Below are 57396 nucleotides of genomic sequence, written 5' to 3'. Positions count from 1 at the left end.
ACGGCCACGCCGCACCTGCGGTGAACGATGCAAGCATCGACATCGGTCCGCTCGAGCAGAAGCACCTGCAATACGCCAACTACCGCGCGGTCGCGGACACAACCGAGATCACGAAAACGCATTGGCACATCGCCACCGCCAACGCGCTCGGCTGGGGCTTTGACGGCATGGACGGCGTGATCTTCGCGCTGATCTCGCCGATGGTGATCAAGGAATTTTCGCTGAGCCTGCCGGAATACCGCTCCGGCATGCAGATCGCGCTGTTCGTCGGCATCGCGGGGCTTTACTTCTGGCCATGGCTCGCCGACCGCTACGGTCGCCGCACGCTGCTCGCCGTCAATATCGCGCTGTTCTCGCTCCTGATGCCGGTCGCGGCGATGTCGCCGACCTTCGCGGTGTTCGTGATCGCGCGCTCGCTGTTGTTCTTCGCGCTGAACGGCGAATGGTCGCTCGGCTCGATGCTGGTGGCGGAGACCTGGCCGGCCCGGCTGCGCGGCCGCGTCATCAGCATCACCCGCTCGGCCTGGTGCCTCGGCGCCACGCTTGCCGGTGCGATCACCGGGCTCGTGGCCGCCAATTTCGGCTGGCGCATCGCGGTCATGGTGCCCGGCGTGATCGCGCTGCTCGCGATCTATATCCGCTCCACCTGCCCGGAATCGCCCTATTGGGTGCGCGCGCAGGACCGGAAGCGACGCATCTCGGAGACGCTGGCGCGCGGCGGCACGGTCAGCGCCGAGGACAGCGCCTGGTTCGGCAAGGCCAAGTCGGTCGGCATCCGCCAGGTGTTCATGCCCGACGTGCTGCCCGCCACGCTTGTTGCGCTGTTCGTCGCCTGCGCCTCGACCTGCATCTACGGCACGGTCGGCGCCTGGATGCCGCTGTATCTGTCGACCGAGAAGCACTGGTCGACCGCCGAGTACAGCCTGTTCTACGTGTTCTACGGGCTCTGCGGCTTCCTTGGACTGTGCGTGGTGGGCTGGCTGATCGACAAGATCGGCCGCCGCCGCACCTTCATCATCACCCTGATCGAGGGTGCGATCTTCATGACGCTCTGGGTCTATTCCGAGGACCGCGTGCTGCTATGGGCATTCGGGCTCGCCTGGTGTCTCGGCTTCCTCGGCTTCTGGGGACCGAGCACGACGCTGACCGCGGAGATCTTCCCGACCCGCATCCGCGGCGCCGCCAACGGCGTGGTCTGGGCGATCGCCTATTTCGTCGGCTTCGTGCTGTTTCCCTTCGTCTCGATCGCGCTTCAGCAGCACACCGGCTCGTTCGCGCTGTCGTTCCTCTGCATCCCGGTGCTGATGATCGCGATGGCGATCGGCGTGTTCCTGTTCGTGCCGGAGCATACCGGGAAAGAGCTGAACGAGATCATCGAGTGAGTCGCGCGGGACTCCGTCGTTTGTAGCCCGGATCAAGCGCAGCGAGATCCGGAACCAGCCTCTCCGCGGGCAGACCGTCGGATTACGCTTCGCTCCATCCGGGCTTCTGTAACGGGCCTTGGTTAGTCAATCCCTTTTTGCGTGATCCAGTCGCCGGGCACTTGCTTCTGTACGGGATCGGCGCGGTGGCCGTCGCCTGATGGGGTGCATTTGAGGAGCCGGCCGGCCAATCTACGGAAGCGTGGTTGTGAGCCACTTCCCGGATGGCGGCCTGACCGGATCCATCGTCCCGGCTAGGGACCTCGCTCGGGGAGAGCCTGGTGTCGTGGCCCGCCCAGAACCGATCGATACTCCTTGCTTAGCTTGCCATGGCGTTGACCGTCGGATTGAACGGTCGAGCGTCGGCGAGCATGCGATGCAGGATCACGGCGAGTTTGCGCGCGAGCGCTACCTTGGCCTTGCGCATGCCTGCGCGCCTGGCGATCCGCATCGCCCAGCTCTTCAATGCCGAGCAATTCTTGACCGGCTTGGTCAGCATGACGTGAGCCGCCTGGTAGAGCGCCTCGCGCACGGACGCATCCCCGATCTTGCTGATGCGGCCGGTGTAATCGGTCTCGCCGGATTGGTACTTCTTCGGGGTGAGCCCAAAGTGGGCTCCCGTGGCCTTCGAGGAGCGAAAGCGCTGCGGGTCGTCGACCGCCGAAGCATAGGTGAGCGCCACGATCGGGCCCACCGACGGCGTCGTCATCAGGAGCCTCGCTTGCGGATGCGTCCTGGCGAGCTTCTGGGTGTGCTTGTCCAGGCTGTTGAACTCGCGCAGCAGCACGGCATGGGCCTGGAGCAGCGCCGCCGCGACCAACTCCAGTCCGGGATGGCCGGTCACGAGCTCGCGGATGCGTCCGGCGAACGTGCGCTCGGTTGTCGCACCGACCTTCAGGCCAAAACCGCGGAGCACGCCGCGCAGGCTGTTCTCGACATCGCGAAGCTTGGATTGCAGCAGCTTGCGCGCCGTCAGGATGGCGCGGGTCTCCTGCGCCGCGACCGACTTGCAGTGCACCGGTCGGAACCAGCCGAGCCGCATCAACTGCGCGATCCGGCGGGCATCGTTGCGATCCGTCTTCACTGGCATCGACTTGAAGGCTTCGCGAACGTGCCGCGTTTCCAGCAGCTCGACCGCAAACCCTGCGTCCCGGATCGCTGCGTAAAGCCATTGTGACAGCGGGCCTGCCTCCAGCCCGATCCGTTCCAGTACCAGACCCAGCGACCGGAACCAGGCGATCAGCGCCTCCGGCTCGCTCGCAACCTTCGTCTCGCGCAAAATCTTGCCTGTCCCATCGACAAGGCAAACGCTCGAGCATTCCAAAGACACATCAATTCCTGCATAGTGGTACATGGTCGTCCCTCGATGATGCTTGGAGCGGGCTTGCCCGACTCCGTTTCGACACCATCAGTTTGAGGGACGACCGCCTTCCAACCAACAGGCCGCTCGCGAGCGCGCTTCCAAATTGCGCCGTAGCGAGCGGGCGGCCGGCCCGTTACCCCATCTACGGGCTAACCCACGTTATGGTCACGCCGCCTTCGGATCGTCAACGAGATGTCGCGCGAGGGCCACCGCGAGCGGACAGATCGCGAGCGCCGTGAACGCGGTCGCAGCGGTGGCGAGCGACGGGCCGAGCGCGTCGCCAAGCAGGCCGTAGATAACAGGCGCGACGGCGCCCGATCCGATGGTGCCCGTGTAGAACAGCGCGAAGGCGCGCTCGGTCTGGTGTGCCGGCGTGAGCTCGGGCACTGTGCCGTAGAGCACCGAGGAGGTGCCGTTGAGCATCACGCCGAGCAGCGGCAGCAGCACGATGGCCGGCGCCAGCGGCAACACCAGCACGGCCACGATCAGCGCCGCCGTACCACCTTCGGTGATCAGCACCGTGCGCAGCGTCCCGACCCGCGCGCCGAGCCATCCGCAGGTGAATTTTCCCGCCGCGCCGCCGATGAAGACCAGCGCCAGCGCAAGGCCGTTGGTCGGCAGCGAGGCGCCCTTGTCGCGCAACAGGAACGGCAGGAAGGTGAGAAAGCCCATCCTGACCGCGGTGTCGAGAATTCCGATCGCGAGCAGCCAGTGAAAGCCGCGGCCTGTGCTGGCGCCGCGCGATGCTGATGCCGCCTTGTGCTCGGCGCCCTTGCCGACGGCCGGCATCCAGAGCGCAATGCAGACCGCGACGAGCAAGCCTGCGAGAGCGAGCACGAGCAGCGCGTGCCGCCACGACATGATCACCAGCAGGATCGAGGTCAGGGCCGGGATCGCCGCCTTGCCGAGATCGCCCGAGAAATTGTAGATGCCGAGCGGCCCGCGCGCCGCCGCGCCATAGGCACGCGACACCGCGGCGGATGCGATCGGATGCTGCGTGCTCGAGCCCGCGCCGGAGAGCGCGAGCGCCAGGCCGAGGCCAATGACACCGCCGGAGAATCCAGCAAACGCGTAGCCGAGCGCCGACAGCGCCGTGCCCGCGATCAGGATGATCTTGCCGTCGATCCGCTCCGCGATGCGCCCGACCGGAATCTGCAGCCCGGCCATGGCGCCGGCATAGAGCCCGCGCAGCAGCGCCAGCAGCCCGTAGCTCAGCGCAAATTCGGCCTGCCAGATCGGCAGCAGCACGTAGATGACGTCGGTGTAGCCGTCGTGGAGGGCATGGTTGAGCCCGGTCACGGTCAGGGTGCGGGTTGACCGGGCACGGTCGGGCCGCGTCGCACCGGTTTCAGCCGACACGCTCATTGCCGCCCTCCAGTGCAAGAAAATCTAAAGCTTGGACTGGCGAGCATCAGGAGGGGACCTCAGAAAAGAAAGCTATGCAAGTAGCTTGCATGGCAGTATGCGCCGCCAAAGCGCTTGTCACAAATCAGTAATAATCGGATCATGCGTTAGAAAATCTTGTATCGAGGGATCATGTTCGTCCCACGCCGCAGCCTGCCGCCGCTCAATGCGGTGCGTGCCTTCGAGGCCGCCGCACGGCTCGGCAGCTTCAAGGAAGCCGCCGCCGAGCTCAGCGTGACCCATGGCGCGGTCAGTCAGCAGATCCGACTGCTCGAGGAATGGCTGGGCGCGCCGTCGCTGTTTCGGCGATCAGTGCGGCGCGTGGTGCTGACGCCGGCAGGCGCGGCATTGCTGGCGGAGTTCGCGCCCGCGCTCGACCGGATTTCCGCCGCCGTGCAGCAGCATCGCGAGCGGCGCGGCGATCTGGCGGTCGCGGTGTTGCGCGTCAATGCGCTCGCGACCTTCAGCCTGCGCTGGCTGCTGCCGCGGATGAGCCGGTTTCGCGCCGAGCATCCCGATATCGAGGTGCGCCTGAGCACGTCGAACGATCCGGTGGATGCGCTGCCTGAATCATTCGACGTCGTGATCCGCGGTGGCCCCGACACCTTTCACGGCTTCTCGTCGCGCTTCCTGGTGTCGGAGCGGAGATTGCCGGTGTGCAGTCCGTCGCTATTGGCGCAGCTGCGGCTCAATGAGATCGCGGACCTCTCCAGGCACACGCTGCTGCATGTCACGTCGATGCCGCGGCTGTGGCGCGACTGGCTCACCGAGGCCGGGCAATCCACGCTGGAGCCGGCGGCCGCGCTGACCTTCGATCACTTCTATCTGACGATCCAGGCCGCGCTCGATGGTCTCGGCGTCGCGATGGGACCGACCGCGCTGATCGCGGACGATCTCGCGGCCGGGCGCCTGGTGGCGCCGTTTCCGGATGTCAGCCTGCCGGCGCGGAGCTACTTCGCTTACTTCCCGGCGGGGCGCAGCAACGATCCGCACAGCGCGGTGTTCTGCGACTGGCTCGAGCAGCAGGGCCGGATGACGGGCTGAAAATTATTCTTGATCAGGCGGCCGACGGATCGTCGCCGTCGATTTCCTTGGGCAGGTCGATCACCACGCGGCCGCCATCGAGATCGACAGTCGGCACCACGGCATTGGTGAACGGCAGCAGCATCGTCGCGCCCTGCGGCGGGGCGATCTCGATGATGTCGCCGGCGCCGAAATTATGGATCGCGATCACCTTGCCGAGCGGCTGCTCCGTCGTCGTCACCGCGGCGAGCCCGATCAAATCGGTGTGGTAGTATTCGCCGTCGTCGGTGTCCGGCAGCCGGTTGCGCGGAACGTAGAGCTCGAGACCGTTGAGCCGTTCGGCATCATCGCGGCTGGCGACGCCCTTCAGCGTCACCACCAGATGGTCCTTGGCCTCACGCACATGCGTGACCTCGAACTGGCGCGTGCCGTCCCTGGTCATCAGCGGACCGTAGTCCTTCACGGCCAGCGGATCTTCGGTGAAGGTCCAAAGCCTGACGGCGCCGCGCACGCCATGCGCAGCGCCGATACGGGCGACACAGACCGGTGCAGCCACCGTGGTCGCCGTTCAGCTTAAGCCTTGGCGGCGGCTTCGGCCTGCGCCTTGCGCTCCTTGCGCGGCACGGCCTTTTCCGGGTTGTTGCGCGGCGCGCGCTTCTTGACGCCGGCGGCGTCGAGGAAGCGGGTCACGCGATCCGACGGCTGCGCGCCCTTGGCGAGCCAGGCCTTCACCTTGTCCATGTCGAGCTTCAGGCGCGACTCGTTGTCCTTCGGCAGCAGCGGGTTGAAGTGGCCGAGACGCTCGATGAAGCGGCCATCGCGCGGGAAGCGCGAGTCGGCGACGACGACGTGATAGACCGGACGCTTCTTGGTGCCTGCGCGAGCGAGGCGGATAACAACGGACATTCAGTTCTCCTTCAAAGGTCGATGTGTTCGATTGATTGGCATTCCGCGTCGCGCCGGCCGTATGCGAGCCGTCGCGACGAATTCCTCATTTCTTCTTGCCCGGGAAACCGCCGAGGCCCGGCAGCATCGGCTTGCCGGAAAGGCCGGTCAGGCCCGGCACGTTCGGCAGGCCGCCGCGCAGCCCGGCCGGCAAATCCTTCGGCAGATTGGGCAGGCCGCCGCCGGCGCCGCCCTGCATCTTCTCGGCGAGCGCCTTCATCTCCTCGGCCGAGGGCGGCTTCATGCCACCGCCAAATCCCATCGCCTGCGCGATGCCGGCGAGCGGGCCGCGCTTGCCGCTGCCCATGGCCTTCATCATGTCGGCCATGTTCCGGTGCATCTTCAAGAGCTTGTTGACGTGCTCCACGCTCTGGCCGGCGCCCGCCGCGATGCGCTTCTTGCGGCTCGCCTTCAAGATGTCCGGGTTCTTGCGTTCCTGCCGCGTCATCGAATCGATGATCGCGACCTGGCGCTTCAGGATCTTGTCGTCGATGCCGGCCGCCGCGATCTGGTTCTTCATCTTGGAGATGCCGGGCATCATGCCCATCAGGCCGCCGATGCCGCCCATATTGGCCATCTGCTGCAGCTGCTCGCGCATGTCGTTGAGATCGAACTGACCCTTGCGCATGCGTTCGGCGGTGCGCGCGGCTTTCTCGGCGTCGATGTTGGCGGCGGCCTTCTCGACCAGCGAGACCACGTCGCCCATGCCGAGGATGCGGCCGGCGATGCGGTTCGGATGGAAGTCTTCCAGCGCGTCGGTCTTTTCGCCGGTGCCGATCAGCTTGATCGGCTTGCCGGTGACGGCGCGCATCGACAGCGCCGCGCCGCCGCGGCCGTCGCCGTCGACGCGCGTCAGCACGATGCCGGTGAGGCCGACGCGCTCGTCGAACGAGCGCGCGAGGTTGACCGCGTCCTGGCCGGTGAGGCTATCCGCGACCAGCAGCACTTCGTGCGGGTTGGCGGCGGCTTTGATCTCGGCCGCCTCCTTCATCATGTCTTCGTCGAGCGTGGTGCGGCCGGCGGTGTCGAGCAGCACGACGTCGTAGCCGCCGAGCTTGCCGGCCTCCAACGCGCGCCTTGCGATCTGCGGCGGCATCTGGCCGGCGACGATCGGCAGCGTCGGAATGTCGAGGTCGCGGCCGAGCACCGCGAGCTGTTCCATCGCCGCCGGGCGGTAGACGTCGAGCGAGGCCATCAGCACCTTGCGCTTGTCGCGCTGGACCATGCGGCGCGCGAGCTTTGCGGTGGTGGTGGTCTTACCGGAGCCTTGCAGACCGACCATCATGATCGGCACCGGCGGCACGGAGTTGATATCGATGGTCTGGCCGTCGGAGCCGAGCGTGGCGACGAGCTCGTCATGGACGATCTTCACCACCATCTGGCCCGGCGTCACCGACTTGACGACGGTGGCGCCGATCGCCTGCTCGCGGACCCGGTCGATGAAGCTACGGACCACCTCGAGCGCGACGTCGGCCTCGAGCAGCGCGCGGCGCACCTCGCGCATTGCGGCATCGACGTCCTTTTCGGTCAGCGCACCGCGCCCCGTCAGACGATCGAGAATGCCACCAAGCCGTTCCGACAGATTGTCGAACAATGCCGTTGTCCTCTTTACCTCTCCCCGTCTGCGGGGAGAGGTCGCCACGCACTTGCGCGGCGGGTGAGGGGGTACAGGGCTATCCACACGCACAGTGCGCGGAGAGAGCCCCTCACCCCGACCCTCTCCCCGCAAGAGCGGGGCGAGGGAGAAGGAAATCCAAACACTTTCGCGCCCGAGGGCGCATCGCGCTGTCGGGCGTTGGCCTCTGGCCTCCAGGACCAGTCGGCGGGTCGAAAAGACGGAGCTTTCCGAGAAAGTGGCCGCGTTAAACGCCGCCGGGGCGGCAAAGTCAAGGAAAGTTTCGCTGAAATCCGCTCAGCTTGGACAGTAAGGTACTGAAATCACGTCGATTTGCCCTATTGGTTCCGAATTTGCCGCTGCCACCCATATAACCGGAGCCTGCCTCCTATTCCGGAACCCGCGTGCTGATCACCCGCCGCCGCCTTCTTGCAACCTTGACCGGAGCCGCCGCCGCAATCGGCGTGCCCTCGATCTGGATGACTACCATGAAAACCTACGACGGCCCCGTCTCCGATCATTTCGACGGCCTGCACTTCTTCGATCGGGACGGCTCGCCGCCGAAATCGCTTGGTGAGGTGCTGCGCTGGCAGTTCGGGGGCGGCCGGAAGCGCGCGGTCTGGCCGGAATGGGCGCCGAGCCCCCATGCCGATACGCCGCCGCCCCGCGTCGAGGGCGACAAGGTGCGGCTCTGCTTTGTCGGCCATGCCAGCTGGCTGATCCAGACCGCGGGCCTCAACATCCTGTTCGATCCGGTGTGGTCCATGCGTGCCTCGCCGTTCGGCTTCGCCGGGCCGAAGCGGCACAACGATCCCGGCATCGCATTCGATAAACTGCCCAGGATTGATGTCGTGCTGGTGTCGCACGGCCACTACGACCATCTCGACGTCGCGACGCTGTCGAAACTTGCGGGGGCATTTGGTCCTCGCGTGATCACACCGCTCGGCAACGACGTCACGATGCGCGCATCCGATGCCGCGATCAAAGCCGAGGCCTTCGACTGGCATCAGCGCGTCGAGCTCGGCAATGGCCTTGCCGCGACACTGGTGCCGACGCGGCACTGGTCCGCGCGCGGCCTGTTCGATCGCAACAAGGCGCTGTGGGCGAGTTTTGTTTTGGAGACGCCGGCCGGCAAGCTCTACATCGTCGGCGATTCCGGCTACGGCGACGGGGGACATTTCCGCCGGGTGGCCGAGGCGCATGGACCGTTGCGGCTCGCGATCCTGCCGATCGGCGCCTATGAGCCGCGCTGGTTCATGCGCGACCAGCACATGAACCCGGAGGATGCGGTGAAGGCGCTGGCCGATTGTGGCGCCACCCAGGCGCTGGCGCATCACCACGGCACATTCCAGTTGACCGACGAGGCGATCGACGCGCCCGCGATCGCGCTTGGCGAAGCGCTCGACGCAGCGAGCGTGCCGCCCGAGAAGTTTCTGACGCTGAAGCCCGGGCAGGTGTTCGAGATTTAGAGCGATAAGTAGCCCGGATGAAGCGCAGCGTAATTCGGGAAAGTCCATCCGCGGAGAAGTCGGCCCCGGATTGCGCTGCGCTTCATCCGGGCTACGATTTCACCTCCCCTTGAAAGGGGCAGGTCGCTTTGCTCGTCAGAGCAAAGCGGGTGGGGATCTGCTCCCTCCACTTGCAGCGGAGCCTGCGGCTGACCCCCATCCCGACCTTCCCCCTTTCAGGGGGAAGGAGACGAGAGATCTGTAGCCTCTTACTTCTCCTTGATCGCCCAGGAGACGCTGACATTGACCGTCAGCGTTTCCTCGCCTTGCGCCACCGGCGTCGGCGCGGCGAAGCCTGCCGTCGCCATCTTGGGACGGAACACCGGGACCGGCGCCGAGCCGACCTCCGCAATATTCCACGGGTGCGCCGAGCGTGACGCCGGCGGCCTTGGCGTAGATCTCGGCCTTGCGGCGGGCGTCGGCGATCGCCTTTTCGCGCGCGTCGTCGAGCAGCTTCGAGGCCTGCGACACCGAGAAATTGAGCCCGCCGATATCATTGGCGCCGGCGCCGACCAGCACGTCGATGACGCTGGCGACCTTGCTCACATCGTGCAGCCTGATCGTGACGCGATTGCTCGCGTGGTAGCCGACGATGCTGGGCGGGGCGTTCGGCGACGACGGCCCACGATCGGCGAATTGCGGCTGCAGCGACAGCCGCGAGGTCTGAAGTCCTTCTCCGCGATCCCGGCGCCCTTCAGCGCGGCCAGCACCTTGCCCATCGTCACATTGTTGGCTTCGGCGGCTTCGCGTGCGGTCTTGGCGTCGGTGGTGACGCCGGCGTCGAGCTGCGCCTGGTCGGGCGGCGCCGACACGGTCGCCTCGCCGGTGACCGAAATCGCCGGCGGAAAGTCGTCATTCGCCAGTGCGGGCGCAGCCAGCAGCGTGGTCGCGATCAGGGTGGCGGCGAAGGAGAGGCCAACGGGGAGGCCAAGCGGTAGGCGATGGGTCATCTGGCTCACTTCAGGGGTACGTAGACGTTGATCACAAGCTTGTCCTCCGCGGTCTTCAGCGGATCGGTGATGTATTCCTCGATAAAGGTGTCCTTGGCTTCGAGCTTCTTGTCGTCGAGGTGGTTGGTGATCGCCTCATAGGTGTTGTCCATGTTGTCGTAGGAACCGCGATGGACGAACTTCAGCGCCTTGCCGTCGGGCGAATTGCCCATGCTCATGTTTTTGCCGAGGTTCTTGACGTCCTGATCGACCGGGATCTCGGCGATGAAGGTGAAGCCGGTGTCGTCGGTCGAGGTGTAGACGATCATCGGATTGCCCGATGCCTTGACGCCGTCCTTGTCGAGCAGCGCGGTGAGCTGCTTGAACGCCTCGATCAGGGCGTCGAAGGCGGAATCCCAATTGGCCGTGCCCTTCAGCATCACGACCTTTTTCGGCTCCAGCGTGAACGGCTCGCCGAAGGGATCGGCGGTCTGCACCGGGGCTGCCGGCGCCGGCGCCGGGGTCTGCGCTGCGGCCGGGCTGTCGGCCGGCGACTTGGTCTCGGCCGGCGGGGGCACCGGTGTCGCCGACGGTGCAGGGGCAGGGGTCGGGCTCGCTGCGGGAGCGGGCGAGGCTGACGGCGACTGGGCAGGGGCCGGGCTTGCCAGTGCGATCGCGGCCAAGGGCAGCAGCGCGACCAGGGCCGCGCGGAGCGTGTTGATACGGTTCATTGGTTTTTCTCCATCCCCTGCCTCGAACGGCCGCTCGATCTGTCCCGGCGCGCGGTCCGCGAGGTGCGATATTCCTAACACGCAAGTTCTGCATTCGTCCCATGACAGATGTGTCATGGGGCCATTCAGGCTGGCTAACTGGCCACCACTCGCCATATAACCGGGCAGAATTTGGGAAAATCGATGAGCGCGCTCGCCAATCACGCATTCGCCAAGATGAACGGCATCGGCAACGAGATCGTCGTCGTCGACCTGCGCGATTCAGCGGTACAAGGTCGGGCACAGGTGTCGGCAGCGGAGGCGCGCGCCGTGGCTTCGCCGGCGGGCGGCGTGCCCTATGACCAGCTGATGGTGCTGCAGCCGCCGCGGCTCGACGGCACCGAAGCGTTCATCTCGATCTACAACAATGACGGCTCGGAGGCCGGGGCCTGCGGCAACGGCATGCGCTGCGTGGTGCGGCGGATCTTCGAGAAGACCGGCCAGACATCAGCGACGTTCCAGACCCGCGCCGGCCTGCTCAATTGCTGGCAGGGGCCGGCGCCCGATCTCTACACCGTCGACATGGGCGCGCCGAAGTTCGGCTGGCAGGACATTCCGCTGGCTGAGGAATTTCGCGACACCCGCTACATCGAGCTGCAGGTCGGGCCGATCGACAATCCGGTGTTGCATTCGCCCTCGGTGGTCTCGATGGGCAATCCGCATGCGATCTTCTGGGTCGATGACGTCAATGCCTACGATCTCGAACGTTTCGGCCCGCTTTTGGAAAACCACCCGATCTTTCCGGAACGCGCCAACATCACGCTCGCCCATATCGTCGATCGCGACCACATCACGATCCGCACCTGGGAACGCGGCGCCGGCCTCACCAGAGCGTGCGGCTCGGCGGCCTGCGCGACGGCGGTCGCGGCGGCGCGGCTCAAGCGTGCCAATCGCAGCGTCGAGATCACACTGCCCGGCGGCAAGCTCGGCATCGAATGGCGCGAGCGCGACGATCACGTGCTGATGACCGGCACCGCCGATTTCGAATATGAGGGCCGCTTCGATCCGGCGCTGTTCGCCAGCGTTGCTTGATCGGGCGTGAGATCGGTTATGGGCGTCGATGTCGTCACCTTTGGCTGCCGCCTCAACGCATTTGAGTCCGAGGTGATTCGCCGCGAGGCGGAGCAGGCGGGCCTTACCGACACCATCGTCATCAACAGTTGCGCCGTCACCAACGAGGCGGTGGCGCAGGCGCGGCAGTCGATCCGCAAGCTGAAACGCGAACGCCCGCATGCGCGCATCGTCGTCACCGGCTGTGCGGCGCAGACGCAAAGCCGGATGTTCGCCGAGATGGCCGAGGTCGACCGCGTCGTCGGCAATGACGAGAAGATGCGTGGCGACGCCTGGCGGGCCACGCGCGCTGCGTTCGAGGCGCCGTTCGGCATCGATGCGAGCGAGAAGGTCGCGGTCGCCGACATCATGGCGGTGACCGAGATGGCGCCGCATCTGCTCGACGGCTTCGAGCGCGGCCTGCCGCGCGTATTCGTTCAGGTGCAGAATGGCTGCGATCATCGCTGCACCTTCTGCATCATCCCCTACGGCCGCGGCAATTCGCGCTCGGTGCCGATGGGCGCGGTGGTCGATCAGGTCCGTGCGCTGGTCGAGCGCGGCCATGCCGAGATCGTGCTGACCGGCGTCGATCTCACGAGCTATGGCGCCGACCTGCCGGGCGCGCCGAAACTCGGCCAGTTGACCCGGCAGATCCTGCGCCACGTGCCCGAGCTGAAGCGGCTGCGCATCTCGTCGATCGATTCGATCGAAGCGGATCGCGACCTGCTCGATGTCATCGCCGACGATGCGCGACTGATGCCGCATCTGCATCTGTCGTTGCAGTCCGGCGACGACATGATCCTGAAGCGGATGAAGCGCCGGCATTCGCGGAAGGACGCGATCGATTTTTGCGCGCAGGTCCGCCGGCTGCGGCCGGACATCGCTCTCGGCGCCGACATCATCGCGGGCTTCCCGACCGAATCCGAAGAGATGTTTGCGCGCTCGCTCGATCTGGTCGCGGAATGCGATCTCACCTTCCTGCACGTGTTTCCCTATTCGCAGCGCCCGGGAACGCCCGCCGCGCGAATGCCGCAAGTTGCCGGCGGGGCTATCAAGGAGCGCGCCAGGCGGCTGCGCGCGGCCGGCGAAGCCGCGCTGCTGCGCCGGCTTGATGCGGAAGTCGGCGCGACACGCGAGGTGCTGATCGAGAGCGAGCGGCAAGGCCGCACCGAGCATTTCCTGCCGGTCGCGATCGAGAGAGATGCGCCGGGCATGGTGCGCGCGATGACTATCCGCGGCCATGACGGTGCGCGGCTCATTGCATCGGGCCGCTGAGAAAGTTCGCTCCCATTGTTCCCGGCGCAGGCCGGGGCCCCTTACCGCAGATCTCAATTGCTGCGCGACGCTGGGGCCGCGATCTCGCACGGTCACCGAATGCGGTGGTTGATGGGTCCAGGCTTTCGCCAGGACGACGAATGTGGGGAGCCGCGCATGGCGCCTCCGGAGCAGCGGATCACCTGCATTTCGCATGTGATGATACTGAACGAGCTATTTGACAGGTTGAATCTCTACATGCGCATCGTGCATGACGCACTCAGTGCGTGCGCCCGCCCAGCCTTGCCGGCTGCGACGCGCGAACCTGCCAGAACCGCAGCAGGCGATCGGCGTTTTCGCGGGTCAATTTCGTGAACTGGCTCTTCGCATGAGCGAGTTCGACCGGTCCCATGGAGCCGGTGGTATAGCGACATTCCATCACCGCGGCGGCGGTATCCCAACTCAGGCCTGCCGCCCGGCACGGCACCAGCAGGCCTTCACTGCGCAGGCTTTGCATCAGGGAGCGGATCACCTCGATGTTCGACTGCGCAAGATACGCCAGCGCAACGATGGTCTCTTCATATTTTCGCTGCCTGGCGAAACCGAGCAGTGAGGCTTCGTTGAGCTCGCCGTCGTCCTTCAGCTTCGCGACGTGGTGCTTGGCCGCGGTGAAGTCGCGGACTTGCGACATGTCGCGCTCGACGCCGGCGGCGACCGCTGCGATCGCATGCCGGATCTCTTCGAACAGATAGGGCGGGGCGCGTTCCAGCAGACGGCCGCGAACCTCTTCCGTCGCGCGGCGCAGGAGTTGAAGGCGGAGCTCCGACGGCAGGTCCGCGCGAATGCCGGTCTCGACCGCAAGCACCGGATCGTGCTCGGCCTGCGCGAGGATGACGGCAAATCCGCCCGGCGATACTTTGGCGCCGGGATTGGTGACCAGGCGGTGGCTCACGCTCGCAAAGCGACGCGCCAGAAGCGCGTCAGTGACGACCTCCTTCAGCCACCAGCGGCCGGCGACGGCGAGCAGATGCTGCTCGCTCTTGGTCCGTGCGATCTCGACCAAATCGTCCGCGCTGAGCCGCGACGATTCCTGCAGGATCGGCCGCGCGATCCTGATCTCGTCATTGCTGGCGAGACGGCGAATGATCGCGGGCGGTGCCTGGGCGACCGGTGCGAGCTGCTCGCTGATGTCGGTGAGCGCCATCCGGGCGCTGATGTCGGCGAGCGCGCGCAACTCGATGGTCTTCACCAGACGCTCGAGCACGTTGTCGAACAGCTCGATCTGTTCGCTGTTGAACTTGCCGGCGGATGCGAGGAAAAGGCCGGTGACGCGCCTTGCCGTGGCCAGGCATTTATCGGCGGAGCCGGCGCGTATCGCAGCCTCGACCTCGTCGACAATTGCTTGTCCATCATTCAGCATTGCTCGTCCTGAGCCGTCGCGGCGCGCTTTTCTAAGCCGCCTTCAGGACTAGCGGATGGGCCTGAATGTTCCGTAAAGGATAATTCTCCGTAAAATCACGGAGGCTACTGCCCGTTCCAGCCGCAGGCCTTGAGCCGCTCCCGCATGTGTTCGGGTACCGGCGCGACCACATGCACCGGGTCCTTGTTCCTGGAGATCGGGATGCCGATCTCGCGGGAATGCAGATGCAGGATCGGCTCACCGAAGCGCGGACCGTTGCCATAGATATTGTCGCCGACGATCGGCCAGCCCATCGCCGCCGAATGCACCCGCAACTGATGGGTGCGGCCGGTGACCGGCTCCATCGCGAGCCAGGTGAGGCCGTCGCCACGCCCCAGCACCTTCCAGTTGGTGATCGCCTTCTGGCCATTCGGGTCCGGCTTCTGCCACCAGCCGCGCTCGGCGTTGAGCCGGCCGAGCGGCATGTCGATGGTGCCTTCATCCTCGGCAGGGCCGCCCTCGACCACGGTCCAATAGGTCTTCGAGATCTTGCTGTGCTTGAACAACAGCCCGAGCGAGGCGGTTGCCTTGCGGTGACGTCCCAGGACGAGGCAGCCCGAGGTGTCCTTGTCCAGCCGATGCGCCAGCACCGGCGGCCGCGGCAGGCCGAACCGCAGCGCGTTCGAACGAGGCCTCCAGATTGGGGCCGCCCTTGGGACCGCGATGCACCGGCAGGCCGGCCGGCTTGTCGATCACCAGCATCAGCCCGTCGCGGTGGAGCACCCGGCCCAGGATCTCTTCCGCGGTCAATTGGGGAACATCGATCAATTCGTCGAGACTTTCGTTTATGGGCCGAAACGGCTAACACGTCCGCGCCATGAACGATACCACTGCGGGAACTCCAAAACAGAGCTGGTGGCAGCGGCTGAAGGGCGGCCTGAAGCGGACCTCGAGTTCGATCGGGACCGCGGTCGCCGACCTCGTCACCAAGCGCAAACTCGATGCGGCCATGCTCGATGACATCGAGGATGTGCTGCTGCGCGCCGATCTCGGTACCGATGTCGCGGTCCGCATTGCGGAGGCTGTCGGCAAGGGGCGCTACGACAAGGCGATCTCGGCCGACGAGGTCAAGGACGTCGTTGCGACCGAGGTCGAGAAGGTGCTGGCGCCGGTGGCGAAGCCGCTCGAGATCGATGCCGGCAAGCAGCCGTTCGTCATCCTGGTGGTCGGCGTCAACGGCTCCGGCAAGACCACGACGATCGGCAAGCTGGCGGCGAAATTCTCCGCCGAGGGCCGCAAGGTCATGCTGGCCGCCGGCGACACTTTCCGCGCCGCGGCGATCGAGCAGCTCAAGGTCTGGGGCGAGCGCACCAAGTCGCCGGTCATCGCCGGTGCCCAGGGCTCGGATTCGGCGAGCCTTGCCTTCAGCGCGCTGACCGCGGCCAAGGAGCAGCAGCGCGACGTGCTGCTGATCGACACCGCCGGACGCCTGCAGAACAAGTCCGAGCTGATGAACGAATTGGAAAAGGTCGTGCGCGTCATCAGGAAGGTCGATGCGTCAGCGCCGCACGCGGTGCTGCTCGTGCTCGACGCCACGGTGGGACAAAATGCGTTGTCGCAAGTCGAGGCGTTTCATCGTACGGCAGGCGTCACGGGGCTCGTGATGACCAAGCTTGACGGCACGGCGCGCGGCGGCATCCTTGTCGCGCTGTCGGAGAAGCACAAGCTGCCGGTGCATTTCATCGGCGTCGGCGAAGGCGTCGAGGACCTCGCGCCCTTCGCGGCGAAGGATTTTGCCAAGGCAATTGCCGGAATCGAGGCATGACCCCGACCCGAAGGGCCGCGTTAGCGCAAAGTGGACACCGGTTTTCGGATCGGGTCATGCCTCAAATCAAAGTAGAGAGTTGATGGACAAGACCCAGCCGCATCCGCTGTTCAAGCTGGCGACCGAACTCGGGCCGCTGCTCGTGTTCTTTATCGCCAACGCCAAGTACCATCTGTTCGTCGCGACCGGCGCGTTCATGGTGGCGATCGTGGCCGCGATGATCGCATCCTATGTGGTGACCAGGCACGTGCCGATCATGGCGCTGGTGACCGGCGCGATCGTCTTGGTGTTCGGCACGCTGACGCTGGTGCTGCACGACGAGACCTTCATCAAGGTCAAGCCGACCATCATTTACGGGCTGTTCGCGGCCGTGCTCGGCGGCGGGCTCCTGTTCGGCCGGTCCTTCATCGCCATCATGTTCGATCAGGTGTTCAACCTGACGCCGCAGGGCTGGCGCATCCTCACCATGCGCTGGGCGCTGTTCTTCGCCGGCATGGCGGTGCTCAACGAGCTCGTCTGGCGCACGCAGACCACGGATTTCTGGGTGAACTTCAAGGTGTTCGGCGTGACGCCGCTGACCATGATCTTCGCCATAGCCCAGATGCCGCTGACCAAGCGCTATCACCTCGAGCCGGTTTCGCTGGAGGCGAGCGAGGCCGACGCGGGCGACGTGCGGAAGGGGTGATCAGCACTCTGCTCCCTCGCCCCGCTCTCTTGTCCGCCGAAGCCCGCCTTCGGGCGAAGGCGGATGCGGGGAGAGGGTTGGGGTGAGGGGTCTCTCCACGGATAGGCTCGGAGTTTGTTACAAACACCGTCCAAAGTCCCTCACCCGAAATTCCTGCTTCGCGCGAATTTCGACCTCTCCCCGTAAAGGACGGGGAGAGGGAGGGCCAATACGCCGCTGTCGCTAGCTGCCCGCCGCGAGCGCCTTCTCAATCTCGGCCTTGAGCACGCGGTTGACGTTGTCCGGAGTCACCGGGCCGACCAGCTTGTAGACGATGGTGCCCTCGCGCCCGACCAGGAAGGTCTCGGGCACGCCATAGACGCCCCATTCGATCGAGGCGCGGCCGTTGCCGTCGACGCCGACGATGCCGAACGGATTGCCGTAGCGGCCGAGGAAGCGCCGGGCATTCTCGGGCGAGTCCTTGTAGTTGATGCCGATGATCTGGAAGCGCTTGTCCTTGCCGAGCTCGGTCAGCAGCGGCGCCTCGTCGTGACAAGGCACGCACCACGACGCCCAGACGTTGACGACCGAGACCTTGCCCTTGAAGGCGGCGGGATCGAGACCGGGGACCGGCGCACCGTCCCGCACCAGGCCGTCGAGCGCGGGCAGGGCGGTCTGCGGCGCCGGCCGGCCGATCAGCGCCGACGGGATTTTCGAGGGATCGCCGCCATAGAGCCGCAGCAGGAACAGCCCGGCGAGGCCGAGGAAGATCAGCAGCGGCAGCACCACCAGCAGGCGGCGTGCTTGCGGCGGGCTGTTGGTCGCCTGATCGCTCATCCTATATCCGCCGCACTGCGGCCGGAGCGGCGCGTCACGCCGCTGGCCTCGATCTCCCTGAGACGCGCCTGTTGCCGGCGATAGTCGGCGATGATCCAGATGATCAACAGCAGTACGACCGCCGCGACCAGCGCGTAGGACGTCACGATGAAGGAGGCGTAGGGACCAAGCGCCATCGTATCACGCCGCTCCAATTTCGTTTGACGCGGTTGCTTGCGAACCGCCGCCCACCTCGCTCGTGAACGAGACGCGGCTCGCCTGCATCATCTGCAGGCTGCGCACGCGCCGGCGCAGGATCTCGTTGCGCATCGCCGCCAGGTGCAAGGTGATGAACAGCAGCGAGAACGCGATCGCCATCACCAGCAGCGGCCACAGGAACGCCTTGTCGAGCGTCGGCCCGCCGGCGCGAAACACCGAGGCCGGCTGATGCAGCGTGTTCCACCAGTCGACCGAGAACTTGATGATCGGGATGTTGATCGCGCCCACCAGCGTGAGCACCGCCGCCGCCCGCGCCGCACGCGACGGGTCCTCTACCGCGCGCCACAGCGCCATCAGGCCGAGATACATCAGGAACAGGATCAAGACCGAGGTCAGGCGCGCATCCCACTCCCAATAGGTGCCCCACATCGGCCGGCCCCACAGCGAGCCGGTGACGAGCGCAAGGAAGGTGAAGGCGGCGCCGATCGGCGCGGCGGCTTTCGCGGCGACGTCGGCGAGCGGATGCCGCCAAACGAGGGTGCCGAGCGCGGCCACGCTCATGACGCCCCAGACGAACATCGACAGCCACGCATTCGGCACGTGGATGAACATGATCTTCACCGTGGCGCCCTGCTGGTAGTCGTCGGGCGCCGTCGCCGACTGGTAGAGCCCGATCGCGAGCAGGATCGCGGTCACGCCCGCGAGCCACGGCAGGATGCGTGCGGTCAGCGCCAGAAACTTGGTCGGATTGGCGAGGTCGGTCAGCGTCATGGCACCCTGATAATCGTCCGATGTGTCGCAGGCAATCGGCCGATCTCCTCCCGGCGAGATTTGATCGGGCTCATTTCAGTCCAGCCCGTGCCGCAGGCTCGCGGCGGCGGCAAAGGGGCCGATCACGAGGCTGGCAAGTGACAGCGCGCAGAGGATCGAGAACGGTGTTCCAAACGGCAAAGGCCCCGATATCGCCGCCTGCGAGGCCGCAACCCCGAAGATCAGCACCGGGATCGACAGCGGCAGCACCAGCACCGCCAGCAATAGCCCGCCGCGATGCAGCGTCACCGCCAGGGCCGCGCCGATCATGCCGGTGAAGGTCAGCGCCGGTGTTCCCGCCAGCAGCGTCGCCGCGACCGCGAGCGTCGCGGTGCCGTCGAGATTGAGCAGCAGGCCGAGCACCGGGGTTGCGATGATCAGCGGCAGGCCGGCGGCGATCCAGTGCGCCAGTGCCTTGGCGGCGCAGGCGAGTTCCAGCGGCGTCCGGCTCATCACGATGAGGTCGAGCGAGCCGTCCTCGTGGTCGGCCGTGAACAGGCGGTCGAGCGTGAGCAGGCTCGCCAGCAACGCGCCGAGCCAGAGGATGGCGGGCCCGAGCCGCGACAGCAGCGCGAGATCCGGTCCGACCGCGAACGGCATCAGCACCGTGACGGTGAGGAAGAACAGCACGCCGATCAGCGCACCGCCGCCGACGCGCAGCGCGATGCGGATGTCGCGGCGGATCAAGGCGCCAAGCGCGCTCATGCCGCGCCTCCCATCCGCAGATCGCGCGCATCGATGCCGAGCGGCAGATGCGTCGCCGCGACGATCAGGCCGCCCCGTGCGAGATGGTCGCGCATCAGGTCGATGAACAGCGCCTGTCCGGCCGCGTCGAGCGCCGATGTCGGCTCGTCCAGCAGCCACACCGGTCGCCGCACCGAGAGCAGGCGCGCGATCGACAGGCGGCGGCGCTGCCCGGCGGAGAGGTAGGCCGCCGGCAGATGCGCGGCGTGGTCGAGCGCCACGGCGGCAAGGCAGCGGCCGGCGTCCTCGGTCTCGCCGCCGAGGAATTCCCGCCAGAAGGACAGATTTTCCGCAACGCTCAGCGCCGGCTTCAGGGCGTCGCGGTGGCCGAGATAGTGGGCCTGCTCGGACAGGCTGAGCTCGGCGTCGCCGCCTTCGAGCGCGACCACACCCTCGGCGGGAACCAATAGCCCGGCGAGGACGCGCAGCAGCGAGGTCTTGCCGGCACCGTTGGGGCCGGTGATGGCGAGCGCCTGGCCTGACGTGGCCGACAGATCGAGGCCGGAAAACACCTCGCGCCCGCCGCGCACGCATTTCAGATTTCGTCCCGAGAGCCGCATGGTTCGTCTTGTCACAGCCCTCTGAAATCTTTCGCTACCGCGTGAGAATTTTTGGGTCGCGCAACGCTGTCGCACGCTTGTCGGTGTGGCGGTGCTTCTAGAAAGGTTCTATAAGCCCGGAACTTGATGCAGCACACACAATCGGCGGCCGCAACCCACCCCAGGCCATCCCTTGGCCAGTGCCGATCGCCGGTGTTTAGTTACCCTTGCCGGGTATAACTGAGAATTGGGATTCCTCGCATGACCTCGCTCGACAGCTTCAAATGCCGCAAGACCCTGAAGGTCGGCGGCAAGTCCTACGTCTATTACAGCCTGCCCCAGGCAGAGAAGAACGGACTGAAGGGGATTTCGAAGCTGCCGTATTCGATGAAGGTTCTGCTGGAGAACCTGCTGCGCAACGAGGACGGCCGCACCGTCAAGAAGGAAGACATCGTTGCGGTGTCGAAGTGGCTGAAGAAGCGCCAGCTCGAGCACGAAATCGCGTTCCGCCCGGCGCGCGTCCTGATGCAGGATTTCACCGGCGTCCCGGCCGTGGTCGACCTCGCGGCGATGCGCAACGCGATGCAGAACCTCGGCGGCGATGCCGAGAAGATCAACCCGCTGGTGCCGGTCGATCTCGTCATCGACCACTCGGTGATCGTCAACTTCTTCGGTGACAACAAGGCGTTCGCGAAGAACGTCACCGAGGAATACAAGCAGAACCAGGAGCGCTACGAGTTCCTGAAGTGGGGCCAGAAGGCGTTCTCGAACTTCTCGGTGGTGCCGCCCGGCACCGGCATCTGCCATCAGGTCAATCTCGAATATCTCGCGCAGACGGTGTGGACCAAGAAGGAGAAGATGACGGTCGGCCGGAAGACCGGCACCTTCGAGGTCGCCTATCCCGACTCGCTGGTCGGCACCGACTCGCACACCACGATGGTCAACGGCCTCGCCGTGCTCGGCTGGGGCGTCGGCGGCATCGAGGCGGAGGCCTGCATGCTCGGCCAGCCGCTGTCGATGCTGCTGCCAGAAGTGGTCGGCTTCAAGCTCAAGGGCCAGCTCAAGGAAGGCGTGACCGCCACCGACCTCGTGCTGACCGTCACCCAGATGCTGCGCAAGCTCGGCGTGGTCGGCAAGTTCGTCGAGTTCTTCGGCCCGGGCCTCGACTATCTCTCGGTCGCGGACAAGGCGACCATCGGCAACATGGCGCCCGAATATGGCGCGACCTGCGGCTTCTTCCCGGTCGACGCCGCGACCATCGATTACCTGAAGACCTCGGGCCGCAAGGCCGATCGCGTCAAGCTGGTGCAGTCCTACGCCAAGGCGCAGGGCCTGTTCCGTACCGCCAAGTCGACTGACCCGGTGTTCACCACCACGCTGACGCTCGACCTCGGCGACGTCGTACCGTCGATGGCCGGACCGAAGCGGCCCGAAGGCCGCATCGCGCTGCCGGCGGTGTCGACCGGTTTCGCGACCGCGCTGGTCGGCGAATACAAGAAGCCCGAGGGCGAGCAGAAGCGTTATGCGGTCGAGGGCCGTGACTTCGATCTCGGCCATGGCGACGTCGTGATCGCGGCGATCACCTCCTGCACCAACACCTCGAATCCGAGCGTGCTGATCGGTGCCGGCCTGCTGGCGCGCAAGGCGGCCGCCAAGGGCCTCAAGGCCAAGCCGTGGGTGAAGACCTCGCTCGCGCCGGGCAGCCAGGTGGTGGCGGAGTATCTCGCCAATTCTGGCCTGCAGGCCGATCTCGACAAGGTCGGCTTCAACCTCGTCGGCTTCGGCTGCACGACCTGCATCGGCAATTCCGGCCCGCTGCCGGAAGACATCTCGAAGTCAATCAACGAAAACGGCATCGTCGCCGCCGCCGTGCTGTCGGGTAACCGCAACTTCGAAGGCCGCGTCTCGCCCGACGTGCAGGCGAACTACCTCGCCTCGCCGCCGCTCGTCGTCGCGCATGCGCTCGCCGGCACCGTGACCAAGGATCTCGCGGTTGAGCCGCTCGGCATCGGCAAGGACGGCAAGCCGGTGTTCCTCAAGGACATCTGGCCGACCGCCAAGGAGATCAACGCCTTCATGAAGAAGTACGTCACCGCGACGATCTTCAAGAAGAAGTACGCCGACGTGTTCAAGGGCGATACCAACTGGCGCAAGATCAAGACCACGGAAAGCGAGACCTATCGCTGGAACATGAGCTCGACCTATGTGCAGAACCCGCCCTATTTCGAAGGCATGAAGAAGCAGCCCGATCCGGTCACGGACGTAGTCGACGCGCGGATCCTCGCGATGTTCGGCGACAAGATCACCACCGACCACATCTCGCCGGCCGGTTCGATCAAGCTGACCTCGCCCGCCGGCAAGTTCCTCAGCGAGCACCAGGTGCGCCCCGCCGACTTCAACCAGTACGGCACGCGGCGCGGCAACCATGAAGTGATGATGCGCGGCACCTTCGCTAACATCCGCATCAAGAACTTCATGCTGAAGGGCGCGGACGGCAATATTCCGGAAGGCGGTTTGACCAGGCACTGGCCCGACGGCGAGCAGATGTCGATCTACGACGCCGCGATGAAGTACCAGCAGGAGAGCGTGCCGCTGGTGGTGTTCGCCGGCGCCGAATACGGCAACGGCTCGTCGCGCGACTGGGCCGCGAAGGGCACGCGCCTGCTCGGCGTGCGCGCGGTGATCTGCCAGAGCTTCGAGCGCATCCATCGCTCCAACCTGGTCGGCATGGGCGTGCTTCCGCTCACCTTCCAGGACGGCACCTCGTGGTCCTCGCTCGGCCTCAAGGGCGACGAGAAGGTCACGATCCGCGGGCTGCAGGGCGATCTGAAGCCGCGCCAGACGCTGACGGCCGAGATCGTCTCCGCTGACGGCGGCAAAAAGGATGTCCCGCTGCTCTGCCGCATCGATACGCTGGACGAGCTCGACTACTATCGCAACGGCGGCATCCTGCATTATGTGCTGCGCAAACTCGCGGCCTAAGGCCCCTTTGTTTGAGCATGGTCTGTCCGGAAAACCGCTTCACACTTTTCCGGACCATGCTCCAACGCGGATTTGTGATCGGTGCCTCACTGCTTAGTGAGTAGCGGCTAAAAAGAAGGCGGCCTATGAAAAGGCCGCTTTCTCGCGTTTTGGGGCACGCAAGTTCAGGGACAGACTTCATGCTCCGTACAATTACGGATGGAAATCATCACGACTGGTTCGCAGTATGACAGCGATGATGGCCTATAACTGTATCTCGCGATGGTCCAGCGCCCTTGGTATCTGCGCAATCGTCGCGATCATCCGCCCCGCCCACGCCGATCCGCGTGCCGTCGTCGAACTCTTCACCTCGCAGGGATGCTCGTCCTGTCCGCCCGCGGACAAGATCATCGGTGACCTCGCGAAGGACCCCAACGTCATCGCGCTGAGCATGCCGATCGACTATTGGGACTATCTCGGCTGGAAGGACACGCTGGCCGATTCCCGTTTCAGCGCGCGCCAGAAGGCCTATTCGCATGTTCGCGGCGACCGCGACGTCTACACGCCGCAAGCCGTGATCAATGGCTCCGCGCATGTGATCGGCAGCGATCGCGCCAGTATCGAGGACGCCATCAAGGACACCGAAAGGAGCGGCAGCGTGATGTCGGTGCCCGTGACGATGACGCTGAGCGGCAAGCAGATCAACGTGTCGGTCGCCGCATCGAAGTCGCCGGCCGTGTCGCGCGGCGAGGTCTGGATCTGCTCGATCTCGAAGTCGGTGCCGATCTCGATCGCGCGCGGCGAGAACCGCGGCCGCGAGATCACCTACCACAACGTCGTGCGCAATCTCCTCAAGGTCGGTGACTGGAACGGTTCGTCCGGGAGCTGGACCGTGCCGCTGGAGAACATCACGCGTGACGGTGTCGATGCTGCGGCGGTGTACGTCCAGGACGGCAACCGCGACAAGCCGGGCCCGATGCTCGGCGCTGCCTTCACCTCACTTCACTAGCGCCTCGCTGCGGTAAGGCGCGATGCGCTGGCTTCCGCCGGTCGCACGCATGTTTTCGTGCAGCCGCATGGCGACAAACCTGCATTCAGTGATCTGCCGAAAGGAAGGCGCCGGTGCTTGGCGCGCGCGTCTTGCTTGCGCAGGTCCCAAAACAAAAAGGACCAACTTTCGTTGGCCCAGTGTTGGGATTTGACTCCCCTGCGAACAGGCCCGATCCCGACGGCCCCGGGGGGCTGGGGGCTGAGGAATCCGGAACCGAAAGGACCGGGCCAACGCAGGATTTCCTTTTCGCAGGGCAGCGGGGCGGGCGATGGGCGGAAGTGGGGCAGCAATATGATTCCGCTAACGTTCCCGTGACTCTGCGGTTTTTCGGACAATCCGCCGCGCGCGGCGGTGGTTAAGGCCCGGTTGCATTGCGATTGGCCCCTTGCGGGCCCGCGCGCTTAGCGCGATCATGTCACTCTCGTGACGATCCCGAAGAGGGGCCTTCGGAACCCGATCGCCACCGAGGTGACAGGAGGCGCTCGATGAGTTTGATCTCGGAGGACACTGATCCGAGCGGGAGTCGTGCCGCGGCGCGCACCGCCGCCGCGACCCCTCAGCCCAATCGCGTGACTTTCAATCGACTTGAACTCAACCGCATTCTCAATCTCTACGGCCGCATGGTCGCCGACGGCGAGTGGCGCGATTATGCGATCGACTTCCTGAAGGACCGTGCCGTGTTCTCGGTGTTCCGGCGCGCGTCGGAAGTGCCGATCTACCGGATCGAGAAGGACCCCCGGCTTGCGCGCAAGCAGGGCATGTACAGCGTGATTTCCGCGACCGGCCTGATCCTGCGCCGCGGCCACGAACTCGAACGCGTGCTGCTCGTCATCGACCGCAAGCTGTCGCTGGTCTAAGCGCGCCAGGTCAGTCTGCTTGTAGCCCGGATGGAGCCAACGGGGCGCGCGAACGCGCTCGATGGCAGGCTCCGCTCAATCCGGGGCCGTTGAGGCCGCGGATCAGCCTGTCCCGGATTTCGCTTGCGCTTCATCCGGGCTACATCACATCTCGCCTCGCCCAAAAGAAAAGCCCCGGCGGAATGGCCGGGGCTTGGATTTGATCGGCTCGCTCGAGGCGCTTAGTCGCGCTGGCCGAGCAGCTGCAGGAGCAGCGTGAACAGGTTGATGAAGTTCAGGTAGAGCGACAGCGCACCAGTGATTGCCGCACGCTCTGCCATCACGCCACCCTGCGAGGCGTAGCCGTAGATGTAGTCGTTCTTCAGCCGCTGGGTGTCCCAGGCGGTGAGGCCCGCGAACACCAGCACGCCGACCACCGACACGATGAACTGCAGCGCCGAGCTCGCCAGGAACAGGTTGACCAGGCTCGCGATGATGATGCCGATCAGACCCATGAACAGGAACGAGCCCATGCCGCTCATGTCACGCTTGGTGGTGTAGCCGTAGAGGCTCAGCGCACCGAACGTTGCCGCGGTGATGAAGAACACGCGCACGATCGAGGTGTGCGTGTACACCAGGAAGATCGACGACAGCGACAGACCCATCAGCGCCGAGAACACCCAGAACAGGAGTTGGGCGGTCGCGGGCTGCAGGCGGTTGATGCCGGCCGAGATGACGAACACCATCGCCAGAGGGGCGAGGATGAACAGCCACTTCAGCGGGCTCACGAACATCGCGTAGCCGAACTGCGTCAGATAGGCGTTGCCGAACTTGGCGACGGCGGCCGACTGGTCGGTCGTCACCGCACCCATGTAGACGCCGAGCGCGGCGAGGCCGGTGATGGCCAGGCCGATGCTCATGTAGTTGTAGATGCGCAGCATGTAGGCGCGCAGACCGGCGTCGACGGCCGCAGCGTCAATGCGCCCGGCGGCCCGGCCGAAAGGAGAAGCGTAGTTGCGGTCTAGGTCCGACATGGTCGAATTCCCGTGGTTGGTCCCGGTGGAGCGCAAGGGATTTGCGGCGCCGGTCGTAAATCTATCTCAGATGGCTCGGTTTGCGGAACATTAATTCCGTGTCATTCAAACCGACTATCCGACCCGATTGGTATGTGGGAAATTAACACATCCGACGCAAGCTTCCACGCGCGGCCGAATGTCGCTCTGCCCTAGCATCATAGGCAAAAACGGCGCTCGCGCCGCTACATTTTGTCACAAATTCCGCAACACTGAGGCCGGCTTCTGGTTTAGCGCGAGCAGCGTCCCGGCGAGCCCCAGTCCGACCGTGACGACCAGCGCGGCGACCACGACCAGCGCGGCGCTGCCGGCCTGCCAGATAAAACTCAGCGTCATCAGCCTAGTCACGATCAGCCAGGCCGCGATCGAGCCGGCGATCACCCCGAACACCGCGGTTGCAAAACCGATCATCAGATACTCCAGCGCGTAGGCGCCGAGCAGTCGCACCCGCGTGGCGCCGAGCGTCTTGAGAATCACGGCGTCATAGACGCGGTGGCGGTGTCCGGCGGCGAGCGCGCCGCCGAGCACCAGGATCGCGGAGATCAGCGTCACGGCGCTGGCGCCGCGGATCGCCAGCACCAGATTGCTGACCACGCTGCCGACCGTCTCCAGCGCCTCGCGGACCCGCACGCTGGTCACCATCGGGAACGCGTCGGCGACCTGCTTGATGATGCGCGCGTCGTCGGCGGAATCGGCGTGTGGTTCCGTCAGGGTCGCGACATGGCTGTGCGGCGCACCCCTGAAGGCATTCGGCGAGAACACCAGCACGAAATTGATGCCGAGGCCCTGCCAGTCGATGTTGCGCAGGTTGGCGATTTTCGCCGGCACGTCGCGTCCGAGCACGTTGACGACGATCTCGTCGCCGATCTTCAACGACAGGCCGTCGGCGATCTTCTTCTCCATCGAGACCAGCGGTGGCCCGCTGTAGTCCGGCCCCCACCATTCGCCCTCGACGATCTTCGAGCCCTTGGGAATTTCGCCGGTGTAGGTCAGGCCCCGGTCGCTCTGCAGCACCCACTCCGAATCGACCGATGGCTTGAGCTGGTCGGCCTTGACGCCGCGCGCGGCCACGATCCGTCCGCGCAGCATCGGTACATCCTCGACGGTCGAGCCGGCGGCGACCTTCGCCAGGAAGGCATTGAAGCGGTCGGCCTCGGTGGAGGGGATGTCGATGAAGAAGAACGACGGCGCCCGCTCCGGCAGGGCGGCCAGGAATTGCCGGCGCAGATTGCCGTCGATCTGGGTGATGGTGACGAGCACCGCCAGCCCGAGCCCCAGCGACAGCACCACCGACGGCGTCAGCGCACCCGGCCGGTGGATGTTGGCGATCGCCAGCCGCAGCATGGTCATGCGGCTGCGCGGCAGCCGCCGCGCCACCGCCATCAGGAGCTCGGCGATTCCGCGCAGCAGCAGGAACACCGCGATGGACGAGGCGACGAACACGGCGGCGACTCGCTTGTCATAGGCAAGCCCGATCGCGACGCCGATCAGGAGCGCGATCACCACGGCCATCAGCGCCAGATAGCTCCAGCGCGGGCGATGCCACTCGCTGGCGACGGTCTCGCGGAACAGCGCCGCGACCGGCACGTCATGGACGCGGCCGAGTGGCCACAGCCCGAAAGCCAGCGCGGTGAGCTGGCCGTAGAGGAAGGACAGCGCCAGCTCGTCGGGATGCAGCGCGGGCACCACCGGCAGCGGCAGCAGCTTGCCGAACAGGCCGACGATGACGAAGGGCAGCGCGGCGCCGAGCACGAGCCCGATCACCGAGCCGATCCCGGCCAGCACCACCACCTGCGTGCAGTAGATCGTGAAGACGTCGCGGCCGGTGGCGCCGAGCGCCTTGAACGAGGCGATGACGTCGCGGCGCCGGTCGATATGGCTCTTCACCGCGTTGGCGACGCCGACACCGCCGACCAAGAGCGCCGCGAGGCCGACCAGGGTCAGGAACTGGGTGAAGCGGTTGATGGTGCGCTCGAGCTGCGGCGAGGCATTGCTGCGGCTGCGGACCTCCCAGCCGGCCTCCGGCGCGGCGGCCCGCGCGCCGTCGATCAGCGCGGTGGTGGCGCGATCATCGTTGGCGCCGTCAGGCAGCTTCACGCGGTAGATCCAGCGCACCAGGCTGCCCGGTTGCAGCAGGTCGGTGGCGTGCAGGCTGGCTTCGCTGACCAGGAAGCGCGGCCCGAGGCCGACGCCGCCGGCGAGCTTGTCGGGCTCGGCCACCACCACGCTGCGGATCTGGTAAGTCGCACTGCCGATGGTGACGCGGTCGCCGAGCTTCAGGTCGAGCCGCGCCAGCAACGTCGAATCGGCGGCCGCGCCGTAGACGCCGTCGCGTTCGGCCAGCAGATCGGCGACCGGCATGTTGGGCTCGAGCGTCAGCTCGCCGAGCATCGGATATTTGCCGTCGACGGCCTTGAGCTCGACCAGCGCCAGCTTGCCGTCATTGCTGCGGGCCATCGCGCGCAGCGTGGCCGCGATCGAAACCTCGCCGCGCGTGCGCAGATAGGCGACCTCGTTGGGTTTGGCCTCGCGCGAGATCAGCGAGAATGCGACGTCGCCGCCGAGCAGCGTACGTCCCTCGCGGGACAGGCCGTCGCCAAGGCTCGCGGCGACCGAGCCGACGCCGGCAATCGCCATCACGCCGAGCGCGATGCAGGCGATGAACACGTAGAAGCCGCGCAGGCCGCCGCGCAATTCGCGCAGCGCATAACGGAAGGCAAGCGACGACGCGCGGCCCTGCACCGCGACTTCGGACGCGATGCTCATGTCGTGGATTGTCCGTCGATGCGGCCGGAGCGCAGCCGCACGACGCGGTCGCAGCGCTGCGCGAGCGCGAGATCGTGCGTCACCAGCACCAGCGTCATGCCGCGCTCGGCGTGCTTGGTGAACAGCAGGTCGACGATCTGCTTGCCTGTCGTCTCGTCGAGATTCCCGGTCGGCTCGTCGGCAACGAGGATCGCGGGATCGGGCGCGAGCGCGCGCGCGATCGCGACGCGCTGCTGCTCGCCGCCGGAGAGTTGCGTCGGATAATGATGCAGCCGCTCGCCGAGCCCGACCGATTGCAGCTCCTGCGCGGCGCGCGCAGCGGCATCGGGATTGCTGGCGAGCTCGAGCGGCACCGCCACGTTCTCCAGCGCCGTCATGGTCGGGATCAGATGGAATGACTGGAAGACGATGCCGACCTGGCGGCCGCGGAAGCGCGCCAGCGCATCTTCGTCGAGGGCATTGAACGAGGTGCCGTTGACGACCACTTCTCCACTGTCAGGACGTTCGAGCCCCGCCATTACCATCAGCAAGGTCGACTTGCCCGAGCCCGACGGGCCGATCAGGCCGATGGCCTCACCCGCTGCCACACGAAGGCTGATATCTTTGAGGATATGGACCCGTGCCGCGCCGGTGCCGAGCGAGAGATTGACGTTCCTGACGGCAATGGTGTCCGGCTCGACGTCGGTCAGTGAAGAGGATTCGATGAGACTGTCCATGGTTCGGTCATATGGCACTTCCGCGTCTGCGGTCGAGGGCCGGTTGAGAATCTTCGTGCACATACTCGTGTTGCTTATGGGCTTGATGACGGCGGCCAGCGCGCAGACGCCAAGGCTGGAGAATGGCCCGGCGAAGCAGATCAAGATGGTGGTTCTGGGCGATTCCCTGAGCGCCGGGTACGGCCTCCCGGGCCCGGCGGCATTCCCGATCCGGCTGCAAAAGGCGTTGGAAGCCAAGGGGATAAAGGTCGAGATGAGCAATGCCGGGGTGTCCGGCGACACCGCCTCGGGCGGCCGCGAGCGGCTCGACTGGTCGGTGCCTGATGGAACCGATGCCGTGATTGTCGAGCTTGGCGCCAACGATGCCTTGCGCGGCATCGATCCCGCCGTCACGCGTGCCGCGCTCTCCGACATCATCACAAAGTTGCAGGCGCGCAAGATCGCCGTGCTCTTGTGCGGCATGCTCGCGCCACCGAACTATGGCAGTGAGTATGCAGCGAAGTTCAACGCGATCTATCCGGATCTCTCGAAGACCCTTGGCGTGCCGCTCTATCCGTTCTTCCTCGATGGGGTTGCCGCCGACGCGAAGCTCAACCAGGCCGACGGCATGCATCCGACGGCAGCAGGTGTGGACATCGTTGTGAAAAATATCCTGCCCACAGTGGAGGCATTTCTCGGCGCAATATCAGGGCAACGCAGTTGAAGCGCAGGCAGTGAGCCGTGCCGTGTCCGTAGGTTTACGAGCTGTTAACGGGTCATGCTTCGCAGAGTCACATATCTCGGGTACAAATAGGCATCGGTGATTCGTCGCCGGGCCGTTACAGGGTGCGGGCTCCCAAAACCCGCGCCAAGCATCGAGGATTATTGCGATGCCGCGTCTGTTCACTGGACTGGAAATTCCGGCCGATATCGGCCAAACCCTCTCCAGCTTGCGTGGCGGCCTTCCCGGCGCACGCTGGATCGATCCCGAAAATTATCACGTCACTCTGCGCTTCATCGGCGATATCGATGGCATGTGGGCCAACGAGATCGCGACGATGTTGTTTCGGGTAAACCGCAAGCCGTTCGAGGTCAAATTGCAAGGCCTGTCGAGCTTCGGCGGACGCAAGCCGCGCGCGGTGGTTGCCGCCGTCGAGCCGAGCCGGCCGCTGATCGAACTGCAGGCCGAGCTCGAGCGGATGATGCAGCGGATGGGGCTCGATCCCGAGGGCAGGAAATTCACGCCACATGTCACGCTCGCTCGTCTGCATGACGCTTCGAGCCAGGACGTCGCGGATTATCTGTCCGTGCGCGGCTACTTCCCGAGCCGCAGCTTCCTGGCGGACCGCTTCGTGCTGTTCTCGTCGCGCGCGTCGACAGGCGGCGGCCCCTATGTGGTCGAGGATTCCTACGCGCTCTGCGCGTGAGGTGCCCTAAGATCGCGGCTTGAGGCACCCGACGCGGCTCATGCGGCCGGCTGTGGTATGCAAGGGCTCGTGCTTGCATACCTGCCTGCATAGCCACTGGCACAATTCACGGCTTGCAATTTGCCGCACACTAGGGCCGTAAGGTGGGCTCATGCTGTCCACCTCGCCCAGTTCCTTTCTCGAGCTCTACAAATCCCTGGTCGCCTCCGGCGCGATCGAGGCCGATCCCGCCCAGGCCCGCGCCGCCGAGGCATTCGGCGCGCTGGATGAGCGGCTCGCGAGCTACAAGCCGCAGCGCAAGCAAGGCCTGTTCGGGCGGCTGTTCGGCGGCGACAAGGACGACAAGCCGCCGCGCGGGCTCTACGTCCACGGCGAGGTCGGCCGCGGCAAGACCATGCTGATGGATCTGTTCTTCCAGCAGAGCCCGGTCGAGCACAAGCGCCGCGCGCACTTCCACGAATTCATGGCCGAGGCGCATGAGCGCATCTACGGCTACCGTCAGCAGATCGCGCGCGGCGAGATCGCGGACGGTGACGTGATCGCGCTCACCGCGCAGGCGATCTTCGACGAAGCCTGGCTGCTCTGCTTCGACGAATTTCACGTCACCGACATCGCCGATGCGATGATCCTCGGCCGGCTGTTCGCCAAGCTGTTCGAGCTCGGCACCGTCGTGGTCGCGACCTCGAACGTTGCGCCTGACGATCTCTACAAGGGCGGGCTCAATCGCGCGCTGTTCCTGCCGTTCATTGCGCAGATCTCCGACCACATGGACGTGCTGCGGCTCGATGCGCGCACCGACTTCCGGCTGGAGAAACTCGTCGGCGTCAAGATGTGGCTGGTGCCCGCGGATGACGCGGCCGATGCCGCGCTCAACGCGGCCTGGCGCAAGATGACCGGCAATGCGCCGTGCAAGGCGCGCCTCATTCCGATCAAGGGTCGCATCCTGAACGTGCCCTGCTCGGCGCACGGCGTCGCGCGCTTCAGCTTCATGGACATCTGCGAGAAGCCGCTGGCCGCGTCCGACTATCTCAGGCTCGCGCATGACTACCACACGATCCTGATCGACCACATTCCGGTGATGGACTACGCCGAGCGCAATGCCGCCAAGCGCTTCATCTCGCTGATCGACACGCTCTATGACAATGCCGTGAAGCTGATGGCCTCGGCCGAGGCCGATCCGGTGTCGCTGTACCTCGCGACCGACGGTGTCGAGGCGATGGAGTTCAAGCGCACATCCTCGCGCCTGATCGAAATGAGCTCGGAATCCTACCTGGCGCTGCCGCACGGCCGGAAGGACTCCTCCGCGAGCGGCGCGTCGACCGGCCTGGTCGAGACCTGAAATTCAGCCTCGAAATTCCGTCTCGAAATTCCGTCTTGCGCGCGGTCCGGTTCGGAGCAACTTTTCGTGTCTCCGCGGCGGATGTTGCTGGCATGCCTGATCGAATTCCAGGCAGGGCCCGCAATCGGGCAGGCCGCGACTTGAATGGATCATTCGAAAGGGATAACCACCCTTGCAACCGACTTCCCTCCCTCCGTACACAGTTCAAAGGACTGATTTCCCATGGCACGCGACAAGATTGCTCTGATTGGCTCCGGACAGATCGGCGGAACGCTGGCGCACCTCGTCGGCCTCAAGGAACTCGGAGACGTCGTGCTGTTCGATATTGCAGAGGGCGTGCCGCAGGGCAAAGCGCTCGACATCGCGCAGTCGTCGCCGGTCGACGGTTTCGATTCCAATCTGGTCGGCGCCAATTCCTATGAAGCGCTCGACGGCGCCAAGGTCTGCATCGTCACCGCCGGCGTGCCGCGCAAGCCCGGGATGAGCCGCGACGATCTCCTCTCCATCAACCTCAAGGTCATGGAGCAGGTCGGCGCCGGCATCAAGAAGTACGCGCCCGACGCCTTCGTCATCTGCATCACCAACCCGCTCGACGCCATGGTGTGGGCGCTGCAGAAGGCCTCGGGCCTGCCGCACAAGAAGGTGGTCGGCATGGCCGGCGTGCTCGACTCCGCGCGTTTCCGCTATTTCCTGGCCGACGAATTCCACGTCTCGGTCGAGGACGTCACCGCCTTCGTGCTCGGCGGCCACGGCGACACCATGGTGCCGCTGACCCGCTACTCGACTGTCGCCGGCATTCCGCTGCCCGACCTCGTCAAGATGGGCTGGACCTCGCAGGCGCGCATCGATGAGATCGTCGATCGCACCCGCAACGGCGGCGCCGAGATCGTCAACCTGCTCAAGACTGGCTCCGCCTTCTACGCGCCGGCTGCATCCGCGATCGCGATGGCCGAGAGCTACCTGAAGGACAAGAAGCGCGTGCTGCCCTGCGCCGCCTATCTCAACGGCGAGTACGGCGTGAAGGACATGTATGTCGGCGTGCCGGTCGTGGTCGGTGCCAAGGGTGTCGAGCGCATCGTCGAGATCGAGCTGGCGGGCAAGGACCGCGAGGCTTTCGACAAGTCGGTCGGTGCGGTGCAGGGCCTGGTCGACGCCTGCAAGAAGATCGCGCCCGATCTGCTCGGCAAGTAATCTCGATTGGCAATGACCCGATAGGCGGTTTCAATCGCCTGTCGGGTGCAAGGCGATGAAATTTCGGCGGATTTTTTAGTTGCGCGAGCTTTGGTATATGGTATGCCAGTCTCAAGGCTGACTTAAAAGGTCGCCGCACGAGGGTTTGGGAGCGTCTTTCCATGAATATCCATGAATACCAGGCCAAGGCTTTGCTGCATGAATTCGGCGTGCCGATCTCGCGCGGCGTGCCGGTGCTGAAGCCGGAAGAGGCCGACGCGGCGGCCAAGCAGCTGCCCGGCCCGATCTGGGTGGTGAAGAGCCAGATCCATGCCGGCGGCCGCGGCAAGGGCAAGTTCAAGGAAGCATCGGCCGGCGAGAAGGGCGGCGTCCGCATCGCCAAGTCGGCCGCCGAGGTCAGCGAATTCGCCAAGCAGATGCTCGGCGCGACGCTGGTCACGGTGCAGACCGGTCCGCACGGCAAGCAGGTCAATCGCCTCTACATCGAGGAAGGCTCCGACATCGACAAGGAGTTCTACCTCTCGATCCTGGTCAATCGCGAGACCTCCGAAATTTCCTTCGTGGTGTCGACCGAAGGCGGCGTGAATATCGAAGAGGTCGCGCATTCGACCCCGGAAAAGATCGTCTCGTTCTCGGTCGATCCCGCGACCGGCATCATGCCGCATCACGGCCGCACGGTTGCCAAGGCGCTGAAGCTGACCGGCGATCTCGCCAAGCAGGCCGAGAAGCTGACCGGCCAGCTCTATGCCGCCTTCGCCGCCAAGGACATGGCGATGCTCGAGATCAATCCGCTCGTCGTCACCAAGCAGGGCCAGCTGCGCGTGCTGGACGCCAAGGTATCGTTCGACAGCAACGCACTCTATCGTCATCCGGACGTGGTCGCGCTGCGCGACGAGACCGAGGAAGACGCCAAGGAGATCGAGGCGTCGAAATACGATCTCAACTACGTCGCGCTCGACGGCACCATCGGCTGCATGGTCAACGGCGCCGGGCTCGCCATGGCGACCATGGACATCATCAAGCTGTACGGCATGGAGCCGGCGAACTTCCTCGACGTCGGCGGCGGCGCCAGCGTGGAGAAGGTCGCGGCCGCGTTCAAGATCATCACTGCCGATCCGAACGTGAAGGGCATTCTGGTCAACATCTTCGGCGGCATCATGAAGTGCGACGTGATTGCCGAGGGCGTGGTCGCCGCGGTGAAGCAGGTCGGCCTCAAGGTGCCGCTGGTGGTGCGCCTCGAAGGCACCAATGTCGAGCAGGGCAAGAAGATCATCCGCGAGAGCGGCCTCAACGTCCTGCCCGCCGACAACCTCGATGACGCTGCACAGAAGATCGTGAAAGCCGTCAAGGGAGGCTAACGATGGCCGATCATCTCGACGCTCCGACACCGCTGGACGAACACCGCAAGCTCGCGGCGTTTGCGGGCGAGTGGAGCGGCGAAGAGATGGTCTATCCGTCGCGCTGGGCCGCGGGCGGTCCGGCCACCTCGCATGTCGTTGCGCGCATCGCGCTCAACGGCTTCTACCTGATCCAGGACAGCGTGCAGACCCGCGACGGCAAGGAGAGCTTCGCCACCCACGGCGTGTTCACCTACGACCGCGACGATCGGGCCTACAAATTGTTCTGGCACGACTCGCTCGGCTACTACCCGCCGTCACCGGCGTCCGGTGGCTGGGCGGGCAAGTCGCTGATCCTGGTGCGCGGCTCGCTGCGCGGCAATGCCCGTCACGTCTACGAGGTCGTCGACGACAACACCTACAACATGAAAATCCAGTTCTCGCCTGACGCGGAAGGGTGGGCCGACGTGCTCACCGGCGTGTACCGGCGTATTCACTGAGCATGATCCGGAAAAGTGGTCTCCGGTTTTCCGACAAGATCATGCTCAAACCATAGAGTCCCATCACCGATCGTCTCGCGAAAGCATCTCGAACCATGTCCATTCTGATCGACAAGAACACCAAGGTCATCTGCCAGGGCTTCACCGGCAAGAACGGCACGTTCCATTCGGAAGCGGCGATCGCTTACGGCACCAAGATGGTCGGCGGCGTGGCGCCGGGCAAAGGCGGCTCGACCCATCTCAACCTGCCGGTGTTCGACACCGTCGCCGAAGCGCGCGAGAAGACCGGCGCCGACGCCAGCGTGGTCTATGTCCCGCCGCCGGGCGCAGCCGACGCGATCTGCGAGGCGATCGATGCGGAAATCCCGCTGATCGTCTGCATCACCGAGGGCATCCCGGTGCTCGACATGGTGCGCGTGAAGCGCTCGCTGTCGGGCTCGAAGTCGCGGCTGATCGGGCCGAACTGCCCCGGCGTGATGACCGCCGGCGAATGCAAGATCGGCATCATGCCGGCCAACATCTTCAAGCCCGGCTCGGTCGGCATCGTCTCCCGCTCCGGCACCCTGACCTATGAGGCGGTGTTCCAGACCACCCAGGAGGGGCTCGGCCAGACCACCGCGGTCGGCATCGGCGGCGACCCGGTCAAGGGCACCGAGTTCATCGACATGCTGGAGATGTTCCTGGCCGACGAGAAGACCAAGTCGATCGTGATGATCGGCGAAATCGGCGGCTCCGCCGAGGAGGACGCCGCCCAGTTCCTCAAGGACGAGGCCAAGCGTGGCCGCAAGAAGCCGATGGTCGGCTTCATTGCCGGTGTCACCGCACCTCCCGGCCGCCGCATGGGCCATGCCGGCGCGATCATCTCGGGCGGCAAGGGCGACGCCGGTTCCAAGACCGCGGCGATGGAAGCCGCCGGCATCAGGGTGTCGCCGTCGCCGGCGCGCCTCGGGCACACGCTCGCGGAAATGCTGAAGTAACCGCCGTCCGGCGAGTTCCCTTCGAGGTTTGGCGTGATTTGGGGCGGGTTCTCCTTGGGGAACCCGCTCTTTTATTGCGTTTTGGTGCCGGAATGCCGATCAATAAAAAATGAAAATAAATTCATTTCTTAGTTCTTTTAGGCAGGAATATCTGTCCTAGATAGGGTAAAGGGTATCAATCCAGCCGGCGCACTTCCAGACCGGCATCAGCGCCGTCTCCTACGCGCGAACCGAAAAAATCACCAGGACTGCCCATGTCTCGCCAAGACGCGAACGCCGCTTTTGCACTCTCATCATTCCTGCAGGGCACCAACGCCGCCTACATCGACGACCTCTACGCCCGCTACGAGCAGGACCCGTCGTCGGTCGACGCCGAATGGCAGGATTTCTTCAAAAGCCTGAAGGACGCCCCGGCCGACGTCCAGAAGAACGCCGAGGGCGCCTCGTGGGGCCGCGACAACTGGCCGGTGACGCCGCGCGACGAGCTGACATCGGCGCTCGACGGCAACTGGGCCCAGGTCGAGAAGGCGGTCAGCACCAAGCTCGCGGCCAAGGCGCAGGCCAAGGGCGCCGAGCTGTCCGATGCCGACGTCCATCAGGCCACCCGCGATTCGGTTCGCGCGTTGATGCTGATCCGCGCCTACCGCATGCGCGGCCATTTCCACGCCAAGCTCGATCCGCTCGGCATCGAGGCGCCGCGCGACCGCGAGGAGCTCGATCCGCGCTCCTATGGCTTCACCGAGGCGGACTTCGACCGCAAGATCTTCCTCGACCACGTGCTCGGCCTCGAATACGGCACGCTGCGCGAGATCGTGCAGATCTGCGAACGCACCTACTGCCAGACGCTCGGCGTCGAATTCATGCACATCTCGAACGCCGCGCAGAAGGCGTGGATCCAGGAGCGCATCGAGGGGCCGGACAAGGAGATCTCGTTCACGCCCGAGGGGCGCCGCGCGATCCTCAACAAGCTGATCGAGGCGGACGGCTTCGAGAAGTTCTGCGACACCAAGTTCACCGGCACCAAGCGCTTCGGCCTCGACGGCGGTGAATCGCTGATCCCGGCGCTCGAGCAGATCATCAAGCGCGGCGGCAATCTCGGCGTGAAGGAGATCGTGGTCGGCATGCCGCATCGCGGCCGCCTCAACGTGCTGACCCAGGTGATGGGCAAGCCGCACCGCGCGCTGTTCCATGAGTTCAAGGGTGGTTCGGCCAACCCCGACTCGGTCGAAGGCTCGGGCGACGTCAAGTATCACCTCGGCGCCTCCTCGGACCGCGAGTTCGACGGCAACAACATCCATCTGTCGCTGACCGCAAACCCGTCGCATCTCGAGATCGTCGATCCGGTCGTGATGGGCAAGGTGCGCGCCAAGCAGGACCAGCACGGCGATCCGCCGGATATGCGTATCTCCGTGCTGCCGCTGCTGATGCACGGCGACGCGGCATTCGCGGGCCAGGGCGTGGTGGCTGAATGCTTCAGCCTGTCAGATCTGAAGGGCTACCGCACCGGCGGCTCGCTGCATTTCATCGTCAACAACCAGATCGGCTTCACCACCTATCCGCGCTACTCGCGCTCGTCGCCCTATCCGTCCGACGTGGCGAAGATGATCGATGCGCCGATCTTCCACGTGAATGGCGACGATCCGGAGGCCGTGGTGTTCGCGGCCAAGGTCGCGATCGAGTTCCGGCAGAAATTCCACAAGCCGGTCGTCATCGACATGTTCTGCTACCGGCGCCACGGCCACAACGAGGGCGACGAGCCGGCGTTCACCCAGCCGGTGATGTACAAGAAGATCGCTTCTCACCCCTCAACGCTCGAGATTTACGCCAAGCGGCTGGTCGCTGACGGCGTGTTGACCGAGGGCGAGGTCGAGAAGGCCAAGGCCGACTGGCGCGCGCGGCTCGACGCCGAGCTTGAAGCCGGTGCCGGCTACAAGCCGAACAAGGCCGACTGGCTCGACGGCAAGTGGGCAGGCTTCAAGATCGCCGACCAGGAAGAGGACGCCCGGCGCGGCGTCACCGGCGTCGATGTCGCCGTTCTCAAGGATATCGGCCGCAAGATCACCAAGGTGCCGGACGGCTTCCGCGTCCACCGCACCATCCAGCGTTTCCTCGACAATCGCGCCAAGGCGATCGACAGCGGTGTCGGGATCGACTGGGCCACCGGCGAGGCCCTGGCATTCTGCACGCTGCTGCAGGAAGGTCATCATGTGCGGCTGTCCGGCCAGGATTCCGAGCGCGGGACCTTCTCGCAGCGCCATTCAGTGCTGATCGACCAGGAGGACGAGAGCCGCTACACGCCGTTCAACCATCTCGGCGGCGAAGACACCGGCCACTACGAGGTCATCAACTCGCTGCTGTCGGAAGAGGCGGTGCTCGGCTTCGAATACGGCTACTCGCTGGCCGAGCCGAATGCGCTGGCGCTCTGGGAAGCGCAGTTCGGCGACTTCGCCAACGGCGCGCAGGTGGTGTTCGACCAGTTCATCTCGTCGGGCGAACGCAAGTGGCTGCGCATGTCGGGCCTCGTCTGCCTGCTGCCGCACGGCTACGAAGGGCAGGGACCGGAGCATTCCTCCGCGCGCCTCGAGCGTTACCTGCAGATGTGCGCCGAAGACAACATGCAGGTGGTCAATCCGACCACGCCGGCGAACTACTTCCACGTGCTGCGGCGCCAGCTGCATCGCGAGATCCGCAAGCCGCTGATCCTGATGACGCCGAAGTCGCTGCTGCGCCACAAGCGCGCCGTGTCGCAGCTCGAGGAGCTCGGCAAGAACGCCACGTTCCATCGCATTCTGTACGATGACGCGCAGATGCTGCCGGACGAGAAGATCAAGCTGGTGCCGGACGACAAGATTCGCCGCGTCGTGCTGTGCTCCGGCAAGGTCTACTACGATCTCTATGAGGAGCGTGAGAAGCGCGACATCGACGACATCTATCTGATGCGCGTCGAGCAGCTCTATCCGGTGCCGCTGAAGGCGCTGGTGCAGGAGCTCGGCCGCTTCAAGAACGCCGAGGTGGTCTGGTGCCAGGAAGAGCCGCGCAACATGGGCTCCTGGCACTTCATCGAGCCCTATCTGGAATGGGTGCTCAACCAGATCCACGCACCCAACAGGCGTCCGCGCTATGCGGGCCGTCCGGCATCGGCGGCAACCGCGACCGGCTTGATGTCGAAACATCTGGCGCAGCTCAAGGCGCTGCTCGACGACGCACTGAACTAACGACTTTCATTGAAGCCATGCCCCGCGAATGCGGGGCATCCGGTATCCCGCGTCATCCAGCAGAAGTGCTGTCGTCACGGAGTACCGGATCGCTCGCTTTGCGGGCGGTGGCGGACAAGTTTCACGACCGCAAATTTTGCGACCGCAGGGTTATCGAGGAAAAGACCATGACTGAAATTCGCGTTCCAACGCTCGGCGAATCCGTGACCGAGGCCACGATCGGCCGCTGGTTCAAGAAGGCCGGTGAAGCCGTCGCGGTGGACGAGCCGTTGGTGGAGCTGGAGACCGACAAGGTCACCATCGAGGTGCCCGCGCCGGTGGCCGGTACGCTCGGCGAGATCATCGCCAAGGACGGCGAGACGGTCGCCGTCGGCGCGCTGCTCGGACAGATCAATGACGGCGCCGCTCCGGCCGCCAGGCCGGCTGCTGCGGCTCCCGCCAAGGCCGCCGCACCGGCTGCCGCTGCTGCGCCGGCTGCTGCCGCTGCGCCGAAGGCGCCGCCGGCGGATGCGCCGCTGGCACCCTCGGTCCGCAAGCTGTCCGCTGAAAGCGGCATCGATGCGTCCACCGTTCCCGGCTCGGGCAAGGACGGCCGCGTGACCAAGGGCGACATGCTGGCCGCGATCGAGAAGGCCGCCTCGGCGCCGACCCCGGTCAACCAGCCGGCCGCCGCCGTGCAGGTTCGTGCGCCGTCGCCGGCGGACGACGCCGCGCGCGAGGAACGCGTGAAGATGACGCGGCTGCGCCAGACCATCGCGCGCCGCCTCAAGGACGTGCAGAACACCGCCGCGATGCTGACGACCTTCAACGAGGTCGACATGACCGAGGTGATGAAGCTGCGGGCCCTCTACAAGGACACGTTCGAGAAGAAGCACGGCTCGAAGCTCGGCTTCATGGGCTTCTTCACCAAGGCGGTCGTGCAGGGGCTAAAGGACATTCCGGCGGTCAACGCCGAAATCGACGGCTCTGACCTGATCTACAAGAACTACTATCACATTGGCGTTGCGGTCGGCACCGACCGCGGCCTCGTGGTGCCTGTGGTGCGCGACTGCGACGACAAGTCGATCGCCGAGATCGAGAAGTCGATCGCCGACTACGGCCGCCGCGCCCGCGACGGCCAGCTCAAGATCGACGAGATGCAGGGCGGCACCTTCACCATCACCAATGGCGGCATCTACGGTTCGCTGATGTCGACGCCGATCCTGAATGCGCCGCAGTCCGGCATCCTCGGCATGCACAAGATCCAGGAGCGGCCGATGGTGGTCGGCGGCAAGATCGAGGTGCGCCCGATGATGTATCTGGCACTCTCCTACGACCACCGCGTCATCGACGGCAAGGAAGCGGTTACCTTCCTGGTGCGCGTCAAGGAGAGCCTGGAGGATCCGGCCCGCCTGGTGCTGGACCTCTAAGGTCGTATCGCGCGCGGCGTCCGATCTGCTCGGGCGCCGCGATCTGTTGGTTGCTCACATTTGGGGATCAAAGTGACGGATAAGGTCGTTGTCATCACCGGCGGCAGCCGCGGCATCGGCCGCGCCACCGCGCTCGCTGCTGCCGCGCGCGGCTATCGCATCGTGGTCGGCTATGCATCCAACAAGACCGCGGCGGACGAGGTCGTCGCCGCGATCGAAGCCAGCAACGGCAAGGCGATCGCGGTGAAATGCGATGTCGGCAGCGAGCAGGACATCCTGGCGCTGTTCAAGGCGGCCGACGGCTTCGGCACGCTCGGCGCGCTCGTCAACAATGCCGGCATCGTCGGCAAGAGCGGCGTGCGTGTCGACGAGATGTCGGCCGAGCGTATCCAGCAGATGATGGCAGTGAATGTCACCGGCAGCATCCTGTGCGCGCGCGAGGCGGTGAAGCGCATGTCGACCAAGCACGGCGGCAAGGGCGGCGTCATCGTCAACCTGTCCTCGGTCGCGGCGAAGCTCGGCGCGCCCAACACCTATGTCGACTATGCCGCTTCCAAGGGCGCGATCGATTCCTTCACGATTGGCCTCGGCTACGAAGTCGCGAATGAGGGGATCCGCGTCGCCGGCATCCGGCCCGGACTGATCGACACCGACATCCACGCCGCGGGGGGCGAGCCCGATCGCGCGCACCGGCTTGCCCATATGGTGCCGATGAAGCGTGTCGGCACCGCCGATGAAATCGCCAACGCCATCGTCTGGCTGATCTCGGACGAGGCTTCCTATGTCACCAGCGCGATCCTCGACGTGTCGGGCGGTCGCTAGCACACGATCAAGAGCGGGCGGCGGTCTGCCGTCACGATCGCGCCCCGCGTAATTGTCACAGAGCTTAGCTACAGGACCTTCCATCATGGCTTCTTACGATCTCGTCGTCATTGGCACCGGCCCGGGCGGATATGTCTGCGCGATCCGCGCGGCGCAACTCGGCATGAAGGTCGCCGTCGTCGAGAAGGACGCGACGCTGGGCGGCACTTGCCTCAACGTCGGCTGCATGCCGTCGAAAGCGCTGCTGCACGCCTCCGAGATGTTCGAGGAAGCCGGGCACTCCTTTGCCAAGTTGGGCGTCAGCGTCCCGGCGCCGAAGCTAGATCTGCCCGCGATGATGAACTTCAAGCAGCAGGGCATCGACGGCAACGTCAAGGGCGTCGAGTTCTTGATGAAGAAGAACAAGATCGACGTGCTCAAGGGCACCGGCAAGATCCTGGGCGCCGGCAAGGTCGAGGTCTCCGGCGACGGCAAGTCCGAGACCGTCGAGACCAGGAACATCGTGATCGCCACCGGCTCCGATATCGCCCGCCTGAAGGGCATCGACATCGACGAGAAGCGCATCGTGTCCTCGACCGGCGCGCTGTCGCTGGAGAAGGTGCCGGAGAAATTGTTGATCATCGGCGCGGGGGTGATCGGGCTCGAGCTTGGCTCGGTCTGGCGGCGTCTCGGTGCGGACGTCATGGTCGTGGAATTCCTCGACCGCATCCTGCCCGGCATGGACGGCGAGGTGGCAAAGCAATTTCAGCGCATGCTCGAAAAGCAGGGCTTCGTCTTCAAGCTCGGCGCCAAGGTCACCGCGGTCGATAGCTCCGGCAAGACGCTGCAGGCCAAGGTCGAGCCGGCCGCGGGCGGCGCTGCGGAAACCATCGAAGCCGACGTCGTGCTCGTCTGCATCGGCCGGGTGCCCTACACCGAGGGGCTCGGGCTGAAGGAAGCCGGCGTTGCGCTCGACAATCGCGGCCGCGTCGAGATCGACGCGCACTTCTCGACCAACGTGAAGGGCATCTACGCGATCGGCGACGTCGTGGCCGGGCCGATGCTCGCGCACAAAGCGGAAGACGAAGGCGTTGCCTGTGCGGAGATCATCGCGGGCCAGGCCGGCCACGTGAACTACGACGTCATTCCAGGTGTTGTGTATACCACGCCGGAAGTATCGTCGGTCGGCAAGACCGAGGAAGAACTCAAGCAGGCCGGCGTCGCGTACACCGTCGGCAAATTCCCGTTCACGGCGAACGGCCGATCCAAGGTCAATCAGACCACCGACGGCTTCGTGAAAATTCTCGCAGATGCGAAGACGGATCGGGTGCTTGGCGTCCACATTGTCGGGCGCGAAGCCGGCGAAATGATCCACGAAGCCTGCGTTCTGATGGAATTCGGCGGATCTGCCGAGGATCTGGCACGCACCTGCCACGCGCACCCGACCCGTTCGGAGGCGATCAAGGAAGCCGCGCTTGCGGTGGGCAAGCGCGCCATCCATATGTGATGATCGAAAGTCCGGCGTAAGCCGGGTCGAGATCATAGCGATGCTGCGCCGCCTGCTTCAGCCGTTCTTGGTCCTGCTTGCGATCATCTTCCTGGTCGAGGCTTGGCTATGGGACCATCTCGAGCCGATCGTGGCGCGGGCGGTGGCGTGGATTCCGCTCCGCGCGCTCAAGCAGTGGCTTGCCGACCGGGTCGATTCGCTGTCGCCGGCGATGACGCTGATTGTCTTCGTCGTGCCGGTCATCCCGCTGTTTCCGCTCAAGCTGATCGGGCTCTGGCTGCTGGCGAACCAATATTGGTTCAGTGCGGTCTCGCTGATCCTGTTCGCCAAGTTCGTCGGCGTCGGCGTGACGGCCTTCCTGTTCGACGTGACGCGGCCGAAACTGCTGGAGATGCCCTGGTTCGAGGCACTCTATAATTTCGTGATGGCGCTGCGGGCCAAGGCCACCGCGCTGGTCGAGCCGATCAAGCGGCGCATTCGCGAGATGATCAGTGGCGACGGCGAGGGCTGGGCGGCGCGCACGCTGCGCGTGATCGCGCGCTTCCGCAAAAGCGTGCATCAGACCAGCAAGCCTCTCTAAGCAGGACTCTTCGGTCCGTCATCCTGAGGAGCCGCGCTCTGCGTGTCGTCTCGAAGGATCCCTATTCTCGTCATTGCGAGCGAAGCGAAGCAATCCATAAGTCGGCAGAACGGAAGGATGGATTGCTTCGTCGCTATCGCTCCTCGCAATGACGGCCATGAAAGCCTCACAGCCTCTCAGGATGACGGTCGCAAAGCGGCGCCTTCCTCCTCAATGCAGATGCAGCAAGTGCGGCTGGAACAGGCCGAGCGCCGTCATCACGATGCCGGCGAGCGTCACCAGGCCGGAGACCCAGGCCAACGCGATGATGCCCGTGATGATGGTCGCCGATGCCAGCACGATGGCGATCTGGAAGGCGGCGGAGGCAAGCTCGAAATGATGATATTTCGCGGTGGCCTCGTCGCGCTCATGCTCGGCGTGCTTGGCGCGTTCGGAGAGCTGCTCTGAACCCTCGCCGGTTTCCGGCTCCGAGCGATAGCGCGCCGCGGTTTTCTGCCAATCGTCGATCTGCTTCTGCAGCGCGGCCCTGGCCGCCTCGTCGGTGGTGGTCGCGAGGTTCAGCTTGCCCTGTTCGGCCGCGGTCTGCACCGCGGTCCGGCGGATGCTCTTGGCCTGGAAGAAGGCCCACAGGTTGGAGGCCTCGACATTCTTGCTGATCGATTCGGTCTGGGCGCCCTTGCCGAGCGTTTCCGACAGCGCCAGGCACAGGGCGATCACGGCGATCAGGAGCGCGATCTTCTTGTTCTCGCCCGAGGCATGCTCGGCATGCTCCGCGTGCTCCATACTTTCATGTGCGCTCATGATTCCCCTCCGGATGAGACCGCGCCACGATTGCCGAATGCGGCGCACAAGGCAAGGGCCGAAGGGTTTTGGGTAACCGTCTGAAGATGAACGGCGCATGACGGCGGGCCAAAGCCCGCGCTTTATTTTTCAGAACCGAACGTTCAACCTCGGGGATGCGCGGAGCGATAGACTTCGAGCAGGCGCTCGCTGTCGATGCCGGTGTAGATCTGCGTGGTCGACAGCGAAGCGTGGCCGAGCAATTCCTGGATCGCGCGCAGATCGCCGCCGCGGCTGAGCAAATGCGTGGCGAAGGAATGCCGCAGCGCATGCGGCGTTGCGCTGTCGGGCAGGCCGAGCGCGCCGCGCAGCCGTTCCATGGTGAGCTGGATGATTCGTGGGCTGAGCGGGCCGCCGCGCGCACCAACGAACAGTGGCCCCGCGGGGCTGAGTTGATGCGGGCAGATCGCCGCATAGTCCGCGATCAATTGCAGCACGTTCTGCAGCACCGGCACCATGCGGGTCTTGTTGCCCTTGCCGGTCACCACGAGCACGTCGCCTTCGCCGGGTTTCGGCACATCGCGGCGCTTCAACCCCAGCGCCTCGGAGATGCGCAGGCCCGAACCATAGAGCAGCGCCATGACGGCGGCGTCGCGCACCAGGATCCAGGTCTCGCGGGTTTCGTCCGCGCGCTCGTCGGCGTCGGCAAAGCGTTTCGCCGCTTCCATGTGAATCGGCTTCGGCAGGCTCTTCGCCACCTTGGGCGCGCGGATCGCCGAGAGCGCGCCGACCTTGCCCTTGCCCTCGCGTTCCAGGAATTGTCCGAACGAGCGCAGGCCCGCCAGCGCCCGCATCAGCGACCGCCCGCCGATCTCCTCGGTCCGGCGCATCGCCATGAAGGCGCGCGCATCGCTCGCCTCGAGCGCGGAAAATGCCTTAAGCGTCACCCGCGCGCCCCAGTGCCCGGCCAGGAAGGCGAGGCATTGGCGCACGTCCCGGGCATAGGCCTCAAGCGTCTTCGGCGACAGCCGCCGCTCCGCACGCAGATGCGACAGCCAGCGCGTCATCTCCTGCGTGACCGATGCGTCGGCGCAGTCGAGCTCGAGCGGCTGGATAGGCTGATCGGTCCGGGCCATGTCCGTGTCTTAAGTCCGTGTCTTAAGGGCTATTGGCGCTGCTCATCTCCTGATTATATCGCACTGCCTTCGTTTACCGTTCGCTAAGGCGCGAAGCGGTGGTAGAGCGTTTTCGAGCGAAGTGGACGCCGGTTCGCGTGAAGAAAACGCGTCAAAACAAGAAGCTGGAGATTTGGTTCTGATTCAATCAGAAACCAAATCTCTAGCCCGCTCGGGTTCAAGGTTTCTGATTCAATGGACCATACCACGCGCCCCGGCCCAGCCTCTGCATCGACGATACGTGTCGTCGACGTGCTGGTGCCTGTCGCGCTGAACCAGACCTATTCCTACCGCGTTCCGCGCGGCATGGAGCTTGCGCCGGGCGACGTGATCGGCGTGCCGCTCGGGCCGCGCGAGGTCGTCGCGGTGGTGTGGGCGGAAAACGCCAATCCGGATCCGCGGCTGCACAACCGGCTCAAGGACGTCAGCGAGAAGCTCGATGTTCCGCCGCTGAAGCCGGAGTTGCGCCAGCTGGTCGACTGGGTCTCCAATTACACCCTGTCGGCACGCGGCATGGTGCTGCGGATGACGCTGCGGATGGGCGAAAATCTCGGGCCGGAGCGGATGCGGCTCGGCGTGCGGCTGGTCGGCGAGCCGCCGCGGCGCCTGACGCCGGCGCGCCGGCGGGTGATCGAGGTGCTGTCGGACCGCTTGCTGCACGGCAAGTCGGAGGCGGCCCGGGAGGCCGGCGTCAGTTCCGGCGTGATCGACGGCCTGGTCGACGAAGGCACCCTGACGGTTGAGGCGATGCCGCCGCCGGCACCGCCGCCCGTTCCGGATCCCTCCTACGCGCAGCCGGATTTTTCGCGCGAGCAGCGCAGCGCCGTCGACGTGATGCGGACGCTGGCCGCGAGCGGCAGCTTTCACGTCGCGTTGCTCGACGGCGTCACCGGTTCCGGCAAGACCGAAGTCTATTTCGAGGCGATCGCCGAGAATATCCGCCGCGGCAAGCAGACGCTGATCCTGATGCCGGAGATCGCGCTGACCGGCCAGTTCCTTGACCGTTTCGCGCAGCGCTTCGGCGTGCGGCCGCTGGAGTGGCATTCGGAGCTGACGCCGCGCACGCGCGCGCGCAACTGGGCCGCGATCTCCGAGGGCAAGGCGCCGGTCGTGGTCGGCGCCCGCTCCGCGCTGTTCCTGCCCTATGCCGATCTCGGTCTCATCATCGTCGATGAGGAGCACGACCAGGCCTACAAACAGGACGACGGCGCGCATTATCACGCGCGCGACATGGCGGTGGTCCGCGCCCATATCGCAAAGATTCCGATCGTGCTGGCGTCGGCGACGCCGTCGGTCGAGAGCGAGGTCAATGCGCGCAAGGGGCGCTACCAGCGCGTGGCGCTGCCGTCGCGGTTCGGCGGCCAGCACATGCCGCATATCGAGGCGATCGACATGCGCCGCGCGCCGCCGCCGCGCGGCCGCTTCATTTCGCCTGTACTGGCCGAGCAGATCCGCCATGCCATCGAGCGCCGCGAGCAGGCGCTGCTGTTCCTCAACCGCCGCGGTTATGCACCGCTGACGCTGTGCCGGGCCTGCGGCCACCGCTTCGCCTGCACGATCTGCGATGCATGGCTGGTCGATCACCGGTTCCGGCAGCGGCTGGTCTGTCATCATTGCGGCTTCTCGATGCCGCGGCCGAATATCTGCCCGCATTGCGCGGCCGAGGAATCGCTGGTCGCGGTCGGGCCCGGCGTCGAGCGCCTGCAGGAGGAGGCCGCCCACATCTTCCCCGAGGCACGGACGATGGTGCTGTCGAGCGATCTCATCACCTCGATCGAGACCATGCGCAGCGAGCTCAACGAGATCGCCGAGGGCCGCGTCGACATCATCATCGGCACCCAGCTGGTGGCGAAGGGCCACAACTTCCCGCGGCTCAATCTGGTCGGCGTCATCGACGCCGATCTCGGCCTGAGCAATGGCGATCCGCGCGCCGCCGAGCGGACGTTCCAGCTGCTGAACCAGGTGGTCGGCCGCGCCGGCCGCGAGCAGGGCCGCGGCGTCGGCGTTCTGCAGACCCATCAGCCGGAGCATCCGGTGATCAAGGCCCTGATCGCCAATGACCGCGAGGCGTTCTATGCCAGCGAGATCGAGATTCGCGAGCGCACCGGCTACCCGCCGTTCGGCCGGCTGGCGAGCCTGATCGTCTCCGCCGGCGACCGTCCGACAGCGGAAGGGTTTGCCCGCAAGCTCGCCGCGGTGGCGCCGCTCGACGAGCGGATTCAGGTGCTCGGCCCCGCCGAGGCGCCGCTCGCCGTCATCAAGGGCCGCTATCGCTTCCGCCTGCTGGTGAAGTCGCTCCGCAATGTCGACCTGTCGCAATATCTGCGCGAATGGCTCGATGCAGGTCCCAAGACCAAGGGCAATCTGAAGCTCGAGGTCGACGTCGATCCGCAGAGCTTTCTGTAAGCAGCTTCAATCTTGACCGTCATTTGCGAGGAGCGAAAGCGACGAAGCAATCCATCGCTCCGCGCATGCGGGTCCATGGATTGCTTCGCGGAGCCTGTCATCCGGCGGCGCTTCGCGCCGACCGGGTGGCTCGCAATGACGCAGGCTGGCGGCCGCAGCCCGCAAAAGAAAAAGCCTGCCGTCATTTGCGACGGCAGGCCATTTTTTGGCGCGAAGCAGGCCTCGCGGCCGTTACGCAACGCAACGCTTACTGAAGGCGCTTACGAGACGACCTCAGCGGTGACGCGGCCGACGCCGGCACCGGTCAGGCCGATGGCGCGTGCTGCGCCGGTGGAGAGGTCGAGCACGCGGCCGCGGATGAACGGGCCACGATCGTTGATGGTGACGACGACGCTGCGGCCGCCATGGGTGACGCGGAGCCTGGTGCCGAACGGCAGCGAGCGGTGGGCCGCGGTCATGGCGTTCTGGTTGAAGCGCTGGCCGGAAGCGGTGCGGCTGCCCGAACTCATTGCCGTAGAAGGAGGCCATCCCCGAGAACGAGTGGCCGCCGGACGGCTGGATCGATGCATTGGCGTCGCGCCAGGACGAGCCTTCGGCGCGGGCGTGGTGATGATGGTGGTGGCGATGATGGTGGTGCCGGGACTTCGCGGACGCCTCGGTCACGCTGCCCCCGACCAGAATAGTTGCGGCTACAAAAGCAAGCGCCGTACGCGAGCGGGTTACGTTGCCCGCCGCCTTCTTGATATTCAGCATTGATAAGACCCTCAGACAGTATTGCCGCTAACGCGGCAAGTGGAACCCCCGTCCCTTCGTTGACCAAGGCCGTTTGGTTTCCCAATGAGGCACGAATTGGGCAGTAAATCCGGATTATCTCGTGCTGAAATATCTTGTTACCGCCTTGGGGTAGTCAATCGAGGTTCCGTAATCTTGCTGTTTAACCAATTTTTAACGACCAATATACTTGCCAATACTGATTATCGAGGCGACGGTAAGTTTTCGGTAAGTAATCGCCAAATGAAACCGCAGCCCGTCCGGAGTTCCCTGCGCGCTCGGCCATAGGCCTATGCAAATTTCGATGGAACAAAATCGTTGCGGCGCGAATCGGGTTCGGCGCGCCGCATTTCCGCGCGCCAAACTTTCCGGTTCGGCCACCGGCTGCGGTCGGCAAAAAGCGCATGCGACAAGGCGGCACTCACGATGCCGTCATGTTGCACCTGCGCGATTGCTATGTTAGCAAAGCCGCGATTTTAACGGTCCCGGCACGTCCTGTGCCGGTCGAAAATCGAAGTCCCGCTTGAATTCCAAGGGCTTGGATCGCTAGGCGCTGCTTTGGTGGCGACGGTTTTTCCCTTGCGAATTTGACAGCAAAAAAGAGCGAGCTCGTGGCAGCTGAAGATCCGTCCGTTTCGGGAGTGTCCGGTCGTTACGCAACGGCCCTGTTCGAGTTGGCGCGCGACGAGCAATCCGTCGACCAAGTCCGGGCCGACCTCGACAAGTTCGAGGCCATGCTCAACGAGAGCGCCGATCTCAAGCGCCTCGTCCGCAGCCCGGTGTTTGCCGCGGACGCCCAGCTGAAGGCGCTGACCGCGGTGCTCGACAAGGCCGGCATCGCCGGTACGTCGGCCAAATTCCTCAAGGTGCTCACCGCCAATCGCCGGCTGTTCGCCGTTGCCGATGTGATCCGCGCCTATCGCGCGCTGGTGGCGAAGTTCAAGGGCGAGGCGACTGCGGAAGTCACCGTCGCCGAGCAGCTCAGTGACAAGAATCTCGACGCGCTGAAGGCCGCACTGAAATCAGTGACGGGCAAGGACGTCGCGCTCAACGTGAAGGTCGATCCCTCCATTATTGGTGGCCTGGTGGTCAAGCTCGGCAGCCGCATGGTGGATAGTTCGCTTCGCACCAAACTCAATTCGATCAAGAACGCGATGAAAGAGGCAGGCTGATGGACATCCGCGCCGCAGAAATTTCTGCGATCCTCAAGGACCAGATCAAGAATTTCGGCCAGGAAGCCGAGGTCACCGAAGTTGGCCAGGTGCTGTCGGTCGGTGACGGTATCGCCCGCGTCTACGGTCTCGACAACGTTCAGGCCGGTGAAATGGTCGAATTCGAGAACGGCACGCGCGGCATGGCGCTCAACCTCGAAACCGACAACGTCGGTATCGTGATTTTCGGCGCCGACCGCGAGATCAAGGAAGGCCAGACCGTCAAGCGCACCCGCGCGATCGTGGACGCGCCGGTCGGCAAGGGTCTGCTCGGCCGCGTCGTCGACGCGCTCGGCAACCCGATCGACGGCAAGGGCCCGATCCAGGCCACCGAACGCAAGCGCGTCGACGTCAAGGCGCCCGGCATCATTCCGCGCAAGTCGGTGAACGAGCCGATGGCCACCGGCCTCAAGGCGATCGATGCGCTGATCCCGATCGGCCGCGGCCAGCGCGAGCTGATCATCGGCGACCGCCAGACCGGCAAGACCGCGATCGCGCTCGACACCATTCTGAACCAGAAGCCGCTCAACGCCCAGCCGGACGAGAACCTCAAGCTGTATTGCGTCTGATGTCGCGATCGGCCAGAAGCGCTCCACCGTCGCGCAGTTCGTCAAGGTGCTCGAAGAGCAGGGCGCGCTGGAATACTCGATCATCGTTGCGGCGACCGCGTCCGATCCGGCGCCGATGCAGTACATCGCGCCGTTCACCGCCTGCACCATGGGCGAGTACTTCCGCGACAACGGCATGCACGCCGTGATCATCTATGACGACTTGTCCAAGCAGGCCGTCGCTTATCGCCAGATGTCGCTGCTGCTGCGCCGCCCGCCGGGCCGCGAGGCCTATCCGGGCGACGTGTTCTACCTGCATTCCCGCCTGCTCGAGCGCGCCGCCAAGCTCAACAAGGAGCATGGTTTGGGCTCGCTGACGGCGCTGCCGGTCATCGAAACCCAGGCCAACGACGTGTCGGCCTACATTCCGACCAACGTGATTTCGATCACCGACGGCCAGATCTTCCTGGAAACCGATCTGTTCTTCCAGGGTATTCGTCCCGCCGTGAACGTCGGTCTGTCGGTGTCGCGCGTCGGTTCGTCGGCGCAGACCAAGGCGACCAAGAAGGTCGCCGGCAAGATCAAGGGCGAGCTCGCGCAGTACCGCGAAATGGCGGCGTTCGCGCAGTTCGGTTCGGACCTCGACGCCTCGACCCAGCGCCTGCTCAACCGCGGCTCGCGCCTGACCGAGCTGCTGAAGCAGCCGCAATTCTCGCCGCTGAAGATGGAAGAGCAGGTCTGCGTAATCTGGGCCGGCACCAACGGCTATCTCGATCCGCTGCCGCTCAACAAGGTCAAGGCGTTCGAGGACGGCCTGCTGTCGCTGCTGCGCGGCAAGAACGCCGACATCCTCGATGCGATCCGCACCAGCCGCGATTTGTCCGACGACACCGCCGCCAAGCTGAAGACGGTGGTCGAAGGTTTCGCCAAGACGTTTGCATAACGAATGGGGCGTCGCCCGGCTCGCCGCCGGGCGTGACGAACGGAGGCTTGCGATCTGACCATTGTGGTCGGATCGCCGGGGTGAACGAAGAATGGCGTCACTAAAAGACATGCGGGTCCGCATCGCCTCGACCAAGGCGACGCAGAAGATCACCAAGGCCATGCAGATGGTCGCAGCCTCGAAGCTGCGTCGCGCGCAGAACGCCGCCGAAGCGGCGCGGCCCTATGCCACCAAGATGGATGCGGTGATTTCCAACATCGCCGCGGCAGCCAACGGCACGCCCGGCGCGCCGGCGCTGCTCGCCGGCACCGGCAACGATCAGGTGCACCTGCTTCTGGTCTGCACCGGCGAGCGCGGCCTGTCCGGCGCGTTCAACTCCGCCATCGTGCGCCTGGCGCGCGAACGGGCGAACGCGCTGCTCGCGCAGGGCAAGGAAGTGAAGTTCTTCTGCGTTGGCCGCAAGGGTTACGAGCAGCTGCGGCGGACCTTCGAGAAGCGCATCGTCGAGCATCTCGACCTGCGTTCGGTGCGCCAGATCGGCTTCGTCAATGCCGAGGATATCGCCCAGAAGGTGCTGGCGCGGTTCGAGGCCGGCGAGTTCGATGTCTGCACGCTGTTCTACTCGCGCTTCCAGTCGGTGATCGCGCAGATCCCGACCGCGCAGCAGATCATCCCGCTCGAGGTGGCTGCGCCCGCGGCCAATGCGGCGCCCTCCACGTCCTACGAATACGAGCCTGAGGAAGACCAGATCCTCGGCAGCCTGTTGCCGCGCAACCTCGCGGTGCAGATCTTCCGCGCGCTGCTGGAGAACAACGCCTCGTTCTATGGCGCGCAGATGAGCGCGATGGACAGCGCGACCCGCAATGCCGGCGAGATGATTCGCAAGCAAACCCTGATTTACAACAGAACCCGTCAGGCCCAGATCACGAAGGAGCTGATCGAGATCATCTCCGGCGCTGAGGCGGTCTAAGGCAGATTTTCGAAGGAGAACAGTCCATGGCTACAGCAGCCAATCCGATCGGTCGCGTTACCCAGGTCACGGGCGCCGTGGTCGACGTGCAGTTCGAAGGCCACCTTCCGGCGATTCTGAATGCGCTCGAGACCAAGAACGGCGGCAACCGTCTGGTGCTCGAAGTCGCGCAGCATCTCGGTGAATCGACCGTCCGCACCATCGCGATGGATATCACCGAAGGTCTGGTGCGCGGCCAGGAAGTGACCGACACCGGCGAACCGATCCGGGTGCCGGTCGGCGAGGGCACGCTCGGCCGCATCATCAACGTCATCGGCGAGCCGATCGACGAAGCCGGCCCGATCAAGTCTGACGGCGTGCGCGCCATCCATCAGGAAGCGCCGACCTACACCGACCAGTCGACCGAGGCCGAAATCCTCGTCACCGGCATCAAGGTCGTCGACCTTCTTGCTCCGTACGCCAAGGGCGGCAAGATCGGCCTGTTCGGCGGCGCCGGCGTCGGCAAGACCGTGCTGATTCAGGAACTGATCAACAACGTCGCGAAGGCGCACGGCGGTTACTCGGTGTTCGCCGGCGTCGGCGAGCGCACCCGCGAAGGCAACGATCTCTATCACGAGTTCATCGAATCGAAGGTCAACGCCGATCCGCACAACCCGGATCCGAGCGTGAAGTCGAAGTGCGCGCTGGTGTTCGGCCAGATGAACGAGCCGCCGGGCGCCCGCGCCCGCGTCGGTCTGACCGGTCTCACCGTTGCCGAGCACTTCCGCGACCAGGGCCAGGACGTGCTGTTCTTCGTCGACAACATCTTCCGTTTCACCCAGGCGGGTTCGGAAGTGTCGGCGCTGCTCGGCCGTATTCCTTCGGCGGTGGGTTATCAGCCGACGCTCGCCACCGACATGGGCGCGCTGCAGGAGCGCATCACCACCACCCAGAAGGGCTCGATCACCTCGGTGCAGGCGATCTACGTGCCGGCCGACGACTTGACCGACCCGGCGCCCGCCACCTCGTTCGCGCACTTGGACGCCACCACGGTGCTGTCGCGCGCGATCTCGGAAAAGGGCATTTATCCGGCGGTGGATCCGCTCGACTCGACCTCGCGCATGCTGTCGGCGCTCGTCGTCGGTGACGAGCACTACAACACCGCGCGCATGGTCCAGCAGATCCTGCAACGCTACAAGTCGCTGCAGGACATCATCGCCATTCTCGGCATGGACGAATTGTCGGAAGAGGACAAGCTGACGGTCGCCCGCGCCCGCAAGGTCGAGCGCTTCCTGTCGCAGCCGTTCCACGTCGCCGAAGTCTTCACCGGCTCGCCGGGCAAGTTCGTCGACCTCGCCGACACCATCAAGGGCTTCCGCGATCTCTGTCAGGGCAAGTACGACCATCTGCCGGAAGCGGCGTTCTACATGGTCGGCACCATCGAAGAAGCCGTCGAGAAGGGCAAGAAGCTGGCGGCCGAAGCCGCTTAAGCTTTGGGATGTCGTCATCGCCGGACTTGATCCGGCGATCCATCGCACGAGCAGTATTTTGATTGATGGACCCGCGGGTCGAGCCCGCGGGTGACAGCGCAAAGAACGGAAACACCATGGCCACCTTCCACTTCGATCTCGTCTCTCCCGAAAAGCTCGCCTTCTCCGGCGAGGTCGATCAGGTTGACGTCCCCGGCGTGGAGGGTGATTTCGGTGTGCTCGCCGGACACGCTCCGGTCATCGCCACGGTTCGTCCGGGCATCCTGACGATCACGACCGCCGGCAAGCGCGAGAAGGTGATCGTGCTCGGCGGCCTCGCCGAGGTCTCGGACAAGGGCCTCACCGTGCTCGCCGACGTCGCGACCGCGCTTGCGGACATCGATCGCGCGAAGTTCGCCGAGACGATCAACGAGATGCAGGAGAAGCTCGCCGAGAAGGAGGGCTCCGAGCTCGACCACGCGATCGAGCGGCTCGACCACTTCAAGAGCATCCAGCAAGAGCTCAACACGACGGCTATGCACTAAGGCGCGGTTGCCGACCGGCGATCGCGCCGCCATGTCGAGTGAGCCGGCCCCTTAGTGGAATAGCTCACACTTTTTCGATCATCGCCTGAGAAGGCTTGAATAATTCAACGCTCGCCACGCCGTGGTGAGCGTTCAATGCTTATTGCGCGCGGGATCGTCTGGCGGCATTCTCCTCGGCATATCTGGGTTCGGGGGCCGCTACTCATGAAGCGTAAGGTCGCAGCAATCCTCGCGGCCGATATTGCAAGTCAGGGCCGATTGGTTGCCGACGATGAGGAAGCGACGCTGCGGCGGCTCGCCTCTTCTCGACAAGTCGCTTCTTCGCGGTCAGCCCGACCGAACGACCTGCAAATATGTGAAGCAGCTTACAGCAGGGATCGCGCACAAATGACAAGCTGCAGCGCGATGACGATACGGCCCGACCGCATCGCGATTTCATTCCTGACATAACGGACAAGCTGCCGTGCTGACCTTCACCACCGATGCTCTCCGCCCCCAGGACCGTTTCGAGCACTGGTGCGAGGTGCGCGGCAAGAGCCTGTTCGGGGTCACGATCGAACTCGAGCGCGACAAGAGGGCCGATTTCCGCGGGCGCTTCTCCGCGACGCCGGTGGGCAGTGCCGTGCTCGCGCAAATGTCGGCTTCCTCCTACCGCGTCAGCCGGACCGCATCCGACATCGCGCGCGTTCCGAGCAACAGCCTGCATCTCGCCTGGCAGGTGCGCGGCCCCGGCCACATGAATATCGGTCGCGATCGTGTCCAGTTCGTGCGCAACGGCGACCTGGTGTTCGGCCATTCCAATCTTCCGTTTGCCTCGACACCCGAACGGACCGACGGCTTTGACTTCTTCAGCCTCAAGATCCCGGTCACCGACGAGCTCGTGCTCGGCGCGCGGATCGAGGATGCGCCGCCGGTCGCGCTGGCGCGTGATGCGAGCCTGACCCGGCTTGTCGGCGCCATGTTCCGCTCAATGACGCGAGATCTCGCGCAAGCCGGGCAGTTCGCCGACGACGTTGCGAATATGGTGCGCCTGGCGCTGCTCGCGCGCGGACGCGTGCGGCCACGCCAGGACGAGATCCGTGCCGCGCTGCATGCGGGCTACCTTCATGCCGCCCGCGAAATTCTGTACCGCGACCTGCATCGCGCCTCGCTCACGCCGGCCGCGGTTGCCGCCGAGCTCGGCATTTCACTGCGGCAATTGCATGCGCTGTTCGAGCCGACCGGCCTGTCATTTGCGCGGACGCTGACGGCGGCAAGGTTGAAGGCGGCGAGGCGTGCGCTCTACGCCATACGGGAACGCAGCATCGACGAGATCGCATTCTCGTGCGGCTTCGACAGCATCGCGACCTTCTATCGCGTCTTCCGTTCGACCTACGGCATGACACCGGGCGACGCGCGGCGCATACCGCCGCAGGATCAGCCGGCGAATTCCGCGAACCGGGTCGCGACCGCGCGATAGACGTCGCGGCGGAACGGCACCACGAGATCGGCAACGCGATCGAGGCGCTCCCAGCGCCATTGATCGAATTCAGCGGGCTGGCCGTTGCGCGGCGTCAATGGATCGATCTCCTCGTCGCGTCCGGTGAAGCGCAGCGCAAACCATTTTTGCCGCTGGCCGCGGAACTTGGCGAGCCGGTGCGATGCCGGCCCGTCATAGGCGGGGAATTCGTAGGTCATCCAGTCGGTCTCGCCGAGATAGTCGGCGTTGACCGCCCCGGTCTCTTCCCACAATTCGCGCATCACGGCCTGGCGCGGATCCTCGCCGGCGTCGATGCCGCCCTGCGGCATCTGCCATTCGAGGCCGGGCAGCACGATCTCCGGACCGTCGTCCTTGATCCGGTGGCCGATCAGCACACGTCCGTCGGCGTTGAACAGCGCGATGCCCACATTGGGGCGATAGGGCTTATCTGATGACATTCGGTGGGTACGTCGCGCGTTGACCTGGTCGGCTACTTGGCCGCCAGACCGGAAAATTCCTTCACGACGCGCTCATAGACCGGACGCTTGAACGGCACAATCAGCCCCGGCAGATTCTTCATCGGCTCCCAGCGCCAGGTGATGAACTCGGCCTTGTGGCCGCCGCCCGGATTGGCGACGTTGATCTCGTTCTCATCGCCGGTGAAGCGCAGCGCGAACCACTTTTGCCGCTGTCCGCGATAGCGGCCCTTCCAGGCGCGGCCGGCGACGGTGCGCGGGATATCATAGATCAGCCAGTCCGAGACCTCGCCGAGCTTCTCCACGGACTTGATGCTGGTCTCCTCATAGAGCTCGCGCCGCGCCGCCTGAAACGTATCCTCGCCGGGATCGACGCCGCCTTGCGGCATCTGCCAGACATGCGCGTCGTCGACATGCTCGATGCCGCCCGCGCGGCGTCCGATGAAGACCAGCCCCGCAGTATTCAGCAGCATGATGCCGACGCAGGTTCGATAGGGCAGGTCTTCATAACGTGCCATGCTGCCGCTACCTCGCACATTTTCTGGAGCCGCCCGACCCGGCCCCCCCGGCAAGGTCTCGAGCTGCTCCAACGGATTGAATCTTTAGCCCGATTTTGATTTCAGCATCGCCGTTGTCAATGGCACAAGCATAATGCCCTTGGAGTCCAGTGTCTTGAGCCAGGCGCCGAGCCGCTCGATCGA

48 protein-coding genes and 4 pseudogenes (2 of these 52 cut by a window edge) are annotated in these 57396 nt (G+C 65.1%); 29 read left to right on the top strand and 23 right to left on the bottom strand.

The genetic code is table 11. The features are described 5' to 3' along the window. Positions 1-1382: the 3' portion of an MFS transporter gene (locus tag ACSKB9_RS23370; RefSeq protein WP_172646127.1), read on the top strand. The gene continues 19 nt to the left of window position 1, outside the view; the window shows 1382 of its 1401 coding nt (coding positions 20-1401); its start codon lies beyond the left edge, outside the window; the stop codon is at positions 1380-1382. A gap of 358 nt (positions 1383-1740) precedes the next feature. On the opposite strand, the gene ACSKB9_RS23365 is transcribed toward ACSKB9_RS23370, so the two are convergent. Together ACSKB9_RS23365 and ACSKB9_RS23360 are read right to left on the bottom strand one after the other, a co-directional pair. Next, positions 1741-2775, bottom strand: a complete 1035-nt coding sequence (locus tag ACSKB9_RS23365; protein ID WP_438075667.1) for an IS110 family transposase — start codon at positions 2773-2775, stop codon at positions 1741-1743. 174 nt (positions 2776-2949) lie between these two features. Further along, a complete protein-coding gene (locus ACSKB9_RS23360; protein ID WP_438076046.1) occupies positions 2950-4149 on the bottom strand; it encodes an MFS transporter in 1200 nt (399 codons plus the stop codon). A gap of 171 nt (positions 4150-4320) precedes the next feature. On the opposite strand from ACSKB9_RS23360, the gene gcvA reads away from it, so the two are divergent. Next, complete coding sequence (gcvA, locus tag ACSKB9_RS23355) at positions 4321-5232, top strand: transcriptional regulator GcvA (RefSeq protein WP_438076044.1); 912 nt, start codon at positions 4321-4323, stop codon at positions 5230-5232. 13 nt (positions 5233-5245) lie between these two features. Here the strand turns inward: gcvA and rimM are convergent, their stop codons facing one another. The 3 genes from rimM to ffh form a co-directional block, all read right to left on the bottom strand. Further along, complete coding sequence (gene rimM, locus ACSKB9_RS23350) at positions 5246-5767, bottom strand: ribosome maturation factor RimM (RefSeq protein WP_438076042.1); 522 nt, start codon at positions 5765-5767, stop codon at positions 5246-5248. Positions 5768-5784: 17 nt separating this feature from the next. Next, on the bottom strand, positions 5785-6117 hold the full coding sequence (gene rpsP / locus ACSKB9_RS23345; RefSeq protein WP_016847621.1) for a 30S ribosomal protein S16: 333 nt from the start codon (positions 6115-6117) through the stop codon (positions 5785-5787). An 85-nt stretch (positions 6118-6202) separates the two neighbouring features. Beyond that, a complete protein-coding gene (ffh, locus tag ACSKB9_RS23340; protein WP_018269389.1) occupies positions 6203-7750 on the bottom strand; it encodes a signal recognition particle protein in 1548 nt (515 codons plus the stop codon). Positions 7751-8175: 425 nt separating this feature from the next. On the opposite strand from ffh, the gene ACSKB9_RS23335 reads away from it, so the two are divergent. Beyond that, positions 8176-9240 (top strand): MBL fold metallo-hydrolase, encoded by a 1065-nt coding sequence (locus ACSKB9_RS23335; protein WP_438076039.1) that lies wholly within the window; start codon positions 8176-8178, stop codon positions 9238-9240. 248 nt (positions 9241-9488) lie between these two features. Here ACSKB9_RS23335 and ACSKB9_RS23330 read toward each other — a convergent pair. Both ACSKB9_RS23330 and ACSKB9_RS23325 read right to left on the bottom strand, forming a co-directional pair. Then, positions 9489-10229: pseudogene (locus ACSKB9_RS23330) on the bottom strand (SIMPL domain-containing protein). A 5-nt stretch (positions 10230-10234) separates the two neighbouring features. Then, positions 10235-10939: a GyrI-like domain-containing protein gene (locus ACSKB9_RS23325; protein WP_057020941.1), complete on the bottom strand. Its 705-nt coding sequence runs from the start codon at positions 10937-10939 to the stop codon at positions 10235-10237. 183 nt (positions 10940-11122) lie between these two features. Between ACSKB9_RS23325 and dapF the strand changes: the two genes are divergently transcribed. Together dapF and mtaB are read left to right on the top strand one after the other, a co-directional pair. Further along, the gene (dapF, locus tag ACSKB9_RS23320; RefSeq protein WP_310883399.1) at positions 11123-12010 is read left to right on the top strand and encodes a diaminopimelate epimerase; all 888 of its coding nucleotides are present in this window, start codon (positions 11123-11125) and stop codon (positions 12008-12010) included. An 18-nt stretch (positions 12011-12028) separates the two neighbouring features. Further along, on the top strand, positions 12029-13303 hold the full coding sequence (gene mtaB, locus ACSKB9_RS23315; RefSeq protein WP_438080360.1) for a tRNA (N(6)-L-threonylcarbamoyladenosine(37)-C(2))-methylthiotransferase MtaB: 1275 nt from the start codon (positions 12029-12031) through the stop codon (positions 13301-13303). A 259-nt stretch (positions 13304-13562) separates the two neighbouring features. Here mtaB and ACSKB9_RS23310 read toward each other — a convergent pair whose 3' ends face one another. Next, the gene (locus tag ACSKB9_RS23310) at positions 13563-14702 is read right to left on the bottom strand and encodes a DUF2336 domain-containing protein (RefSeq protein WP_438076037.1); all 1140 of its coding nucleotides are present in this window, start codon (positions 14700-14702) and stop codon (positions 13563-13565) included. A 104-nt stretch (positions 14703-14806) separates the two neighbouring features. After that, positions 14807-15509 (bottom strand): annotated as a pseudogene (locus ACSKB9_RS23305) (RluA family pseudouridine synthase). 49 nt (positions 15510-15558) lie between these two features. Here ACSKB9_RS23305 and ftsY point away from each other — a divergent pair. Further along, on the top strand, positions 15559-16506 hold the full coding sequence (gene ftsY / locus ACSKB9_RS23300) for a signal recognition particle-docking protein FtsY (RefSeq protein WP_438076035.1): 948 nt from the start codon (positions 15559-15561) through the stop codon (positions 16504-16506). 82 nt (positions 16507-16588) lie between these two features. After that, positions 16589-17191, top strand: a complete 603-nt coding sequence (locus tag ACSKB9_RS23295; protein WP_038384708.1) for a septation protein A — start codon at positions 16589-16591, stop codon at positions 17189-17191. Positions 17192-17413: 222 nt separating this feature from the next. Here ACSKB9_RS23295 and ACSKB9_RS23290 read toward each other — a convergent pair whose 3' ends face one another. The 5 genes from ACSKB9_RS23290 to ccmA form a co-directional block, all read right to left on the bottom strand. Next, positions 17414-18007: a DsbE family thiol:disulfide interchange protein gene (locus ACSKB9_RS23290; protein ID WP_057020936.1), complete on the bottom strand. Its 594-nt coding sequence runs from the start codon at positions 18005-18007 to the stop codon at positions 17414-17416. Further along, entirely contained in the window at positions 18004-18183 is a 180-nt protein-coding gene (gene ccmD, locus ACSKB9_RS23285) for a heme exporter protein CcmD (RefSeq protein WP_438076032.1), read from the bottom strand. The genes ACSKB9_RS23290 and ccmD overlap by 4 nt, the downstream gene beginning before the upstream one ends. A 4-nt stretch (positions 18184-18187) precedes the next feature. Beyond that, complete coding sequence (locus ACSKB9_RS23280; protein ID WP_438076030.1) at positions 18188-18976, bottom strand: heme ABC transporter permease; 789 nt, start codon at positions 18974-18976, stop codon at positions 18188-18190. A 75-nt stretch (positions 18977-19051) separates the two neighbouring features. Beyond that, positions 19052-19720 (bottom strand): heme exporter protein CcmB, encoded by a 669-nt coding sequence (gene ccmB / locus ACSKB9_RS23275; RefSeq protein WP_057020933.1) that lies wholly within the window; start codon positions 19718-19720, stop codon positions 19052-19054. Further along, positions 19717-20319, bottom strand: a complete 603-nt coding sequence (ccmA, locus tag ACSKB9_RS23270; RefSeq protein ID WP_438076027.1) for a heme ABC exporter ATP-binding protein CcmA — start codon at positions 20317-20319, stop codon at positions 19717-19719. Before ccmA ends, ccmB begins: the two co-directional genes overlap by 4 nt. Positions 20320-20559: 240 nt before the next feature. On the opposite strand from ccmA, the gene acnA reads away from it, so the two are divergent. The 3 genes from acnA (at position 20560) to ACSKB9_RS23255 (ending at position 25167) form a co-directional block, all read left to right on the top strand. Beyond that, positions 20560-23280, top strand: a complete 2721-nt coding sequence (gene acnA / locus ACSKB9_RS23265) for an aconitate hydratase AcnA (RefSeq protein WP_253605466.1) — start codon at positions 20560-20562, stop codon at positions 23278-23280. Between the two features lie 226 nt (positions 23281-23506). Beyond that, the gene (locus ACSKB9_RS23260; protein WP_057020930.1) at positions 23507-24268 is read left to right on the top strand and encodes a DUF1223 domain-containing protein; all 762 of its coding nucleotides are present in this window, start codon (positions 23507-23509) and stop codon (positions 24266-24268) included. A gap of 527 nt (positions 24269-24795) precedes the next feature. Next, positions 24796-25167 carry a DUF2794 domain-containing protein gene (locus ACSKB9_RS23255; protein ID WP_438076025.1) on the top strand — a complete coding sequence of 124 codons (372 nt, stop codon included), beginning with the start codon at positions 24796-24798 and terminating at the stop codon, positions 25165-25167. A gap of 221 nt (positions 25168-25388) precedes the next feature. On the opposite strand, the gene ACSKB9_RS23250 is transcribed toward ACSKB9_RS23255, so the two are convergent. From ACSKB9_RS23250 to ACSKB9_RS23240, 3 genes are all read right to left on the bottom strand, one after another. Next, complete coding sequence (locus tag ACSKB9_RS23250) at positions 25389-26180, bottom strand: Bax inhibitor-1/YccA family protein (RefSeq protein WP_021078796.1); 792 nt, start codon at positions 26178-26180, stop codon at positions 25389-25391. 234 nt (positions 26181-26414) lie between these two features. Next, positions 26415-28985: an ABC transporter permease gene (locus ACSKB9_RS23245; RefSeq protein ID WP_438076022.1), complete on the bottom strand. Its 2571-nt coding sequence runs from the start codon at positions 28983-28985 to the stop codon at positions 26415-26417. After that, positions 28982-29701 carry an ABC transporter ATP-binding protein gene (locus ACSKB9_RS23240; RefSeq protein ID WP_438076019.1) on the bottom strand — a complete coding sequence of 240 codons (720 nt, stop codon included), beginning with the start codon at positions 29699-29701 and terminating at the stop codon, positions 28982-28984. The genes ACSKB9_RS23245 and ACSKB9_RS23240 overlap by 4 nt, the downstream gene beginning before the upstream one ends. A 55-nt stretch (positions 29702-29756) precedes the next feature. On the opposite strand from ACSKB9_RS23240, the gene ACSKB9_RS23235 reads away from it, so the two are divergent. From ACSKB9_RS23235 to ACSKB9_RS23180, 12 genes are all read left to right on the top strand, one after another. Next, the gene (locus ACSKB9_RS23235; RefSeq protein WP_438080359.1) at positions 29757-30404 is read left to right on the top strand and encodes an arylesterase; all 648 of its coding nucleotides are present in this window, start codon (positions 29757-29759) and stop codon (positions 30402-30404) included. A gap of 166 nt (positions 30405-30570) precedes the next feature. Then, positions 30571-31107, top strand: coding sequence for an RNA 2',3'-cyclic phosphodiesterase (gene thpR / locus ACSKB9_RS23230; protein ID WP_057020928.1), 537 nt, complete (start codon positions 30571-30573; stop codon positions 31105-31107). 151 nt (positions 31108-31258) lie between these two features. Beyond that, a complete protein-coding gene (gene zapE / locus ACSKB9_RS23225; RefSeq protein ID WP_438076017.1) occupies positions 31259-32446 on the top strand; it encodes a cell division protein ZapE in 1188 nt (395 codons plus the stop codon). 222 nt (positions 32447-32668) lie between these two features. Further along, a complete protein-coding gene (mdh, locus tag ACSKB9_RS23220) occupies positions 32669-33637 on the top strand; it encodes a malate dehydrogenase (protein WP_028336306.1) in 969 nt (322 codons plus the stop codon). A 161-nt stretch (positions 33638-33798) separates the two neighbouring features. After that, positions 33799-34995: an ADP-forming succinate--CoA ligase subunit beta gene (sucC, locus tag ACSKB9_RS23215; RefSeq protein WP_438076014.1), complete on the top strand. Its 1197-nt coding sequence runs from the start codon at positions 33799-33801 to the stop codon at positions 34993-34995. A 2-nt stretch (positions 34996-34997) separates the two neighbouring features. Further along, positions 34998-35474 (top strand): DUF1579 family protein, encoded by a 477-nt coding sequence (locus tag ACSKB9_RS23210; protein ID WP_438076012.1) that lies wholly within the window; start codon positions 34998-35000, stop codon positions 35472-35474. Positions 35475-35569: 95 nt separating this feature from the next. Continuing rightward, positions 35570-36451 carry a succinate--CoA ligase subunit alpha gene (gene sucD / locus ACSKB9_RS23205; protein WP_028340814.1) on the top strand — a complete coding sequence of 294 codons (882 nt, stop codon included), beginning with the start codon at positions 35570-35572 and terminating at the stop codon, positions 36449-36451. 254 nt (positions 36452-36705) lie between these two features. Continuing rightward, positions 36706-39666: a 2-oxoglutarate dehydrogenase E1 component gene (locus ACSKB9_RS23200; RefSeq protein WP_438076010.1), complete on the top strand. Its 2961-nt coding sequence runs from the start codon at positions 36706-36708 to the stop codon at positions 39664-39666. A 167-nt stretch (positions 39667-39833) separates the two neighbouring features. Next, positions 39834-41075, top strand: coding sequence for a 2-oxoglutarate dehydrogenase complex dihydrolipoyllysine-residue succinyltransferase (odhB, locus tag ACSKB9_RS23195; protein ID WP_438076008.1), 1242 nt, complete (start codon positions 39834-39836; stop codon positions 41073-41075). 72 nt (positions 41076-41147) lie between these two features. Next, complete coding sequence (locus ACSKB9_RS23190; protein ID WP_057020974.1) at positions 41148-41897, top strand: SDR family oxidoreductase; 750 nt, start codon at positions 41148-41150, stop codon at positions 41895-41897. An 85-nt stretch (positions 41898-41982) separates the two neighbouring features. Then, entirely contained in the window at positions 41983-43383 is a 1401-nt protein-coding gene (gene lpdA / locus ACSKB9_RS23185) for a dihydrolipoyl dehydrogenase (protein ID WP_438076006.1), read from the top strand. A 40-nt stretch (positions 43384-43423) separates the two neighbouring features. Next, complete coding sequence (locus tag ACSKB9_RS23180) at positions 43424-43963, top strand: hypothetical protein (RefSeq protein WP_438076004.1); 540 nt, start codon at positions 43424-43426, stop codon at positions 43961-43963. A 210-nt stretch (positions 43964-44173) separates the two neighbouring features. Here the strand turns inward: ACSKB9_RS23180 and ACSKB9_RS23175 are convergent, their stop codons facing one another. Together ACSKB9_RS23175 and ACSKB9_RS23170 are read right to left on the bottom strand one after the other, a co-directional pair. Next, positions 44174-44764 (bottom strand): DUF4337 domain-containing protein, encoded by a 591-nt coding sequence (locus ACSKB9_RS23175; protein WP_028336314.1) that lies wholly within the window; start codon positions 44762-44764, stop codon positions 44174-44176. A gap of 143 nt (positions 44765-44907) precedes the next feature. Continuing rightward, a complete protein-coding gene (locus ACSKB9_RS23170) occupies positions 44908-45879 on the bottom strand; it encodes a tyrosine recombinase XerC (RefSeq protein WP_438076002.1) in 972 nt (323 codons plus the stop codon). Between the two features lie 234 nt (positions 45880-46113). Between ACSKB9_RS23170 and ACSKB9_RS23165 the strand changes: the two genes are divergently transcribed. Then, positions 46114-48324 (top strand): primosomal protein N', encoded by a 2211-nt coding sequence (locus ACSKB9_RS23165; RefSeq protein WP_438076000.1) that lies wholly within the window; start codon positions 46114-46116, stop codon positions 48322-48324. 260 nt (positions 48325-48584) lie between these two features. On the opposite strand, the pseudogene ACSKB9_RS23160 reads toward ACSKB9_RS23165, so the two are convergent. Beyond that, positions 48585-49077: pseudogene (locus tag ACSKB9_RS23160) on the bottom strand (septal ring lytic transglycosylase RlpA family protein). 629 nt (positions 49078-49706) lie between these two features. Between ACSKB9_RS23160 and ACSKB9_RS23155 the strand changes: the two are divergent. The 6 genes and pseudogenes from ACSKB9_RS23155 to ACSKB9_RS23130 all read left to right on the top strand — a co-directional run bounded on the left by ACSKB9_RS23155 (position 49707) and on the right by ACSKB9_RS23130 (position 56219). Then, a complete protein-coding gene (locus ACSKB9_RS23155; protein WP_028336317.1) occupies positions 49707-50267 on the top strand; it encodes a F0F1 ATP synthase subunit delta in 561 nt (186 codons plus the stop codon). Next, a pseudogene (gene atpA, locus ACSKB9_RS23150) lies at positions 50267-51797 on the top strand (F0F1 ATP synthase subunit alpha). The gene ACSKB9_RS23155 and the pseudogene atpA overlap by 1 nt, the downstream one beginning before the upstream one ends. Before the next feature lie 91 nt (positions 51798-51888). Beyond that, on the top strand, positions 51889-52767 hold the full coding sequence (locus tag ACSKB9_RS23145; RefSeq protein ID WP_092087080.1) for a F0F1 ATP synthase subunit gamma: 879 nt from the start codon (positions 51889-51891) through the stop codon (positions 52765-52767). Positions 52768-52793: 26 nt separating this feature from the next. Continuing rightward, complete coding sequence (atpD, locus tag ACSKB9_RS23140; RefSeq protein ID WP_438075997.1) at positions 52794-54236, top strand: F0F1 ATP synthase subunit beta; 1443 nt, start codon at positions 52794-52796, stop codon at positions 54234-54236. A gap of 116 nt (positions 54237-54352) precedes the next feature. Further along, complete coding sequence (locus tag ACSKB9_RS23135; RefSeq protein ID WP_028336321.1) at positions 54353-54760, top strand: F0F1 ATP synthase subunit epsilon; 408 nt, start codon at positions 54353-54355, stop codon at positions 54758-54760. A 463-nt stretch (positions 54761-55223) separates the two neighbouring features. Next, complete coding sequence (locus tag ACSKB9_RS23130; RefSeq protein ID WP_438075994.1) at positions 55224-56219, top strand: helix-turn-helix domain-containing protein; 996 nt, start codon at positions 55224-55226, stop codon at positions 56217-56219. Here ACSKB9_RS23130 and ACSKB9_RS23125 read toward each other — a convergent pair. The 3 genes from ACSKB9_RS23125 to ACSKB9_RS23115 form a co-directional block, all read right to left on the bottom strand. Next, positions 56177-56677, bottom strand: coding sequence for an RNA pyrophosphohydrolase (locus tag ACSKB9_RS23125; RefSeq protein ID WP_438075992.1), 501 nt, complete (start codon positions 56675-56677; stop codon positions 56177-56179). The genes ACSKB9_RS23130 and ACSKB9_RS23125 overlap by 43 nt on opposite strands. Before the next feature lie 32 nt (positions 56678-56709). Beyond that, positions 56710-57213 carry an RNA pyrophosphohydrolase gene (locus ACSKB9_RS23120; protein WP_092087088.1) on the bottom strand — a complete coding sequence of 168 codons (504 nt, stop codon included), beginning with the start codon at positions 57211-57213 and terminating at the stop codon, positions 56710-56712. Positions 57214-57297: 84 nt separating this feature from the next. Continuing rightward, positions 57298-57396: the 3' end of a divergent polysaccharide deacetylase family protein gene (locus ACSKB9_RS23115; RefSeq protein WP_438075990.1), read on the bottom strand. The gene runs 1116 nt beyond the window's last position; only the last 99 of its 1215 coding nucleotides appear in the window; the start codon falls outside the window, past its right edge; it ends in the stop codon at positions 57298-57300.

Origin of the sequence: Bradyrhizobium sp. BR 1433 (assembly GCF_051547665.1) — a bacterium.
GTDB lineage: Bacteria > Pseudomonadota > Alphaproteobacteria > Rhizobiales > Xanthobacteraceae > Bradyrhizobium > Bradyrhizobium australafricanum.
This window is presented reverse-complemented; position numbering and strand designations above follow the sequence as displayed.

Coding starts and splice junctions, on each gene's coding strand:
- ACSKB9_RS23245 (WP_438076022.1), bottom strand. CDS start 28,985: ATGAGCATCGCGTCCGAAGTCGCGGTGCAGGGCCGCGCGTCGTCGCTT.
- ACSKB9_RS23310 (WP_438076037.1), bottom strand. CDS start 14,702: ATGCTGAATGATGGACAAGCAATTGTCGACGAGGTCGAGGCTGCGATA.
- ACSKB9_RS23210 (WP_438076012.1), top strand. CDS start 34,998: ATGGCCGATCATCTCGACGCTCCGACACCGCTGGACGAACACCGCAAG.
- thpR (WP_057020928.1), top strand. CDS start 30,571: ATGCCGCGTCTGTTCACTGGACTGGAAATTCCGGCCGATATCGGCCAA.
- ftsY (WP_438076035.1), top strand. CDS start 15,559: ATGAACGATACCACTGCGGGAACTCCAAAACAGAGCTGGTGGCAGCGG.
- acnA (WP_253605466.1), top strand. CDS start 20,560: ATGACCTCGCTCGACAGCTTCAAATGCCGCAAGACCCTGAAGGTCGGC.
- ccmB (WP_057020933.1), bottom strand. CDS start 19,720: ATGAGCGCGCTTGGCGCCTTGATCCGCCGCGACATCCGCATCGCGCTG.
- ACSKB9_RS23175 (WP_028336314.1), bottom strand. CDS start 44,764: ATGAGCGCACATGAAAGTATGGAGCACGCGGAGCATGCCGAGCATGCC.
- atpD (WP_438075997.1), top strand. CDS start 52,794: ATGGCTACAGCAGCCAATCCGATCGGTCGCGTTACCCAGGTCACGGGC.
- ACSKB9_RS23165 (WP_438076000.1), top strand. CDS start 46,114: ATGGACCATACCACGCGCCCCGGCCCAGCCTCTGCATCGACGATACGT.
- ACSKB9_RS23170 (WP_438076002.1), bottom strand. CDS start 45,879: ATGGCCCGGACCGATCAGCCTATCCAGCCGCTCGAGCTCGACTGCGCC.
- zapE (WP_438076017.1), top strand. CDS start 31,259: ATGCTGTCCACCTCGCCCAGTTCCTTTCTCGAGCTCTACAAATCCCTG.
- ACSKB9_RS23200 (WP_438076010.1), top strand. CDS start 36,706: ATGTCTCGCCAAGACGCGAACGCCGCTTTTGCACTCTCATCATTCCTG.
- sucD (WP_028340814.1), top strand. CDS start 35,570: ATGTCCATTCTGATCGACAAGAACACCAAGGTCATCTGCCAGGGCTTC.
- ACSKB9_RS23120 (WP_092087088.1), bottom strand. CDS start 57,213: ATGGCACGTTATGAAGACCTGCCCTATCGAACCTGCGTCGGCATCATG.
- ACSKB9_RS23125 (WP_438075992.1), bottom strand. CDS start 56,677: ATGTCATCAGATAAGCCCTATCGCCCCAATGTGGGCATCGCGCTGTTC.
- odhB (WP_438076008.1), top strand. CDS start 39,834: ATGACTGAAATTCGCGTTCCAACGCTCGGCGAATCCGTGACCGAGGCC.
- ACSKB9_RS23365 (WP_438075667.1), bottom strand. CDS start 2,775: ATGTACCACTATGCAGGAATTGATGTGTCTTTGGAATGCTCGAGCGTT.
- gcvA (WP_438076044.1), top strand. CDS start 4,321: ATGTTCGTCCCACGCCGCAGCCTGCCGCCGCTCAATGCGGTGCGTGCC.
- ccmD (WP_438076032.1), bottom strand. CDS start 18,183: ATGGCGCTTGGTCCCTACGCCTCCTTCATCGTGACGTCCTACGCGCTG.
- ACSKB9_RS23240 (WP_438076019.1), bottom strand. CDS start 29,701: ATGGACAGTCTCATCGAATCCTCTTCACTGACCGACGTCGAGCCGGAC.
- ACSKB9_RS23145 (WP_092087080.1), top strand. CDS start 51,889: ATGGCGTCACTAAAAGACATGCGGGTCCGCATCGCCTCGACCAAGGCG.
- ACSKB9_RS23260 (WP_057020930.1), top strand. CDS start 23,507: ATGACAGCGATGATGGCCTATAACTGTATCTCGCGATGGTCCAGCGCC.
- ACSKB9_RS23290 (WP_057020936.1), bottom strand. CDS start 18,007: ATGAGCGATCAGGCGACCAACAGCCCGCCGCAAGCACGCCGCCTGCTG.
- ACSKB9_RS23250 (WP_021078796.1), bottom strand. CDS start 26,180: ATGTCGGACCTAGACCGCAACTACGCTTCTCCTTTCGGCCGGGCCGCC.
- ACSKB9_RS23255 (WP_438076025.1), top strand. CDS start 24,796: ATGAGTTTGATCTCGGAGGACACTGATCCGAGCGGGAGTCGTGCCGCG.
- sucC (WP_438076014.1), top strand. CDS start 33,799: ATGAATATCCATGAATACCAGGCCAAGGCTTTGCTGCATGAATTCGGC.
- ACSKB9_RS23360 (WP_438076046.1), bottom strand. CDS start 4,149: ATGAGCGTGTCGGCTGAAACCGGTGCGACGCGGCCCGACCGTGCCCGG.
- ACSKB9_RS23135 (WP_028336321.1), top strand. CDS start 54,353: ATGGCCACCTTCCACTTCGATCTCGTCTCTCCCGAAAAGCTCGCCTTC.
- ACSKB9_RS23180 (WP_438076004.1), top strand. CDS start 43,424: ATGCTGCGCCGCCTGCTTCAGCCGTTCTTGGTCCTGCTTGCGATCATC.
- ACSKB9_RS23325 (WP_057020941.1), bottom strand. CDS start 10,939: ATGAACCGTATCAACACGCTCCGCGCGGCCCTGGTCGCGCTGCTGCCC.
- lpdA (WP_438076006.1), top strand. CDS start 41,983: ATGGCTTCTTACGATCTCGTCGTCATTGGCACCGGCCCGGGCGGATAT.
- ACSKB9_RS23295 (WP_038384708.1), top strand. CDS start 16,589: ATGGACAAGACCCAGCCGCATCCGCTGTTCAAGCTGGCGACCGAACTC.
- ccmA (WP_438076027.1), bottom strand. CDS start 20,319: ATGCGGCTCTCGGGACGAAATCTGAAATGCGTGCGCGGCGGGCGCGAG.
- rpsP (WP_016847621.1), bottom strand. CDS start 6,117: ATGTCCGTTGTTATCCGCCTCGCTCGCGCAGGCACCAAGAAGCGTCCG.
- dapF (WP_310883399.1), top strand. CDS start 11,123: ATGAGCGCGCTCGCCAATCACGCATTCGCCAAGATGAACGGCATCGGC.
- ACSKB9_RS23280 (WP_438076030.1), bottom strand. CDS start 18,976: ATGACGCTGACCGACCTCGCCAATCCGACCAAGTTTCTGGCGCTGACC.
- mdh (WP_028336306.1), top strand. CDS start 32,669: ATGGCACGCGACAAGATTGCTCTGATTGGCTCCGGACAGATCGGCGGA.
- mtaB (WP_438080360.1), top strand. CDS start 12,029: ATGGGCGTCGATGTCGTCACCTTTGGCTGCCGCCTCAACGCATTTGAG.